The organism is Enterococcus sp. DIV0806c (assembly GCF_051710905.1).
GTDB classification, from domain to species: domain Bacteria; phylum Bacillota; class Bacilli; order Lactobacillales; family Enterococcaceae; genus Enterococcus_B; species Enterococcus_B mundtii.
Window position 1 is genome coordinate 2,574,460 of the sequence record NZ_JBIOLO010000001.1, and the last position, 57,671, is coordinate 2,632,130.

General features: G+C 39.3%; 53 protein-coding genes and 1 tRNA gene (1 of these 54 running past the window's edge). 9 read left to right on the forward strand and 45 right to left on the reverse strand.

Annotated elements, in window-relative coordinates; genetic code table 11:
* Nucleotides 1–98: 98 nt before the first annotated feature.
* The 15 genes from IGK77_RS12010 to IGK77_RS12080 form a co-directional block, all read right to left on the reverse strand.
* Nucleotides 99–584 carry a DUF2247 family protein gene (locus IGK77_RS12010; protein WP_065097073.1) on the reverse strand — a complete coding sequence of 162 codons (486 nt, stop codon included), beginning with the start codon at nt 582–584 and terminating at the stop codon, nt 99–101.
* A 12-nt stretch (nt 585–596) separates the two neighbouring features.
* Nucleotides 597–1,949, reverse strand: a complete 1,353-nt coding sequence (locus tag IGK77_RS12015; RefSeq protein WP_074799797.1) for a T7SS effector LXG polymorphic toxin — start codon at nt 1,947–1,949, stop codon at nt 597–599.
* Nucleotides 1,950–2,098: 149 nt separating this feature from the next.
* Nucleotides 2,099–2,287: a hypothetical protein gene (locus IGK77_RS12020; RefSeq protein ID WP_256209271.1), complete on the reverse strand. Its 189-nt coding sequence runs from the start codon at nt 2,285–2,287 to the stop codon at nt 2,099–2,101.
* Between the two features lie 1,086 nt (nt 2,288–3,373).
* Nucleotides 3,374–4,765: a Fe-S cluster assembly protein SufB gene (gene sufB / locus IGK77_RS12025; protein WP_071866913.1), complete on the reverse strand. Its 1,392-nt coding sequence runs from the start codon at nt 4,763–4,765 to the stop codon at nt 3,374–3,376.
* A 4-nt stretch (nt 4,766–4,769) separates the two neighbouring features.
* Nucleotides 4,770–5,240: a Fe-S cluster assembly sulfur transfer protein SufU gene (gene sufU / locus IGK77_RS12030; protein ID WP_071866912.1), complete on the reverse strand. Its 471-nt coding sequence runs from the start codon at nt 5,238–5,240 to the stop codon at nt 4,770–4,772.
* Nucleotides 5,227–6,462, reverse strand: a complete 1,236-nt coding sequence (locus IGK77_RS12035) for a cysteine desulfurase (protein WP_074799435.1) — start codon at nt 6,460–6,462, stop codon at nt 5,227–5,229. Before IGK77_RS12035 ends, sufU begins: the two co-directional genes overlap by 14 nt.
* Nucleotides 6,459–7,748 (reverse strand): Fe-S cluster assembly protein SufD, encoded by a 1,290-nt coding sequence (sufD, locus tag IGK77_RS12040; RefSeq protein ID WP_019724375.1) that lies wholly within the window; start codon nt 7,746–7,748, stop codon nt 6,459–6,461. The genes IGK77_RS12035 and sufD overlap by 4 nt, the downstream gene beginning before the upstream one ends.
* A gap of 14 nt (nt 7,749–7,762) precedes the next feature.
* On the reverse strand, nt 7,763–8,536 hold the full coding sequence (gene sufC, locus IGK77_RS12045) for a Fe-S cluster assembly ATPase SufC (RefSeq protein ID WP_019724376.1): 774 nt from the start codon (nt 8,534–8,536) through the stop codon (nt 7,763–7,765).
* 212 nt (nt 8,537–8,748) lie between these two features.
* Complete coding sequence (locus IGK77_RS12050; RefSeq protein ID WP_065097060.1) at nt 8,749–9,597, reverse strand: MetQ/NlpA family ABC transporter substrate-binding protein; 849 nt, start codon at nt 9,595–9,597, stop codon at nt 8,749–8,751.
* Between the two features lie 23 nt (nt 9,598–9,620).
* Nucleotides 9,621–10,307 (reverse strand): methionine ABC transporter permease, encoded by a 687-nt coding sequence (locus IGK77_RS12055; RefSeq protein WP_010734634.1) that lies wholly within the window; start codon nt 10,305–10,307, stop codon nt 9,621–9,623.
* Nucleotides 10,300–11,334: a methionine ABC transporter ATP-binding protein gene (locus tag IGK77_RS12060; protein ID WP_019723782.1), complete on the reverse strand. Its 1,035-nt coding sequence runs from the start codon at nt 11,332–11,334 to the stop codon at nt 10,300–10,302. The genes IGK77_RS12055 and IGK77_RS12060 overlap by 8 nt, the downstream gene beginning before the upstream one ends.
* 384 nt (nt 11,335–11,718) lie before the next feature.
* The gene (locus IGK77_RS12065; protein WP_010734632.1) at nt 11,719–12,057 is read right to left on the reverse strand and encodes a glycine cleavage system protein H; all 339 of its coding nucleotides are present in this window, start codon (nt 12,055–12,057) and stop codon (nt 11,719–11,721) included.
* 1 nt (nt 12,058) lies between these two features.
* A complete protein-coding gene (locus tag IGK77_RS12070) occupies nt 12,059–12,415 on the reverse strand; it encodes an arsenate reductase family protein (protein ID WP_074799434.1) in 357 nt (118 codons plus the stop codon).
* Between the two features lie 6 nt (nt 12,416–12,421).
* Nucleotides 12,422–13,609 carry an FtsW/RodA/SpoVE family cell cycle protein gene (locus IGK77_RS12075; RefSeq protein WP_010734630.1) on the reverse strand — a complete coding sequence of 396 codons (1,188 nt, stop codon included), beginning with the start codon at nt 13,607–13,609 and terminating at the stop codon, nt 12,422–12,424.
* 187 nt (nt 13,610–13,796) lie between these two features.
* Nucleotides 13,797–14,618: a LysR family transcriptional regulator gene (locus IGK77_RS12080; protein ID WP_071866908.1), complete on the reverse strand. Its 822-nt coding sequence runs from the start codon at nt 14,616–14,618 to the stop codon at nt 13,797–13,799.
* 289 nt (nt 14,619–14,907) lie between these two features.
* Here IGK77_RS12080 and IGK77_RS12085 point away from each other — a divergent pair, with 289 nt between their 5' ends.
* Together IGK77_RS12085 and IGK77_RS12090 are read left to right on the forward strand one after the other, a co-directional pair.
* Nucleotides 14,908–15,876: a TDT family transporter gene (locus IGK77_RS12085; protein ID WP_019723785.1), complete on the forward strand. Its 969-nt coding sequence runs from the start codon at nt 14,908–14,910 to the stop codon at nt 15,874–15,876.
* Nucleotides 15,877–15,998: 122 nt separating this feature from the next.
* Nucleotides 15,999–17,042 (forward strand): YeiH family protein, encoded by a 1,044-nt coding sequence (locus IGK77_RS12090; RefSeq protein WP_074799433.1) that lies wholly within the window; start codon nt 15,999–16,001, stop codon nt 17,040–17,042.
* Between the two features lie 86 nt (nt 17,043–17,128).
* Here IGK77_RS12090 and IGK77_RS12095 read toward each other — a convergent pair whose 3' ends face one another.
* Nucleotides 17,129–17,593: a methylated-DNA--[protein]-cysteine S-methyltransferase gene (locus IGK77_RS12095; protein ID WP_010734626.1), complete on the reverse strand. Its 465-nt coding sequence runs from the start codon at nt 17,591–17,593 to the stop codon at nt 17,129–17,131.
* A gap of 205 nt (nt 17,594–17,798) precedes the next feature.
* On the opposite strand from IGK77_RS12095, the gene IGK77_RS12100 reads away from it, so the two are divergent.
* Nucleotides 17,799–18,752, forward strand: a complete 954-nt coding sequence (locus tag IGK77_RS12100) for a glycosyltransferase family 2 protein (RefSeq protein ID WP_029594155.1) — start codon at nt 17,799–17,801, stop codon at nt 18,750–18,752.
* A gap of 851 nt (nt 18,753–19,603) precedes the next feature.
* On the opposite strand, the gene IGK77_RS12105 is transcribed toward IGK77_RS12100, so the two are convergent.
* The 7 genes from IGK77_RS12105 to IGK77_RS12135 form a co-directional block, all read right to left on the reverse strand.
* The gene (locus tag IGK77_RS12105) at nt 19,604–20,146 is read right to left on the reverse strand and encodes a hypothetical protein (RefSeq protein WP_074799431.1); all 543 of its coding nucleotides are present in this window, start codon (nt 20,144–20,146) and stop codon (nt 19,604–19,606) included.
* Between the two features lie 125 nt (nt 20,147–20,271).
* Nucleotides 20,272–21,267 (reverse strand): hypothetical protein, encoded by a 996-nt coding sequence (locus IGK77_RS12110; protein ID WP_074799430.1) that lies wholly within the window; start codon nt 21,265–21,267, stop codon nt 20,272–20,274.
* Between the two features lie 667 nt (nt 21,268–21,934).
* Entirely contained in the window at nt 21,935–23,335 is a 1,401-nt protein-coding gene (locus tag IGK77_RS12115; protein WP_074799429.1) for a glycoside hydrolase family 43 protein, read from the reverse strand.
* 30 nt (nt 23,336–23,365) lie between these two features.
* Nucleotides 23,366–25,159: a glycoside hydrolase family 2 protein gene (locus tag IGK77_RS12120; RefSeq protein ID WP_074799428.1), complete on the reverse strand. Its 1,794-nt coding sequence runs from the start codon at nt 25,157–25,159 to the stop codon at nt 23,366–23,368.
* 20 nt (nt 25,160–25,179) lie between these two features.
* Nucleotides 25,180–26,013, reverse strand: coding sequence for a carbohydrate ABC transporter permease (locus tag IGK77_RS12125; RefSeq protein ID WP_074799427.1), 834 nt, complete (start codon nt 26,011–26,013; stop codon nt 25,180–25,182).
* 11 nt (nt 26,014–26,024) lie between these two features.
* Entirely contained in the window at nt 26,025–26,900 is an 876-nt protein-coding gene (locus IGK77_RS12130; RefSeq protein ID WP_065097048.1) for a carbohydrate ABC transporter permease, read from the reverse strand.
* A 158-nt stretch (nt 26,901–27,058) separates the two neighbouring features.
* Nucleotides 27,059–28,300 (reverse strand): extracellular solute-binding protein, encoded by a 1,242-nt coding sequence (locus IGK77_RS12135; RefSeq protein WP_074799426.1) that lies wholly within the window; start codon nt 28,298–28,300, stop codon nt 27,059–27,061.
* Between the two features lie 245 nt (nt 28,301–28,545).
* On the opposite strand from IGK77_RS12135, the gene IGK77_RS12140 reads away from it, so the two are divergent.
* On the forward strand, nt 28,546–29,454 hold the full coding sequence (locus tag IGK77_RS12140) for an ArsR/SmtB family transcription factor (protein WP_074799425.1): 909 nt from the start codon (nt 28,546–28,548) through the stop codon (nt 29,452–29,454).
* 540 nt (nt 29,455–29,994) lie between these two features.
* Here the strand turns inward: IGK77_RS12140 and IGK77_RS12145 are convergent.
* The 5 genes from IGK77_RS12145 to IGK77_RS12165 form a co-directional block, all read right to left on the reverse strand.
* Nucleotides 29,995–31,155 (reverse strand): MalY/PatB family protein, encoded by a 1,161-nt coding sequence (locus tag IGK77_RS12145; protein WP_074799424.1) that lies wholly within the window; start codon nt 31,153–31,155, stop codon nt 29,995–29,997.
* Between the two features lie 19 nt (nt 31,156–31,174).
* Nucleotides 31,175–32,743, reverse strand: a complete 1,569-nt coding sequence (malX, locus tag IGK77_RS12150) for a maltose/glucose-specific PTS transporter subunit IIBC (protein WP_074799423.1) — start codon at nt 32,741–32,743, stop codon at nt 31,175–31,177.
* A gap of 90 nt (nt 32,744–32,833) precedes the next feature.
* Complete coding sequence (locus IGK77_RS12155) at nt 32,834–33,625, reverse strand: MurR/RpiR family transcriptional regulator (protein ID WP_074799422.1); 792 nt, start codon at nt 33,623–33,625, stop codon at nt 32,834–32,836.
* A 191-nt stretch (nt 33,626–33,816) separates the two neighbouring features.
* Nucleotides 33,817–34,527, reverse strand: a complete 711-nt coding sequence (locus IGK77_RS12160) for a glucosamine-6-phosphate deaminase (protein WP_074799421.1) — start codon at nt 34,525–34,527, stop codon at nt 33,817–33,819.
* 468 nt (nt 34,528–34,995) lie between these two features.
* Nucleotides 34,996–35,068, reverse strand: a tRNA-Thr gene (locus IGK77_RS12165).
* Nucleotides 35,069–35,189: 121 nt separating this feature from the next.
* Between IGK77_RS12165 and IGK77_RS12170 the strand changes: the two genes are divergently transcribed.
* Nucleotides 35,190–35,432 carry a hypothetical protein gene (locus tag IGK77_RS12170; protein WP_019723878.1) on the forward strand — a complete coding sequence of 81 codons (243 nt, stop codon included), beginning with the start codon at nt 35,190–35,192 and terminating at the stop codon, nt 35,430–35,432.
* 99 nt (nt 35,433–35,531) lie between these two features.
* Here IGK77_RS12170 and upp read toward each other — a convergent pair whose 3' ends face one another.
* The 7 genes from upp to IGK77_RS12205 all read right to left on the reverse strand — a co-directional run bounded on the left by upp (nt 35,532) and on the right by IGK77_RS12205 (nt 42,676).
* Entirely contained in the window at nt 35,532–36,161 is a 630-nt protein-coding gene (gene upp, locus IGK77_RS12175) for a uracil phosphoribosyltransferase (RefSeq protein ID WP_010736621.1), read from the reverse strand.
* A gap of 216 nt (nt 36,162–36,377) precedes the next feature.
* Complete coding sequence (locus IGK77_RS12180) at nt 36,378–37,319, reverse strand: alpha/beta hydrolase (protein WP_074799420.1); 942 nt, start codon at nt 37,317–37,319, stop codon at nt 36,378–36,380.
* A 215-nt stretch (nt 37,320–37,534) separates the two neighbouring features.
* Complete coding sequence (gene glyA / locus IGK77_RS12185) at nt 37,535–38,779, reverse strand: serine hydroxymethyltransferase (protein ID WP_074799419.1); 1,245 nt, start codon at nt 38,777–38,779, stop codon at nt 37,535–37,537.
* A gap of 189 nt (nt 38,780–38,968) precedes the next feature.
* Complete coding sequence (locus IGK77_RS12190; RefSeq protein WP_074799418.1) at nt 38,969–39,994, reverse strand: L-threonylcarbamoyladenylate synthase; 1,026 nt, start codon at nt 39,992–39,994, stop codon at nt 38,969–38,971.
* A gap of 192 nt (nt 39,995–40,186) precedes the next feature.
* Nucleotides 40,187–41,023, reverse strand: coding sequence for a peptide chain release factor N(5)-glutamine methyltransferase (gene prmC / locus IGK77_RS12195; RefSeq protein WP_074799417.1), 837 nt, complete (start codon nt 41,021–41,023; stop codon nt 40,187–40,189).
* Entirely contained in the window at nt 41,016–42,089 is a 1,074-nt protein-coding gene (gene prfA, locus IGK77_RS12200; protein ID WP_074799416.1) for a peptide chain release factor 1, read from the reverse strand. Before prfA ends, prmC begins: the two co-directional genes overlap by 8 nt.
* 2 nt (nt 42,090–42,091) lie before the next feature.
* Complete coding sequence (locus IGK77_RS12205; RefSeq protein WP_010736627.1) at nt 42,092–42,676, reverse strand: thymidine kinase; 585 nt, start codon at nt 42,674–42,676, stop codon at nt 42,092–42,094.
* A gap of 178 nt (nt 42,677–42,854) precedes the next feature.
* Here IGK77_RS12205 and IGK77_RS12210 point away from each other — a divergent pair, with 178 nt between their 5' ends.
* A complete protein-coding gene (locus tag IGK77_RS12210) occupies nt 42,855–43,454 on the forward strand; it encodes a class I SAM-dependent methyltransferase (protein ID WP_074799415.1) in 600 nt (199 codons plus the stop codon).
* 123 nt (nt 43,455–43,577) lie between these two features.
* Here IGK77_RS12210 and IGK77_RS12215 read toward each other — a convergent pair whose 3' ends face one another.
* The 4 genes from IGK77_RS12215 to IGK77_RS12230 form a co-directional block, all read right to left on the reverse strand.
* Nucleotides 43,578–44,543 carry a peptidylprolyl isomerase gene (locus IGK77_RS12215; protein ID WP_071866886.1) on the reverse strand — a complete coding sequence of 322 codons (966 nt, stop codon included), beginning with the start codon at nt 44,541–44,543 and terminating at the stop codon, nt 43,578–43,580.
* Nucleotides 44,544–44,778: 235 nt separating this feature from the next.
* Nucleotides 44,779–45,348: a signal peptidase I gene (lepB, locus tag IGK77_RS12220; RefSeq protein ID WP_010736630.1), complete on the reverse strand. Its 570-nt coding sequence runs from the start codon at nt 45,346–45,348 to the stop codon at nt 44,779–44,781.
* A gap of 204 nt (nt 45,349–45,552) precedes the next feature.
* The gene (locus IGK77_RS12225; protein WP_010736631.1) at nt 45,553–46,332 is read right to left on the reverse strand and encodes a DUF6681 family protein; all 780 of its coding nucleotides are present in this window, start codon (nt 46,330–46,332) and stop codon (nt 45,553–45,555) included.
* Entirely contained in the window at nt 46,329–46,802 is a 474-nt protein-coding gene (locus IGK77_RS12230; RefSeq protein ID WP_023520277.1) for a hypothetical protein, read from the reverse strand. Before IGK77_RS12230 ends, IGK77_RS12225 begins: the two co-directional genes overlap by 4 nt.
* Nucleotides 46,803–47,162: 360 nt before the next feature.
* On the opposite strand from IGK77_RS12230, the gene IGK77_RS12235 reads away from it, so the two are divergent.
* The 3 genes from IGK77_RS12235 to IGK77_RS12245 all read left to right on the forward strand — a co-directional run bounded on the left by IGK77_RS12235 (nt 47,163) and on the right by IGK77_RS12245 (nt 50,809).
* Nucleotides 47,163–48,563 carry a TrkH family potassium uptake protein gene (locus tag IGK77_RS12235; protein ID WP_066025797.1) on the forward strand — a complete coding sequence of 467 codons (1,401 nt, stop codon included), beginning with the start codon at nt 47,163–47,165 and terminating at the stop codon, nt 48,561–48,563.
* 199 nt (nt 48,564–48,762) lie between these two features.
* Nucleotides 48,763–50,115 (forward strand): Mur ligase family protein, encoded by a 1,353-nt coding sequence (locus tag IGK77_RS12240; protein WP_074799414.1) that lies wholly within the window; start codon nt 48,763–48,765, stop codon nt 50,113–50,115.
* Nucleotides 50,108–50,809: a type 1 glutamine amidotransferase gene (locus IGK77_RS12245; RefSeq protein WP_010736635.1), complete on the forward strand. Its 702-nt coding sequence runs from the start codon at nt 50,108–50,110 to the stop codon at nt 50,807–50,809. Before IGK77_RS12240 ends, IGK77_RS12245 begins: the two co-directional genes overlap by 8 nt.
* Nucleotides 50,810–50,895: 86 nt before the next feature.
* Here the strand turns inward: IGK77_RS12245 and IGK77_RS12250 are convergent, their stop codons facing one another.
* The 6 genes from IGK77_RS12250 to IGK77_RS12275 form a co-directional block, all read right to left on the reverse strand.
* Nucleotides 50,896–52,047 (reverse strand): mannitol-1-phosphate 5-dehydrogenase, encoded by a 1,152-nt coding sequence (locus IGK77_RS12250; protein ID WP_074799413.1) that lies wholly within the window; start codon nt 52,045–52,047, stop codon nt 50,896–50,898.
* Nucleotides 52,048–52,060: 13 nt separating this feature from the next.
* Entirely contained in the window at nt 52,061–52,498 is a 438-nt protein-coding gene (locus tag IGK77_RS12255; RefSeq protein ID WP_019723779.1) for a PTS sugar transporter subunit IIA, read from the reverse strand.
* Nucleotides 52,499–52,510: 12 nt separating this feature from the next.
* Nucleotides 52,511–54,283, reverse strand: a complete 1,773-nt coding sequence (locus IGK77_RS12260) for a PTS mannitol-specific transporter subunit IIBC (RefSeq protein WP_074799412.1) — start codon at nt 54,281–54,283, stop codon at nt 52,511–52,513.
* 256 nt (nt 54,284–54,539) lie between these two features.
* Nucleotides 54,540–55,553: a hypothetical protein gene (locus tag IGK77_RS12265; protein WP_074799411.1), complete on the reverse strand. Its 1,014-nt coding sequence runs from the start codon at nt 55,551–55,553 to the stop codon at nt 54,540–54,542.
* Between the two features lie 60 nt (nt 55,554–55,613).
* On the reverse strand, nt 55,614–56,129 hold the full coding sequence (locus IGK77_RS12270) for a hypothetical protein (protein WP_074799410.1): 516 nt from the start codon (nt 56,127–56,129) through the stop codon (nt 55,614–55,616).
* Nucleotides 56,126–57,671 carry the 3' portion of a peptidoglycan amidohydrolase family protein gene (locus IGK77_RS12275; RefSeq protein ID WP_074799409.1) on the reverse strand. 380 nt of this gene lie beyond the right edge of the window, so the window shows 1,546 of its 1,926 coding nt (coding positions 381–1,926); its start codon lies beyond the right edge, outside the window; the stop codon is at nt 56,126–56,128. The genes IGK77_RS12270 and IGK77_RS12275 overlap by 4 nt, the downstream gene beginning before the upstream one ends.

A 57,671-nucleotide genomic window follows, 5' to 3' on the forward strand; every position in this document is an offset into this window, starting at 1 on the left:
CTTTTTGTTATTAACTATTGACGACTTGATTGCTCTAGGTGGTATATTTACTGGTCAAAACTTTACTATTTAATTTTAATTAGGAGTAAAGTGCTGTTTCATCTTTCATTAATTTTTTCATTTTCTGAATCTAAGAATTGATGGAATCTTTCTATCAATTCTTTTTTTGTAGTAGGAACTTCTTGAGGCATATAATTTATGAAGCTAACCATATCTTCTGGATACCCATTGTTATTATAGAATCCTGCAATTCCATTTAACAACTCATCTTCATCATTCATAGCATCATTTAGTTTAGATAAATAAATAAATCTAAGTTTTTGTTCTTCAAATTTGTAATCATTACCGCCTTCATCCACATTAGGAAAGTACTTTCTTTTCAATTCAAATAACACTGATTGTAATTCGTCAGGTTTTATTCCCCATGCAAGTTCATTAATAAAATCATCATCATTCCCCTGATCCATTAGCTCTATCGCATAGTCAGAAATTACTTTTAGATCGAAAAATTTTTGAATTACTCCAACATAGATAGTTTTCCAACTATAGTTCACATCTTTTTCTTTAAAACATGCTAAATTCATTATTTTCTCCTTTTATTTTTTAGGAACTTGATTTGGTTTTCCAGTCAACGCACCACCATTTATAAATCTTCTATGGCTTATATTCCCATTAGGTTCGACAATCCATTCAAAAACACCTATTTTTCCATTGTTGCTTCCTTCAATTTGAAAAAATCTTCTACTAATTCCATCTCCACCAACTAAAGAATACTCATTTGCAACAGTTGGATAATTGTCAACAATGTTGCTAAATCCATGTTCTTTTGGAACATGTGGAAATTCCTTATCTATAATTGGTTTGCCTAAAGGATCTTTTCCCCAAATTGGCTTTATATCATCAACTGTTGTTCCACCACCGACTCGCTTGCCATCTAACACAGGACTCTTAAATTCAGAAATAACTTTCTGAGTAGACCCACCAGTACTCTCACTATTAGAATTTTTCTTGACACTCCCAACATCATCCATGCCATCTAATCTCGAAGCGCCTTTATTTCCATAATATGCACCCATCACTGTGTCGCCAATATTTGTAAGCGTTCCTGACCATGCAGCATATTTGAATTTATTCGCTTCTTCTTGGCTAATTTTCTTTCCTGTGTAAGGATTGATTCCTATATTCGCACAAGCGAGTGTTTTGCGATTGATCTCTTCTAGACTATCTGTTTCTTTGATTAACTCAATCTCTTGATCGCCTGATTCAATAACCAAAGATACGTCTTTTTTTATTTTCTCAAAATAACTTTTATTTGTACCTTTTGGTAATGAGTATGAGCCATCACTTTTGATTGTCGTATTATTTAATATCAATACACCTTGCATCGCTATCTTCAACTCATTTAGACTATTAGCAAATAAACCGCTTGTTTGTGTATTGAAATCCTGTAGTTTTCTTAGTTGATTTTGTAAATGATCGATATCTTGTTGAAAGCTATCAGTCATTCGTTCCAAATCTCTTTGAACATTCAATAATGTATCTAGTACACTTGCAATGGGGTTCAGTGTCGTTTGTAATCGGACGAAAAATAAGGTCTGGTCTACTGAGTTTTTCATTGTACGTGTGACTTGTATCTGTTGGTTTAACTTATCTTCATTCAATTCGCCTGCACTTGCCACTATTTTATCGGCATTTTGGTATTTTTTCAATTCTTGTTCAATCTGTTCAATGGCATTTGTTGTGCGTGTAATCGTTGGAATGATCAAGTCCGCGAATAAACCTTTTCCTGCTGTATACGCCGCACCAGATAATTGCTGTCCGTCCACGGCTGAAACAACTTTTTGACTACCCGACTTCAATTGACTAACCGTTGCTTTGCCACTTTCTAAATTACTTTTAAGCGCAGACATAAAGTCCGAAGATTCACTACTGACATAAATCAATCCCATGAGAGGTTTCTCCTCTGCGCCTGTAATTCTTCTCGTTCTATTTCTAATTTCTGTATCGCTTTATTATATGTATCATTTAATTCCTCATTGGCTTGTCTTAACTGACGTTGAAAAATATGTTGTTTTGTTTCGTTATTTTTATGTAACCACTATGTTGAGGTATAACCTCGTTGCAATGCCTCATGGTTTGATTCAGCTAATTGTTGAAAACCTCTTTGAAGTACCTCTTGCAACTGAAGCAGTTTTTCTTCTAATACACGTTTTTCATTCGATAATTTTTCTTGATGTTGTTCCACTTTGACAATTTCTTGTTGATTATTTAGCATTTCATCATTCATTTACTTACCTCCATTCCATCTCATACATTTGATTTGAACCTTCCTAGAAGTAATGGTTTTTACCGCTTTAAAGAACATTTCACTACTTCCAAGATATAAATCGCATCCTTATCGATCTTTTGCAAAGAAAGCGTATTCCACGTAAAGCTTACCAAATATACAAATCGAAAAACGAAAAATCTCATAAAATGTAGTTTTGGTCTCATAATCGTGCAAATCGTTATAATTGTTCTTTTAAATATAAAAAAATGCAAAAGAAAAAGGCTTACGCCCTTTACCAAAAAACTATGCGGAGTGTCTCTCTCTACGCCATGCGATTGCAATGTTGTTCAGTCACACATTCTGCAATACCGTACCAGGCGGAGCGACCGCTGGCATATTGCAGCTTTACGAGATGTGGTCAGGCATGACAGCCTACAAATTCCACAGGGGCATTCGGTATATTTTGATTATGATTAGTATCAACATATACCGCCTTCTGCTACTCTCACGCGTTTCTTGTCTTATAGATTATTTCTAATCACTTCACGGCGAAGGACTTCTTTGGATGTTTCCATCAGTGTGAAATGCCAATCCCTTAGCAAATCTCTTCACGGAGAGGCTAAATCTTATCAACTTAGCTTTCTATTGTCGTCCCGACAAGTTCGCTACCTTACATTTGGTCACACTTTGCACACGTTCTTTGCGTTCCAATGCTTTTACACTGGCTTTCCTCTTGTTACCAAGAATACTCACTTGATACGCAACAGTATCCCATTACGACATCAACAACGACTTATTCCCAAACGTTCCTTGACGAGTTGCTGAAACTCTCATACACAAGGTTCTACATTAGTTTTTTGATAAAAAGAATAAACCTTTTAATATTTCCAAGATAACTATTATCCCATATATTTAACTGACATCAACGATATCATTCTTTCTCAACTTTGTCATGAGTTAAAAAAATTTTCGTTCCTTAAATTAAAAAAAACGAAAAAAAGTGGGACAGTCATCAGATATTTTCTGATGATTGTCCCACACTCTTTTACTTGTTTGAACGCATCAGCAGTTCTTATTGACAAAGAGACCGCATAATTCATTTACTTAACCAACAGATCCTTCCATCTCATAACTAATCAACCGGTTCAACTCTACCGCGTATTCCATCGGTAGTTCTTTTGTGAATGGTTCGACGAAGCCCATGACGATCATTTCTGTGGCTTCGGATTCGGTCAAGCCGCGGCTCATGAGGTAGTAGAGTTGTTCTTCTGAGATTTTGGAGACTTTTGCTTCGTGTTCCAACGAGACTTGGCTGTTGTGGATCTCGTTGAATGGGATGGTATCTGATTTGGACCATTCGTCCATGATGATGGTATCGCATTCGATGTGAGAGATCGAGCCGGCACTGTCTTTTCCAAAGGTGACTTGGCCTCGGTAGTTTACTTCGCCGCCGTCTTTTGAAATTGATTTCGAGACGATCGAGCTTGAAGTGTTTGGTGCATTGTGGATCATTTTTGCGCCTGTGTCTTGGATTTGGTTGGCTCCGGCAAATGCAATGGATAGCATGGTGCCTCGTGCGCCTCGTCCGTCTAAGTAGACACTTGGGTATTTCATGGTTGTTTTGGCTCCTAAGTTGCCGTCGATCCATTCAACAGTTGCGCCTTCGTAGGCTTTTGCTCGTTTGGTTACAAGGTTATAGACATTGTCGGACCAGTTTTGGATCGTTGTATAGCGACAGTAGCCGTCTTTACGGGTAAAGATTTCCACGATGGCTGCGTGTAGGCTGTTAGTTGAATAGGTTGGTGCAGTACAGCCCTCGACATAGTGGATGCTGGCGCCTTCGTCTACGATGATCAACGTACGTTCGAATTGGCCGGTGTTTTCGGCGTTGATTCGGAAGTAGGTTTGTAATGGGACATCGACTTTGACGCCTTTTGGTACATAGATAAAGGTACCGCCTGACCAAACGGCTGAGTTTAGTGCGGCTAGTTTATTATCTGTTGGTGGCACGAGTTTTGAAAAGTATTCTTTGAATAGTTCAGGATACTCTTTCAATGCAGAATCTGTGTCGGTAAAGACGATGCCGAGTTTTTCGAATTCGTCTTTCATGTTGTGGTATACGACTTCTGATTCGTATTGGGCTGAAGCGCCGGCTAAATAAGCACGTTCGGCTTCTGGGATACCGATTCGTTCAAAGGTTTCTTTGATTTTTTCTGGTACGTCATCCCAATCGCGAGCAGGTCGGTCACTTGGTTTTTGGTAGTATTTGATGGCATTGAAATCAATGTCAGATAGGTCTGGTCCCCAGTCTTGCATGGGCATTTTGTTGAATGCTTCTAGGGATTTTAAACGGAACTCCAACATCCATTCTGGTTCTTCTTTGATTCGTGACATTTCCCGAACGACTTCTTCGGTCAAGCCTTCTCCTGTACTAAAAACGGGTTCCACGTCGTCATGGAAGCCAAATTTATATTCTTCTAATTCTGGTACGCCCATTTGCTCACTCCTTTTCCTTGTGCTCATGATGGACGGTTGCAGTACCGTCTTCTTCCATTGCCTTGCCTAGTGCTTTCCAGGCAAGTGTTGCGCATTTGATACGCGCGGGGAATTTTGCGACACCACTTAACATGGCAGCGTCCCCTAGTGGTTCAAGATCTGCGACTTCTTTTCCTTGGACAAGTAGTAAAAAGTCGTCCGTCAATTGCTCTGCTTCTGCAATTGTTTTACCGATGACAGCATCGGTCATCATTGAGGCACTGGCTGTGCTGATAGAGCACCCGCTGCCGTCAAAGGCGATATTATTGATTTTGCCATCTTTGATCTCGACTTGTAATTCAATGACATCCCCACAGGTGGGGTTGTTCATTTCAATCTTATTGGTTGATTCCGTCAACGTGCCACGATGATGTGGATGGGATGAATGGTCCAAGATCACGTGACGGTAAAGATTATCTAATTTAGATAGTGCCATGTTGGAAAAACTCCTTTGTTGCGAGAATTGCTTGGACGAGACGATCGGCATCTGCTTTTGTGTTATAAATGTAAAAGCTGGCACGAGCTGTCGCAGCAACCCCTAGATACTTCAATAATGGTTGGGCACAATGATGACCGGCACGAACGGCGACGCCTTCCATATCAAGAGCAGTCGCTACATCATGGGGATGTAGATTCTCTAAGTTGAAGGAAATCACACCTGTACGTTGGGTCGGGTCTTTTGGGCCATAGATCGTCAAGCCTTCGATTGCTTGGAGTTTTGGTAAGACATAACCAACAAGTTCTTCTTCATATTGATGAATGCCTGCTAGACCAATGGATTCAAGATAATCAATGGCAGCGCCGAGTGCGATCACACCGGCAATGTTTGGTGTACCTGCTTCGAATTTCCAGGGAAGTTCTTTCCATGTGCTGTCTTGTAGGCCAACAAAGTCGATCATTTCTCCACCGAATTCAATGGGTTCCATTTGTTCCAACCATTTCCGTTTTCCATATAATACACCTGTTCCGGTCGTTGCGCACATCTTATGTCCGCTAAAGGCAAAGAAATCACAATCTAGGGATTGGACATCGATTTTGATGTGTGGGGCAGATTGTGCACCATCTACCACTAAAATACCGCCTTTTTCATGAACGATCGTCGCCAACTCTTGGATTGGATTGATGACACCTAATACATTAGAGGCATGGGCAACTGACACGATCTTGGTTTTTTCTGTAATGATCGAAGTGGCATGTTCTAGATCAAGAAAGCCTTCTTCGGTCAATTCGATGTATTTCAAAGTAGCACCTGTTCGTTTTGCCAACTGTTGCCAAGGGATGATGTTCGAATGATGCTCCATATAAGAGATCACGATCTCATCACCGGCTTTGACAAAGGCATCGCCATAGCTTTGAGCTACCCAATTCAAACTTGTGGTCGTTCCACGTGTGAAAATAATCTCAGCGGTCTCTTGGGCATTTAAAAAACGACGAACTTTTTCTCTGGAAGCTTCGTAATCATGGGTCGCTCGTTCGGCTAACGTATGCACGCCTCGATGGACGTTGGCATTGTTTGCGGAATAATAATGCGTCATAGTCGCTAACACTTGTTTGGGTTTTTGCGTAGTCGCTGCATTGTCTAAATACACCAGGGGTTCGTCATTGACTTCCTGAAATAAGATCGGGAAATCTTGACGGATTTTTTCTGGAGAAATCATACATTTAACTTCCCTTCAATAACTGCCACTAGTTCTTTGCGCACCGCTTCAACTGGGATCGCAGTTAAGACAGACCCTAAGAAGCCACGAATGACTAAACGTTCTGCTTCTTCTTTTCGTAAGCCGCGACTCATCAAATAATACATTTCTTCCGGATCGACACGTCCAACACTTGCGGCATGTCCTGCTGTAACTTCGTGTTCATCGATCAATAAGATCGGATTGGCATCGCCTCTGGCTTTATCTGAAAGCATCAAGACACGACTTTCTTGTTGGGCATCTGCACCTTTGGCTTTTTTCAAGATGTGTCCAATACCGTTGAATGTCAACGTACCACGTTCGCGGATCACACCATGTTGCAAGATATGTCCGATCGTGTGTGGAGCTTTATTTGTCACCCGGGTATCGATTCCTTGGGTTTGTTTTCCTGAGCTGATTGCCACGATCTTGACTTCCGCATGTCCGCCTTCACCGACTAGATCTGAATCAAAATCAGCGACGATATTTCCATCGTTCATCACTCCGATTGCCCAGTCCACAAAAGCATCCCGTAAGATATGTCCACGACGGTTCATGTATGCTGTGACATTTTCGCCTAATTGGTCGACTGCTGCATATTTGACTTTGGCACCGGCTTTGGCGATGACTTCAACAATGATATTCCCAGAGACTTTTTGTAATTCTTCTCCAGTTGTTTGAAATCGTTCCAAGTAAGAGAATTCACTGTGTTCATCTGCGACGATCAAGACGTGTTTAAAGAAGTGTTGCGAGAATGCTCCTTCTTGGATAAACAGGGATTCGATCGGTTCTTTGATGACTACATTTTTTGGTACATATAAGAACAAGCCACTATTCATGAATGCGGCATGAAGCGCAGTCAATTGGTCTTCGTCCATTTCAACAGCTTTCGTCATGTAATATTCTTGGACTAATTCAGGGTATTCTTGCATTGCAGTAAATAGATCTGTAAAGATCACTCCTTGTTCTGCAAGGTCTGCGGATAATTGCTCAAAGACAGTCAAGGTGCCTTGTTGCACGACTAATGGATTGTCTTTCATCGCATCAAATGCCGCAACATTTCCAGATTCAGGTGTCTGATCAGTCAACTCATTGATTGAAAACAATGGCCAACGGTGGAATTTCACACGTTCGATATGGGGCAATGGTAGTTCATCTGCTTTTTTCAGCGCCTCTTGACGAAGCGTCGTCATCCATTCCGGTTCACCTTTACTGAATGAAAAATCTGTAACAGCGTCAAGATGATCGAGCCATTTAATGTCTTTCATAGATGTGCTCCTCCTTACGCTTCTTCTTCTTTGTAGTCGATTCCTAATTCTTTACTGATGCCTGCATATCCTTCGGCTTCTAGGCGTTTTGCTAAATCTGCACTGCCAGTCATCACGACACGACCTTCCATCATGATGTGGACTACGTCAGGTGTGATGTAGTTTAACAAGCGTTGGTAGTGAGTAATGATCAAGGCACCAAAGTTGTCGCCGCGCATTTCATTCACGCCTTTTGCCACGACTTTCAGTGCATCAATATCTAAACCAGAATCGATTTCATCTAAAATCGCAAAAGTTGGTTCTAACATCAAGAGTTGTAAGATCTCATTACGTTTTTTCTCTCCACCAGAAAAGCCTTCGTTCAAATAACGTTCAGCCATTTCTTCTGGCATATTCAAGAGTCCCATCTTTTCATCTAACTTTTTCAAGAATGACATGACAGAAATCTTGTCGTCTTCCGGACGTGTCGCATTGATCGCTGCACGCATAAATTCGGCATTCGTGATCCCTGGAATCTCACTTGGGTATTGCATGGCTAAAAACAGACCTAAACGCGCACGTTCATCTACTTCTAGCTCTAACACATTTTGCCCATCAAAAAGGATTTCTCCTTCGGTTACTTCGTAATTCGGATTTCCCATAATTGCAGCAGACAAGGTCGATTTACCTGTTCCGTTTGGTCCCATGATGGCATGGATTTCTCCTGTTTTCATTGTTAAATTCACGCCTTTAAGGATTTTCTTGTCCTCAATCGACACATGTAGGTTTTTTATTTCTAAGACAGACATGTAGTTCCCCTCCATATTCTGATTCGTTCTCACTTATTTTAGACTAATTGAGAATGAAGCGCAACGCCCCGACCAGTTAAAAATGTCATAATTTTGATTTATTGCAAATAAAACATCATTTTCAATTGATAATCTTTATAAACTAAATAAAATAATTTCTGTTCGTTTTTTCTCAAAAAAAGTCTGGGAATCATTCCCAGACTTTACAGGTTTTATTTTGCATCCGCATCGACAGATTTTACGGAGCCTTCCCATTGTTCTTCGATCCATTGACGAACATCTTCTTGATGTAAGACTTCGATCAATTTTTTGATCTTGTCGCTGTCTTCGTCACCTTTACGTGTCGCAATGATGTTGACATATGGTGAGTTGTCTTTTTCTAATAATACCGCATCTTCTAATGGATTCAATCCAGCGCCGTAAGCAAAGTTGGCATTGATAGCCACTAGATCGCCTTCGTCATTTTGGTAAGTAGAAGCCAATAATGCTGGATCGATCGTGTGATTGAATTTCAAGTTTTTAGGATTTTCATCGATATCATCAAATGTGGCTGTTTCTAAATCCACACCGTCTTTGACTGTGACTAATCCAGCGTCTTTCAAGATCGTGATGATCCGTCCCCAGTCAGATTCTGAATTTGAAGTAATGATCGTTGCACCATCTTCTAATTCAGAGATGTCTTTGATTTTTTGTGAATACAAGCCCATTGGTTCGATGTGGACAGCACCGGCATTGACAAAATCATAGCCTTTTTCGTCGATTTCTTTGTTCAAGTAAGGGATGTGTTGGAAATAGTTCGCATCAATGTCGCCTTCTGATAATGCCTGGTTTGGCAAGACATAGTCGTCAAATTTGACGATTTCCAAATCAATGCCTTCGTCTTTCAAAAGCGGCTTCACATGTTCTAAGATTTCCGCATGTGGTGTTGGTGATGCGCCGATTTTCAAGGTTGTATCGTCTGATGCGTTTGATGAGTCACTACTGCTTCCGCCGTTTCCACATGCGGCTAATCCAACTGTCAGTAAAAGCGTTGCTGCAAATCCAAAAATTTTCTTTTTCATATCCTATATCCTCCTATTTCCTACTATCTTTTATCTGTTTTCTTCGTTAAGAAATCCCCGATTCCTTGAACAATAAATACAATGACTAAAATAATCAAGGTAGCGACAAAAGTCACTGTTAAATTACCACGTTGATAGCCTTCTTGCCAAGCCAAGCCACCTAGACCGCCGGCACCGATTGCCCCTGCCATGGCAGTAAAACCGATCATTGAGATCGTCGTTACAGTCAACCCTGAGATCAAAGCTGGGACACTTTCAGGGATCAAGACTTTCCAAATGATTTCCCAATAGCTCGCGCCCATCGCATCTGCGGCTTCTAAGACCCCAGGGCTGACTTCGCGAAACGCGATTTCTACAAGTCGAGCGTAAAAAGGAGCAGCGGACAACACGAGAGCTGGAATCGCTGCTTGTGCGCCTAACATCGTTCCCACGATTGCTTTGGTAAAGGGAATGATCAAGACCATCAAGATCATGAATGGTGTCGATCGGAAAATATTACTAATGATCGAAACGATGCCGTAAATGATCCGCGCATACGGTTTGTTTTTGCGACCGATCGAGTAAAGGATCAAACCAAGGATCAAACCGATGATGGTTACTAAGACCATGGAGATCAACGTCATGTATAACGTGTCCATGATGGCTTGTTGCATCGTCTCCATGTTGATTTGGCTGAAATCAAGGTAGGTTTCTGTGAAGCTTTTATCCATGATGGATCACCTCCACTCCGACGCCTTGCTCTTTGATGAAGTTTTCTGCTTGGTCCAATTCGTTTTCCTCTCCGATCATCAAGGTAGTCAGCGAACCAAACGAGCCTTCTTTGGTTTGCTTGATTTTCCCATATACGACATTGATATCCACATTGTAACGACGAATGGCTTGAGAAATCACTGGTTCGTTGGCGTTTGTTTCGTTGAAGGTCAATGTCACTAAGCGACCGTCTGGATTTTCTTTGATCAACTCTGCCAATAATTCAGTGGACTCAGCTTCTGGTTCGATATCTTGTTGGACGAAGCGTTTCGTGACTTCTTGTTGTGGATTGCGAAAAACGGTCAACGCATCGCCTTCTTCCACGACTTGCCCACGTTCCATCACTGCCACTTTGTTACAGATTTTACGGATAACGTTCATTTCATGTGTGATCAAAACAATCGTCAAGTTCAATTTTTTGTTGATTGCCAATAATAGATCTAAGACCTCTTCCGTCGTTTGTGGGTCCAATGCACTTGTCGCTTCATCGCAAAGGAGGATTTCTGGCTCATTGGCTAACGCACGAGCAATCCCGACTCTTTGCTTTTGCCCACCAGATAATTGGGACGGATAAGCTTGTCCTCGTCCTTCCAAACCGACTAAACGGAGCAATTCTTCTGCTCTTTCTTTCCGTTGTTGTTTCGGTACACCGGCTAATTCCAAAGGTAGTTGGATATTTTCTAGTACGGTACGTGACCACAATAGATTGAAATGTTGAAAAATCATGCCGATTTTTTTACGAAAAACGCGTAATTCTTTATTTTTTAATTTAGTAATGTCTTGGTCGTTGACAATTACTTGACCATCTGTAGGTAATTCCAAGCCGTTCAACAAACGAACTAACGTACTCTTACCAGCACCGGAATAACCGACGATGCCGTAAATGTCGCCTTGTTCCACTTGTAGTGAAACGTCGTTGATAGCGTGGATCGTCCCATGTTTCCCGCCAAATGTTTTCTTGACATTCGTCAATTGGATCAATGACATATCGTTCACATCTTTCTTTACTTATTTTCTCTTAGACAACAAAAAAACTTTCGTCCTTTGCGTTTAGCAAAAGGACGAAAGTTTAGACTTCCGTGTGACCACCTTGATTCGCTGCTATTTCACAATAACAACCTCGTTCAGTACTTGACTCTAGTCGCATACTGCTGTGCTATAACGGGCACGCCCGTAGTCAGTTTGCTTGCGCTCACTCACTCTGCTCTAAGACCATCTTCCATTTCATTTCCGTTACCCTTTCACAGCAAACCGGGCTCTCTTGAAACATCCGTGACATGTACTCTTCTTATCAAAGCTTTCAATATGATTGTTTATGATTATAGCAGTTACAAGAATCAGTGTCAAACGTTTATTTGAACATGGTATTTCTTAAAGTGCGTCGAATTCTGCAGCATCGACATCTTTAAAACTCAATAACCACGCAGTCATTTCATCTTCATCGTTCAAAACAGCGATATTCTCACTGATTTTTTCATTCACAGATGAGACTGTTCCAGATAATGGACTTGCAAATTCAGTGACTGCTTTTTCTGCTTCTACTTCAACCAGTGCATCGCCTGCTTGATACGCTTTACCGATTTTTGGTAAGTTGGCAAACGTGATCTCACCTAGATCTTCTTGCGCTTCTTTTGTCAAACCTACACAGTATTCTTTTCCATTAAATAAAATCCAAAGGTTATCTTTCTTCTTTAAGTGTTTCCCAGCCATTTTAATTGAATGCTCCTTCGTATATTTTTTCATTAAAACCGATTGTGACCAGTTGATTGTCTTTGACGATCAATGGTCGTTTGATCAACATGCCGTCCGTAGATAACAGCTGACTTGCTTCTATGAGGGATAATTCATCGATTTGATCTTTTAGACCAAGTTCACGATACTTCATCCCGCTTGTATTAAAGACACGGCGAAGCGGCACATCTGAATGCTTCAACCATGATTCGATCGTTTCTGCCGTAGGCGTATCTTTGACCATATCGACCGCTTGATACGTTACTTGATGATTGTCGAGCCAAGCCTTGGCTTTTCGACAAGTAGAACACTTTGGGTACTCATAAAAAGTAAACAACTTGCGTTACCTCCTAGAATTTTTTACCGGTGCTTCATTTTGATAACGCATGGATAAGATCAATCCGATCCCAATCATATTCCCTAAGATCGATGAACCCCCTTGACTGATAAACGGCAATGGAATCCCTGTTAATGGAAGTAAGCCGATATTTGCGCCAATGTTTTCAAAGACATGGAATAAGAGCATCATGATCAATCCACTTGCGATATAGGCATAAAACTCATTGTTCGTATCGAAGCAGACACGTATCATACGATAAATCAATACAAAATACAAGAAAATGACAAATGCGCCACCAATAAAGCCAAAATTCTCGCCAATGACAGTGAATATCATATCCGATTCTCGGACTGGCACGTAAATGTTGCTGACGTTAAAGCCTTTTCCGAACATCCCACCTGTTCCGATTGCTAAAATCCCTTGGGCGGGTTGGAAGCTAAAGCCCGACGTATCATGAAAGGGATCGAGCCAAGAATCGATTCGGGCAAATTGGTAAGATTTGAACCCAACAGTATACAGGAATTCTCTTCCTGATTCTGTGGTCACAAGGAAAATCGTTCCTGCACCCACAATAAATGCTAAAGCAAAGATCGGGCCAATGATTTTCCAAGAAATCCCTGACATCAAAAAGACGCCACCAAAGATCGCCAGAAAGACGAGCATCGTCCCAAAGTCTTTTTGCGCCATGACTAACGCAATCACAGGAATCGAAATGATCAACATCTTTGCAATCAGCCAAAAATCAGATTTGATTGTTCGAACTTTGACTTGCGTATTGTGCTTCGTTACGATCAACGCCAGCATCAAAATATAAGCGATCTTCATCAGCTCGGCTGGTTGAAATGTGACACTTCCAAAGCGGAACCAGTTTTTTGAACCGGTACTTGCCGCCAGATTCTGGTCGTAAAATCGTAAGAGCAACCCCATGACAAGTAATCCTAGTCCATAGAGATAAGGCGTCAATTTCCAGATCCATTTCGAATTGATCCGCATGACGATTGCAATCGCTACTGCTCCCACAAGGTACCAAATGATCTGCATCCCGACACCTCTTGTCACAGAAGGACCGTTTGGATCATGTGTCAATGCAACATATAAGGATAAAATCCCAATCAAACATAATAAAAATACTGGTAGAATGACTCCGTAATCGATGCGGTTATCATTCGAAGTTTTTATTTTTTTTTCCATTTTTCATCCCTTTTCCTAAAAACCATACTGCCCTATATTATAGCTGTCTCCTTCTATAAATGAAAGCCAAAGCAAATGAGATTTGCGAAAAATTAATCTTATTCATTTCTCTTTATCCTTTCTTAAGATAAATACGAAAAAAACGCTTATTCAAGGGAGAAGTTCTATTGATTCCGTCTGATATTTTTCAATTTTTCTTTTCCTTTTTATAGAAATCCAAGATCTCATTTCCTACTTCTAATAACCGTTCAGAGGTCAAATGGGTCCGTTGGATCAAATAGAACTGACGAGATTCAGCTAAAGGTTCAACGTGTATCCCTTTTGGTACTGCTCGTTTGGATAATATGGATCGTCCGATTCCTTCTTTCAACATCGCCACAATGACTTCATTACTTTTTACAAGCATTTTCTTCCCTTGGATATTCTTTTCTTCAAAATAACGTTGTGTGTAATGGAACACACCTGAAGAAGATTCTCTGACTAGCCATAGCTCACTCTTAGGATCACCTGCAACGACCAACGCATCTTCAAGTAAAGAAAAGCGTTGTACGCCGGTTGTTTCTAAAGGTTTTTCGATAAAACCAAAATCAGCTTCATGTTTTGCCACTTGCTCCAAACTCTCATGAGAATTCGCAAAAGCAATCGAAAACTTGATTTTTGGAAAACGCACGATCAACTCTTTCATCAATTGAGGCAATAAATACACAGCAAATGTATGGGAAGCGACGATCCGGCACACTTCTTCTTCATTTTTTTCATCCGCTAATTGTTGTTGTGTTGTTTCCCATTCTTCCAATAAAACCAATGTTCGTTCATAAAGCAAATCCGCTTGTTTTGTCGGTTTCATCTCTTGTCGTCCATTGCGTTGGAAAAGTTCAACTCCAAGATCCCGCTCCAATTGTTTGATTTGATTGGACACCGCAGGTTGAGACAAATAGAGTAATTCAGCGGTTCGCGAAAAATTTCTTGTTTCATAAACGACACGAAAGGTTGTTAATAACTTAAACATCTAACCACTTCCATTATCTTTTTTTATAGTAACTATAATAACTATTTGATTTAAATATATCAAAAAGACTCTATAATGAAAAGTGTAAGGAACAGGTTGTGGACCTTCAGTTACACACACCTCACAACCTTCCAGACAGCTTACTGCAACGATAAGGAGAAGCATCCATGCGATTTGTTTTTTCCCATTGAAAAACTTTACTATTCTTCGTAACAAGCAGTTTTCATCGTTGGCTACTTATCGTTGCAACGAGTCTGTCCTTTATTATCAATAAAAAGGAGAGTAATGTATGAAGCATTTCTTGAAGATTGTTCCGATCCCGATTTGTGGGTTGATCCTTGGATTGACTTCTTTAGGGAATCTTTTAAAAGACTATCATTTGACGCATTTAGGAAATTTTGTAGGTGCGATCGGTATGCTTTTGATGCTGTTGATCATCGGCAAACTGATCCTTTTATTTGAACACACGAAGCAACATCTATATGATCCAATCGTCGCTTCCGTCTCGCCGACCTTTACGATGTCTTTGATGGTCATCTGTACGTATTTTGTTTCTTTCAAATCAATTGCGCCAATTGTTAAATTGATTTGGCTAGCCGCAGTGATCTTCCAAATCATCTTGGTTCTGTACTTTAATTACCATCATGTAGTTAAAGCAGACTTGTCAATAGAAGCAATTTTTCCAAGCTGGTTTATCGTGTATGTTGGTTTTGGTGTCATCACAGTAACTGCTGGAAACTTTTCTCCGATCCTTGGAAAGATTTTCTTCTGGCTTTCGTTAGCTTGTTATGTAGTACTACTACCAATCATCATCCATCGAATTTTCTTTGTCAAAAATATGGCGCAACCAACCTTACCATTGATTGCGATTCTTGCAGCACCTGGTTCTTTGTGCCTGACAGGGTACTTAAAAAACTTTGAAGACCCAAATTTGGCCTTAGTCATGACGTTGTTCCTTGTTTCGCAAGTACTTTACTTTATCGTTTTAGCCATGTTACCACGTCTGTTATTGCTTGATTTTTATCCAAGCTTTGCAGCCTTTACTTTCCCATTGGTGATCTCTGCTACAGCAATCTCTACTGCCACTGCTTATTTCCATCAATTAGGGTTTGCTACAGGGATCTTAGATGGATTGAAAGTCATCGAGTGTTTGATTGCCTGTGGCATGATCGCTTACGTCTTAGGACACTATGCCATCTACTTGATTAAAGAACACAGTCAACATAAACATCACCTTTCAAAGGGATTGATAGAATAGACTTCACCTTCTGTCTTTTTCGTTTAGTAAAAAGGCAGAAGGTTTTTTTGTATTCACGAAGAAACAAATAAATGATACTATATTTTAGAAAAACTTTTTCTTAAATGAAAGGAAAGAATCAGATGAATGCTTTATTCACTTATATAAAAACGCTGAAAAAATTTGGTGGCCGAAAAATCTTACCCGGACTACTACTCGCCTTTTCCGTCGCAGTCATTAGTCGGCTATTGGGGCCCTTTGTCCCACAACTCGGTGCAGGAACGATTGCGATTTTACTTGGCATCGTCTTAGGAAACACCTTGTTTAAGCAACCTGAACTTGCGGTGGGTACCAAATTTGCCGAAAGTAAACTATTAGAATGTTCCGTTTTCTTGCTTGGTGCAACTGTGACGATCCAAACGATTGCACAGATTGGTATCAAAGGTGTAACTTTCGTGTTACTCCAAATGACTGTCACGATTCTTGGTGCCTATTTCATCGGAAAAAAACTGTTGTTCAGCGATACCTTTGCCTTGATGATGGCAGGTGGAAACGCCATTTGCGGTTCTTCAGCCATTGCTTCGATTGCTCCAGTGATCCATGCAGATGAAGAAGAAAAGGGCCAAGTCATTACCTTGGTCAATCTTTTAGGAACAGTGATGATGTTGACACTTCCCTTTTTAGGTCTCCAACTCTTTGGTGATCAACTGATCGAAAAAAGTGCGCTTATAGGTGGTACTTTACAATCCGTTGGACAAGTGGTTGCTGGAGCAAGTCTATTAGATGCTTCAGTCGTGCAATTTGCAATGCTGTTTAAAATCATGCGGATCATGATGCTTGTGGTCGTGGTATTCCTCTTTGAAAAATTTATGACAAAAAAACAGCCGGCCGTCTCGTCTACGTATACGCCAAAAAACCACAAACGAAAAATGCCACTTCCTTGGTACGTTTTAGGCTTCTTGATCGTGTGTTTAATCAACAGCTTCTTCACCATTCCCCATGTGATCGATCAAAGCGCTAGTTTTATTAGTGGTTGGTTTGAGGTCACTGCATTAGCCGCGATTGGCTTACGTTTGGATTTTGCAAAGTTCATGAAAGAAGGAAAGCGATTCTTGACGTATGGATTGACTGTGGGACTTCTACAAACGATCATGGCTTTATTCTTTATTTGGTTGATCAAACTATAAGTAAAATAAGCACCAACATCTCGGAAAGATCTTCTATTTCGAGGTGTTGGTGCTTATTTTTCTGTGCTGTCAGCTGGTAGTACAGCCTAATGAGCTAAAATATTTTCAAGCACTAATAGTTGCCGTTTGATCACTAACCCATTTTCAGCTTTCCCCATATACCCAGTCAATTGTCCATTTTGCCCAATCACTCGGTGACAAGGAATAACGATTGGTAGAGGATTCAAACGATTGGCTTGACCAATCGCACGAGCTGCCTTTGGTTGTCCGATTGCCTGTGCCACTTGTTTATATGTGCGACTTTGTCCATAAGGGATTCTTGTGAGCACTCGCCAAACCTTTTGTTGAAAGGCTGTTCCTCTTTGGAAAGATAAAGGTACATCAAAAACGTGTCTTTCACCTGAAAAATATTCTTCCAGCTGTTGTTTTGCCAAGGATAAAATCTGAGCATTTGCTTCTTCATTTTCAGAAATTCGTTCAAAAGAGACAGCTGTTAATCCTTTTTGATCGGCATCAAGCCATAAAGGACCGATCGGTGTTTCAATTTTCATTTTTGTCCGCCTTCCTCATCACTTATTTTATTTATCATCTATGATTCTTCGAAAAAAATCAACCTAAAAGTTTATTTAATGACATAGAGATGGTACACTGTATACGGCACTTATAATAAAGATAATTATCTTATATCGTTGTTATTTAAACATACTTTTATTTATACTAGTTATAGGAGAAAACATGCTTGAAAGGAACGAAAACATGAAAATATCAATTGTTATCCCTTGTTTTAATGAAGAAAAAACTGTCCCACTTTTTTTTGATGAAGTCGAAAAATTTCGTGGCGATTACGAGTTCGAGTATCTTTTTATCGATGATGGGTCAAGTGATGGTACATTGGCTGCCATCAAAAAATTAGCGAATGTACATGAATCCGTTCGTTTTGTCGCTTTTTCACGAAATTTCGGAAAAGAAGCCGCACTATATGCCGGCCTGCAAGCCTCTACAGGAGACTTAGTCACTGTCATGGACGTCGATTTACAAGATCCACCTGAATTATTACCAGTGATGATCGATAAAGTCATCAACTCCGATATCGATTGTATCGGTACACGCCGTTCTACTCGTGAAGGTGAACCAGCTATCCGTAGTTTCTTTGCGAAGAAATTTTACCAATTGATCAATAAAATCAGTGATACTGAAATGGTTGACGGTGCAAGAGATTATCGCATGATGACTCGCCAAATGGTGGATGCGGTCTTAGAATTAGCGGAATACAATCGCTTTTCAAAAGGACTATTCAGTTGGGTAGGGTTCAAAACAGAGTATCTCTCATTTGAAAATCGCGAACGCGTTGCCGGTGAGACGTCTTGGTCATTTTGGAAATTATTCAACTATTCAATCGATGGGATCGTCAATTTTTCTGACACGCCATTGAACATCGCCTCATTTGTGGGCGCATTATCATGTATCGGTTCAGGAATCGCCATCTTATTTATTATTTTACGTGCGTTATTATTTGGTGATCCAACATCCGGCTGGCCTTCACTCGTCTCAATCGTCCTATTCATCGGCGGAATCCAACTTCTTTCTCTTGGTATCATTGGGAAATATATTGGGAAAATCTTCCTAGAAACGAAAAAACGCCCAGTCTATATCGTCCGGGAAACTGAAAAACTAAAAGCCCACCAAATTGGTGAGCAAACAGATAAATAAGCAATGAATAAAGCTATCCTTTAAAATTAGAGGGTAGCTTTTTCTTTATGATAGCCAGTTAAAATAACTCTCATTATAAAAAGTTGTTTTAACTGATTGCGTTTTATCTATCCATTCATTGCGTATACTTATAGATGATAATGTTTCTATCTGTTAATTATAGCTGATAGCATTTTTAAGCTACATAAATACTAAAGGGGGCAATACCATGTATCATTACTTAGACATACTTAACTTCGGTCTTCTAGGTCTTATGTTAATCTCACTTGTATCTTTGATATTAATCAGTAATCGAATAGAATTATTTAAACAATACATATATTCAAAAAAAATTTTCTCTGCAGCTTCTGATGAAACAGAAATATATATTCGTATGTTAAAAAAAAGTAATCAATACATTTTTTTGACTTCAATTTCATTTATCCTTTCAAATGTGCTAGTTTCAAAGAACATCTTGAATCTTTCTACCTTTTTTTTAATTTCAGGAATCTTCTTCTTGTTGTTGAGTTTAACTACATGTTTCTACTCTAAAGACAGCATTAGCCAAGGATATCTGGTTATAGCTAAAAATAAATCATATTTGATATACTACTTTAAGAATCAAAAACAGCAAAACCTCATTTTATCTTGGCAAAATAAAATGATTTCTTCACTTTATCTCACTTTATTCTTTTATATGTTACTCTTGATCTCAACTTTACTGATGAAAACAATCTAGTAATATTTCTTTTATTGATGGCTCTGGCGTTTTTTTACGATAGATATCATTTTTTTACTTATAGTTACTTTGTACTTTGACCCTAATCAATAATTATAAGCGATTGAGGTTTATATCCATAAAAAACAGTTATTTATGGGATTATTTTTTTCATAGGATACATAATGACTTGATGTTCTTTCACTTCCTCGCTGAATAAAAACAATTTATCTGCTTCGATCCTGTACTTATGATCTTTGATCACATTCACATGGTTCACACTTGCTGGATCTGGCTCTAAATAGAAGTTATCTTGAGTAACAGAATATATTCCAGCATACTCTATCAGCCCAGACAGGTTGATTCGCTGTACTTCACCTGATTCATTGAAGATCAAGATACCTCCACCCTCCAGTTTCCAAGAATACCTGGTCAAGAGATCTTGTAACTGGTCGTGGGAGATATCGCTTTTTATTTTTAATTTCTGATATGCTTCATCGAGTTTTCCCGGACCAGGAAAGGCTTTTTTATATTCCTCGAATGTCAACTCGTCTGAATCAGTTATTTCCTGTAAAGAAGTACTTTCTATTGTTTCCTCCATGCTGTCTCTTGTTTGAGATTGTCCTGTACTTGATTCGTTACTACAACCAGTAATTAGTAATACAAACAACAAGATAGATACTATCCGTTTCTTCATTCTAGTTTATTCACTCTCCTATCTTTCAAAAAAAATAAAAAGGATTACCACATGATTTGTTGAACATACGCGAATAATTGGTATGGCCACCATTTAATATAAGTACCAAGCTTGACTATCGCTACTCACATATCTTTCTTCCCGTAAAATATAGATGCATTTGAAATCCAATTGAAGCCTTCATTAGTGACTGTTCCTTGACCGGTTAAATGGTCATTATCAAGAACAAATAAATCAATCAGTGGTTGCTCCGCTAAATTAGGTTTTTTTACACTAATTAAAGTTCCATCTCCGGAATACTGTTTTTCTATTGGAAATTTGTATTCATCTAAATTATCTTTTTTTATTTCCTCTATGTTTCTGATTGTTACTTCTGAATCAAAGTCGATCGTATCCACGATCAAATAATTGGTCATGATGGAATCAGCGAAACCTTCAAGCTTAAGAATAATTCCTGTTGCTTCATCGATCCATGCTTTAAAAGTTTGAGCGTTTACTTTTGACCCAAATTCCTCTGGATACTCTCCTTCAAGAAAAACAACGTCCCTTCCCAGTAGCTTTTCTGTCCGAATGATTTCCCAATGATTATAGAGAGAAAAAAGTTGGGCACCATAAAGTTGTGAAAAGACAGCATCTGCTGACATAGATAGCGGTAAAACAGAATCTCGTTGATTCAAAACCGTTTCTCCTAAACCATTTTTTGTTAATCGGCTTTCAATTGATTTACCCTTATTGGCTCGATCAATATCAACGTTATATTGACTTACAAAGTAATCGTTTTCTTTAAAATTCACATCAACTAAATTTTTATTTTTAGACTTATCATAGATGATTGCTTTTTGCTCACCCGTTGTTTCATTTTCAAATACCTCAACAAATTCTTCATCCAGAATACCTTTAGAAAAGTCTAGTTTTGCTTGTACTTGATACTCCCTGTCAGATAAATTCCCATATTTTTCTCGAAAGGATATACTTACCTTATCGTAAAAATCGACTGAATTAACTACCTTATTAGCAATTTCCCTTTCTTGCTCGCTCAATGGATTGATTTCTTGCGCAGAAACGGCATCACCTAATGTTACTATTCCAAACACCCCAACGAATAATAGAATTTTTTTCATTTTGATTTTCTCCTTAATCTAGACTTATGATGCATTGCCTAGCATGTTTATATTTTTTATTTCAGAGGATAGCTTCATCAATAGAATAGAGTATCCAAATGTAATCTAACTTCTTATTGGGCATATTTATATAAATATAAATATGTGATGTTAGTTATTTAAAATTCATCTGTTTTCCGTTCATTTTCGCTCATTTATTTTACTTTTATGTAAACACACTGCCTAGTATCAGTATAAAAAATAATGGCTTTTGATACTGATATAGAAATTTCTCACTCATATTTCCTAAATCAAAAAAATGCCAATGGTTTTCGAAGTTTTTATCACTTTAACTTGCGAATCATGATACGGCACAGAAAAGACTTGTTAATGAAATGAAAAAGAGCTCACTTCTGTTTCTATCATTTATTCGGTTTTAAGGTGAAAGACACAAGTTAATTTTGCTTTTGTTTCAGATCAACCAATCATTCTAAGATTTCTCTTTACATCGTTTGACAAAGAATCCAACTTATTTATACAACCAATGTAAAAAAGACTATAAACAAAACTCTAGCTTTAAGAGTTTGTCTACAGTCTAAGACTCATGCTAGATCATATAAAGACAAATTAGTATGAACCAAATAATTGTCACCAATCGTTGTTAGTTGGAAGAATTCCTCAATATTCTTTATTTTACGATTTCTAAACGATCAATACTCAGGGTATCAACCCCAATTTCGGACGAAATCATGATTTCCTGCTCTCCCTTTGGTAATTTCATACGGACTTGTAGCGGTTGATAATATTCGGAAGGATACACATCCACCAACTGACTTGCTTGTTTCGTTTCGATCTTGATCCGGATTGGTTCATTCATGATAAGAGGATCGTTCGTTTTGACATAGACAATCACTAGAGATTCAGTTGCTTTCTCGACCTGTGGGGTAAAAATGATTTTGTCAGTAATTGACTCAAATCCTTGTACGACTTTCTTAGAGAGTGCCGCATCATCCTCGACAATCGCTAAATCACCTTCAAGCAACGCACGACTGGCTGGTAATCTCATCCGATTCGGCTCAGCTTTTGGCAACGATTGAACGCGCCAGTCATCCAAGGGCGGTTCCAGCAGGATCTTATCCTCTTGATCCCAACCAAACTTTTGCAAGCGGATCGAACGGTCCCAACCGGAATGATCCCATCGAGCAGCGTGATAAATCAACCAGTCTTCAGAGCCATCTTTTGATTTAGCAAATCCATTATGCCCGGGTCCATAGACAGTGTTTGTCTGTTGGAAAATTGACTCTGGTTTCTTTTGCCAATTGGCTTTTTCTAGCGGATCATCAGCTACATCTAGGGTCATAAGACCTAGCGCATAATCGTTGTCCCAGCTCCCACTCGCAGAATATACTAAATTGACTGTCTTATCTTTGATGATCACTTGAGGGGCTTCATTGATCAATGGCGTTTGACGCATTTCCCATTCATATTCTGGTTTTGAGATAAGCCGTTTTTCACCAACTACTTCCGTAGGAGAAACCATTTCCGCTAAATAAAGATTTTGAGCAATATTTTCATATCCTTCCCAACCAGACCAAAGAAAATAGCGTTTGTCACTTATCTCTAAGACGGTGCCATCAATCGCAAATTTATCATCCATCCCTTTGATCTCTTCCAATTGCCAGTCACCCATATATGGATCTGTTTGATGATTAACTAATGCAAACATTCGGTGGGTTTCTGAAGGGCGATTCGCTGCAAAATACATCACCCAACGGTCATCTAAGTAATGAAGCTCCGGTGCCCAGATACTTTCAAAATCTTCTGGCATTTCCCAGATGATCTTTTTTTCACCGATTGCCACGAGAGAGAGGTTTTCAGCACGCCATAGCGTTAAATTATTCCCAGTCGTTTTGGTATAATAAAAGTAGGACTCCGTTTGCAAGATCCAAGGATCCGCTCCATCATTATCGATAATAGAAGTAAAATCGGACACTTCTTCCCCCGTATCAGTTCCAGCCCCACAACCTGTTATCACAAGTGCAGCAAACAGGACACTTACACTACTGAGCCAAACCACTGATTTTCCCATCAGACATCGCCCCTTTCCACATCAATCGGATTATTCCACCTGCGTTGGATGGAACTGATCATTGATTTCTTTAATAGCTACTAAATCAACTTTCGGTTGTCGGTCATAGGTCAGTAACCCATTGATTTCTTGCTCGACATCTGTCAATTGGGTATAGCAATACCCCCAAAGTCCGACAGAATCATAAACAGCCGTCATTATTCGTTGATAATCCTTCAAGAAATCTTGTTTATTCTCCACTGAGGTATAACCCCAACCTGGTTGCCCAGAAACATCAAAGCCAATACCGCCAAACTCGGTTAATAAAATAGGCTGATCCTGATAAGAAAATCCTCCAGCGAAAATCGGCCATGGTGTTGATACTCGATTCACCAATTTTTCTCTCGTACTGAGACTGTCTTTAAAGTAAAGATATTTTTGCCTTTCGGATTCTTGTCCATGAGCATAATTATGGATCGCACAAATATCTGTCTCCGTCATCGCCCAACCATCATTTGAAATAACCAATCGTTGCTGGTCTAGTGAATGGATGAAGTGATACATTGCTTGAGAAAAATGCTGTTGTTGGCGATCAAAAGAGATTTTTGGTACACCCCAGCTCTCGTTGATCGGTACCCAAGTGACGATCGAAGGATGGCTATAGTCACGAGTAATGATCTCTGCCCACTCCTGCATCAAGCGCATGACAGAAAGATCGGTATAGATCGCCGGTGCTGCACACTCGCCCCAAACCAGAAATCCCAATTTATCTGCCCAGTATAAAAAGCGCGGGTCTTCTGTTTTTTGGTGTTTACGACAACCGTTAAAACCCATTTCTTTTGCTAATAAGATATCTTGTTTAAATGCCTCATCCGTAGGGGCAGTCAACAAGCCATTAGGCCAATAACCTTGATCGAGAACCAACTTCTGATAGTAAGGTTTGTTGTTTAAGTAGATCATGCCATTTTTTGTCTGTATTTTACGCATACCAAAGTAACTTTTTAATTGATCAATCGCATTTCCAGCTTCCCTAAGAGTCAATTCCACATCGAATAATTGCGGATTTTCGGGCGTCCAAGACCAGCCCTCGTGATGAAAATTGGTCCGGAAAATTTGTTGTTGAAAAATATCGACTGCAAAACTTAACTTAGAAGTCACAAACTCTGCAGCCCCACTGATGACTAAAGCATCTTTAAAATAGATTTGATATTCTAACACTAAATGTGGCTTTAACTGATTCAATTCAACATCGATCATCACGGCGCCAGCATCAAAATCACTAGTAAATTTCACTTGTTGCAAGTGGGTCGCAGCAACTACTTCTAGCCAGACCGGCTGCCAGATCCCCGTTGAGTTTGTGTACCAGATCCCTGCTGATTCTTCTTTCCAAAATTGTTTCCCACGTGGAATGCTTTCATCAAAATGCGGATCGAATGCTCGCACACTTAGTATCTGTTCTTCTCCCACCACAAGAGCATCCGTAATGTCGATATCAAAAGAGGTGTGCCCTCCGCAATGATTTTTCACATGATGTCCATTGACAAATACATCTGCCTCATAGTCCACTGCACCAAAATGCAAAAGGACACGGCTTTCTTCAGGAACCTGTACATTGAAAGTCCGATAATACCATACAACATCATGAACTTCTCGCTGATCAATGCCACTTAATGCACTTTGATAGACAAAAGGAACATTGATCTTGTAAGCATAATTTGCTTCATTTGTGTACCACTTTTCTTTCAGACCACGATTTTGGTCATCAAAGGCAAATTGCCATTCACCATTTAAGCTTAACCAATTCTCTCTCTCAAATTGCGGTCTCGGGTATTCTTCTCTAATCATATTTCCTCCAAAAAAACAAATTATTTTATACCACTTTGCAACGACATCGACGCCATAAAGCTCTTTTGCGCTACCAAATACAATAAAAAGGTAGGAATCAAAGCCAAGATTGCGCCAGCAGTTCCAATTCCCGGATAGGTCATGTATTGACCTTGCAGCAATTGCAGCCCCGGTGTGATCGGTAATTTATCAATATCGTTGATCACGATCGATGGCCACAAGAAGTCATTCCATGAGCCAGTAAAACTAAACAATGCAACCACAGTCAATACAGGTTTGATCAGCGGTAAAATGATATAATAAAAAATTTGAAACTCATTTGCCCCATCGATCACAGCCGATTCATCCAATTCTTTGGGAATTCCTAAAATGAACTGTCGAACGAGGAAAATGTTATAAACACCTGCTGCTCCAGGTACGATGACTGCTAGAAATGTATTTGTCCAACCTAGAGTATCAACGATTTTGAAATTCGGGATCAAATTGACCACTCCGGGAAACATCATGGTTCCTAACAATAAAGCAAAAATAACATCTCTTCCCTTAAAGGTGAGTCGTGTATAGCCATAGGCCGCAAACGAGACGATCACCATAACTAATAGGGTATGTGAAGTTGAAATAATCATGGAATTCACAAACCAGCGGAACACAGGAGAAGAATCATTGCCCTGTAACAAGCTCAAAAAGTTAGCAAGTGTCCAATCTTGTGGAATCAAACTGAACCCAACCTTTTGAATCTCTGCCTCTGATTTAAATGAGGTGAAAATCGCCCATATCAAAGGAAAGATCCAAATGACGCACACGATTGCTAGTAAAATAAAGGCAATCCTTTTCCCTAGTTTGTTTTCTCGCATCTTCTTCCCTCCTATCTTTCCATTTTTTTGATGACCAGAAATTGCACAATCGAAACTGCCATGATCACAAAACCTAATAGAATGGCCATCGCTGAAGAAATGCCTGCAACCGAGGTGCTACTACCAAAGGCATTTTCTTGGATATACATCATCAACACCCGAGTGGAATTATTGGGTCCGCCTCCTGTCAACATTAGTGGCTGACCATAGATATTAAACTGAGCGATGGTCGTCATGACCGTTGTAAAGATGAGTTGGTTGCGAATACTAGGTAAAGAAATACGGAAAAATTTAGTCACACTATTCGCACCATCTAATTCCGCTGCTTCTAACTGTTCTTTTGAGACGCCATTTAATGCAGCCACATAAATAATCAGATTCCCACCTAATGTCCACCAAATCGTCACGATCAAAATAGCGATCCAAGCCCATGGTTGAGTGCCCACAAAATTGATATCAATGCCGAATACTTCTTTGATCGGTCCGAATGATTTACTCAAAAGAAATCCCCAAATGATCATGACCGCAGAGATTGCAAATAATGTAGGCAAATAAAGAATCGATTGAAAAAAACGCATCAATTTTGGTTTAGTAGACAACGCAACTGCTAACAATAAAGGGATCGCGATACATAGTGGGACTGAGATTGCCGCAAAAAACAGCGTATTTTTCATTCCATTAAAAAATTGCGTATGATATAACGAGTCTTGATCAAATAAAATCGTTTTAAAATTATCAAATCCGATAAAAATCGGCGTACTGAACAAATCCCATTCAGTAAAAGAAACATAAATTCCAATAACTGCCGGAACTAAAAAGAATAAAAGAAAAAGGAGCATATGCGGACCAATAAAAACGACTGGCCAGGCATTTAATCTTTTTTTCATCAATACACATCCTTCTCTGTATTTCTAGTCAACCCTTCAACAAGAAACGACTGTGACAGCATTTTAGCCTACCCATCAGAATTCCTAGCCCATCAAAAAACCGACTGAATTCTTTTTACGGTCACCCTTCCTTCTGCCACAGTCTCCAAGTGAAAATATTATTTCATCTTTTCTTCTACGACTTTTTGGATCTCACCAAAAGTTGTTTGGATATCTGCTTTTCCTGTGATCATATCCCATGAACGATTATCATATTCACTAAAAATGTAAGATAAGCCATCCACCGTGTTGACAGAAATTGCCGCTTGTCCTTTTTCTGTTTTCAACAAGAATGATTGTGGCATCTCCACATATTCTTCATTGTCTAGCATTGCTAAGGAAGTTGGATTTGCGCCTGATTTGACCCACTCTAGTTGGTTTGCTTGTAACCAAGTGAGAAAGTCGATCATACCACTTTTCTTTTCATCCGAACGTTCTTCGCTCGTTTTAAGCATCGCAAACTGATCGACGCCTGAACCTTGAACGATATGTTCAGCATCCCATTGCGGAGTAAATGTCTGACCCCAAGTGAAGTCACTTATTCCTTCCATATTACTTAACATCCATGTTCCTTCTGGAAGAAAAATCAGCTGTTGATTTGCAAAAAGTTTGTTTGCATCTTCGCCATCTGGGACCATATAACCGGCATCATATAGCGTTTTAAACTCTTGGACGGCATTGTAAGAAATATCATTATCGATAGTGATGTTTCCTTGTGCATCTTGCCATTCTCCACCCATTTGCTGGTAAAGATTAGAATAATTTTGCATGCCCCATGTATAGCCAAAACTATAAATACCATCTGCTTTTGCTTTTTCCCCAGCCTGTCTGATTTCTTCATATGTCACTACGCCATCATCCAACGCTCCTGGAACATATTTATCCACCAAATCTTGGTTGTAATACATCACCCACGAACCCATCGTTGCTGGAATCCCATATTGACTATCCTCCACCACACCAGTATCCCAAGCAGCTTCTACATAATTTCCACGTGTCAATTCAGTTCCTTCGATCATGTCATCCCAAGTCTCAAGCATCTCTTGGTTCTTATACGTGGGTAAAGCTTCCGATGCGATCAAAGCTAAATCTGGGACGCCTTTGCCAGATTTTCCAGCAGTCGTCAACTTCGAAGTAAAGGTGTCACCTTGCATACTAACTAACTTTACTTTAAAGTCTGGATTTGTTTTATTGTATTGATCAACCGTTTTTTGGATTTTTTCACCGTCCGGTCCCGTCGTCGAAGACCAAAGCAAAATTTCCGAATCATTGCTTGAACTATTACTTCCACCACAAGCAGCTAACAACAACGTACATAATAAGCTTGTTCCTACTAAAACAATTAATTTTTTTACTTTCAATTTCCACACCCCTTTATTTAACTAAAAAGTAAAATGATACCTGATTATCAATAAACATAATTGTTAGACTATCGTCTATCAATGTTTACACCGTAAAGTTACTATAAAAATAAAGCGCTGTCAATATTATTTCAGCAAGCTTATTATGGTAAATTCCATCATTTTACAATTTTGTAAATCCAAAAGCATGTGATATAATTAATCCATCTTTTCATTAAACTAATTAGTATAACGAGGTGATAGCTATGGAATTGGATTTAACGAAAGCATCTTTACCGATCTACGAAGCACTCGCAAATGAAACTCGCTTAGCGATTTTAAGAGAATTAGGAGATAGTAAGAAAAGCATCAGTGAAATTGGGCAAAAATTAGCGATCAGCAATGCTTTGATGACAAAGCACATCCGAAAACTTGAACAAGCACAGTTGATCAAAACAGAAAAAGGATCGGGGCAAGACTGGAAGAAAAAATACTTATCTCTAAAAACTGATTTCATCAATATCAATTTCCCCGCAAAAGTGTTTCCGCAAATGAATTTAACCTCCCAATCAGTGAAAATAGGCCACTTTACCGATTTTGAAGCTAAGCCTTCCTGCGGTATGGCGACGAAAGATCAATTAATTGGCGCATTAGACGATCCTAAATCTTTTCTTGACCAAGATCGTGTTGATGCGAGTATTATCTGGCTAAATAACGGTTTTCTAGAATACAAAATCCCAAATCCTTTGAAAACTGGTGAAAAAATCGAGTTACTGGAAATCAGCATGGAAATCGCTTCTGAGTTCCCAATTTCTAATAACTATTGGCCAAGTGATCTTTCATTTTACTTAAACAACCACTGCATTGGTAAATACACCATTCCAGGGAACTTTTCAGATGTTAGAGGTTCCTTGACTCCGAAATGGTGGATCGATGAATTTAGTCAATATGGATTACTTAAGCATTTACGCATCAATCGCTATGACACTTCCCTCGATGGAGAGAAATTAACAGATCACAACCTTAATGAAATCGACTTAGATCATAGTGACTTTTTCACCTTTAAAATCGCTGCGCCTGCTACTGCTGAAAATGCTGGTGGTTTGACTATCTTCGGCGATCGTTGGGGGAACTATCCTCAAGATTTATTGTTTAATTTTTACGTATCTGAATGACCTATTTTTTCTTTATCCAACAAAAAAAGGACTCAGCAAAGTGATCAGAACTGACCTAACAAGCCGAGATAAAATAAAAAAAATATCTACTTATTAAATGTATATTAACGATGAAACGTGCCTGTCTTGCACCACCTAAACCGAATAAACGGTTAATTAAAAGAATGTAGATGATCTCTCCTAGCCAATTCTATTGCTTGAAACGACCAATGCTTGGCAAACCCTTCATTTATGTTCTTTTAAGAATAGAAACAGGACTTCTTGTTTGGGTTCAAGAAGTCCTGAATCTTTTTATAAATCTAGTTCCTCTGATAGGTAACGACTTCCTTGTTCTAGTTTCTTTATTTCATCATGGATGCCAAAAAGTGCGCTCCTTTTTTCAGGAAACGCACTTTCTCCATATTTTTTCAACTTCTTGAACCTATACATATAAGCTATTCGCGTGAACTTCTAAACATAAGCCAGATACCCGCTTACCTTTAACTTTTTATCTCGTTTATTATACTAAGTTCCATTTATTTGTATTTGTTACTATCCTATCTACCCCAAACTCTCCGTCAATCGCCGCAATCCTTCTTCCAATTTCTTACGTGGGCATCCCACGTTCAATCGCAAAAAATTGTGACTAGCTTTCCCATACACTTCGCCTGACATGATTGCAACCTTGCCTCGTTCGATCATTCGTTGCTGAAGTTCTTCCATAGTAAAAGGGAGGCGGGCGCAATCGAGCCACATCAAGTAGGTGGCTTCGCTTTTGGTCACGATGATTTCTGGATGATGTCGTTTGAGGTACGCAGTGACAAAAGCAATATTATCATCTATATAGTGGTTGAGTTCAGTGACCCAGTTGCTTTCTTTTTCATACGCCGAAATCGTAGCAACTAATCCAAAAACACTCGTGGAACCGAGGCCATCAGCTTCTTTCATCTGTCGTAAAAACCGCTGGCGCAAGGACGAATCTGGAATCAATCCGTAAGAAAAAATCAATCCAGGAAAATTAAATGTTTTACTTCCTGATGTGACGACTGCGACATTTTTTTGGATCAATTCCGTCAGTGGTTGATGGTGTTGTCCCTTTCTGAGAATATCCATGTGGATCTCATCCGAAATAATGAACACTTCGTTTTTTTGGGCAAGCTCGATGATGTTTACTAATTCTTTTTTGGTCCACACTCTACCTGTTGGATTGTGGGGACTACACAATAGCAAAATTTTATTCTCGGGTTGCTCAAATTGGCGCCTCAAGTCCTCAAAATCCAATTGATAGGCACCTTCTTGATAAATCAATTCATTGCTTACCAGTTTACGTCCATTCCCAGCAATCAGTTTATAAAAGGCATCATAAGCAGGCGTTTGGATAATCACACCTTCTCCGGGTTTACTTAATAAACAAATCAGTTGCTTGATGCTATAGATGACGGAAGGACTGTAAACCAACCAGTCCTCGTCGATCTGGTGTCCAAAACGTTCTTTGTACCAGTGGGTGACTGCTGATTTGAAATCTGTGTGATTCCAACGAGTATAGCCAAAAATTGGATGTCTTAACCTTTCTTGTAGCGCAGCTTCGACGCCTGTTGGTACTTTAAAATCTGTATCAGAAATCGTAAATGGCAAGAGATCATTTTTACCGAAGCGGTCTTCAATATAATCCCATTGCGTACAATACGTCCCTTTACGATCAATTTGTTCATTGAAAGACATCTTCTACACTCTCCCGATTTCAGAACGACAAGATGTCATCCAGTTGATTTCTAACAGTAGTCACTTTTGTTCCTATAATGACTTGTACATTCGTATCATCCAAATGGACCACGCCTAATGCACCTAATTTTTTCAGTCGGTCATCATCAACGATCGAACCGTCATTCACGACTAACCTTAGACGTGTGATGCAATTATCTAAAGAAGTAATATTTTCAGCACCACCTAAAGCAGCCAAGATTCCTCGTGCATCAACTGTGCCTTTTCCTTTATACGTTACTTCTTCGTCTGTATATTCTGTCTCAGCTGTCATTTCTTCACGTCCAGGGGTCTTTAAGTTTTTGCGTAAAATCACCGTTTTAAATGTAAAGTAATAGATACCAAACCAACAAGCACCCACAAGTAAAACCAACCACCATTTAGTATAAGTCCCTTGCATGACCCCGAAAATAATAAAATCTAAGATTCCGCCATCAGTATTCCCAATCGTTACGCCCAACAAACTCATGACCATAAATCCGGCACCAGTCATCAACACATGGAATCCCCATAATAGAGGACTGACAAATAAGAAGAGAAATTCGATTGGTTCAGTGATTCCTGTTACAAAAGTCGCAATCACACCTGAAATCAATAATCCTTTTATTTTTGCACGATTCTCTGGCTTTGCGGTTTGATACATCACTAAAGCCGCTGCGGGAAGGCCAAACATGAATGTCGGCATTTTCCCTTGTGAAAGAAAAGCAGTGGCGCTAGGTGAAATCGCCAATCCTTGTTGCAATTCATTATAAAAAATATTTAGTGCGCCAAAGACTTCTTGCCCATTGATGACCTGACTTCCTCCAGCTTCTGTAAACCGGATCATCGATACTAAAATATGATGTAAGCCAAATGGCAATAAGAGTCGTTCTCCAGAACCGAATAAGAACGGGCCAAATGCACCAGAGCGTTGGATCAAATTTCCGATCCCAGTGATCAACATGGCAAAAAGTGGCCAAACCATCGGAATCAACACGCCAACGATTGCTAAAGTTACTGAAGTAATGATGGGTACAAAACGTGTCCCTGAAAAAAAGGCAAAACTATCTGGTAATTGGAATTGATAGAATCGCGTATGGAGCTGATAAACGATCAGCCCGACAATGATCCCTCCCAGAACACCCATGGATAATGTTTGGATACCAAAAACCATTTCTTGACCAGCTTCACGTAATTGTTCACTTGCAGCCAATTGATTCGTTTCTTGCAAATAAAAATTGATCGATAATTGCATCACTACATACCCAACAAATCCTGAAAAAGCAGCCACGCCTTTTTCTTTACGAGCTAAGCCTAAAGGTATCGCCATGGCAAACATCACAGGTAAATAGCTAAAAGCAAACCCTCCGATCGTCGACATAAAACGAAATATCACCTGTAGCCAAGCAGCACCTAAAAATGGAAAAGCAGTAATTGCTGATTCAGCGGAGAACGCACTCCCGATTCCTAAGAACAATCCCATGAAAGCTAACAGTGCGACTGGTAACATGAACGTTTTGCCTAACCCTTGAAAGATCTCCATCCAACTTGCTTTGTTCCCTTTTTGCATCCCTTTTCCCCCTTACTCTATTTCTTACCCTTAAAATGTAAGCGATGACAAAGGTGGTTACAATACTTCCTGTCCATATAGAATGGGCATTCATAAATTAGAATCTCCATTCTGAGAAGTGACTTGTTTCGCATAATGGATCATCAAAATATCTAACAAGATATCCATTGAAACTCTTGGACTCAAATCAATATTCTGATGATAGATCGTCAACATTTCTGCAATAAATGCGACCGTCGACAATTCTTCTAAAGAACTTGCCGGTTGACCAATAAAAGACAGCAGAGGAACATTTCGCTCCTTTAGTCGTTTAGCATAATCGAGCATTCCTAATGTTTCCCCACTATGACTAATAAAAATAGCAAGATCTCCTTCTCCTAGTTGTTTACTCACTGCTAGCAATTCGTCCCAATCGGTTGAATGCCCCACATTTTTACCAAGAAAATGCAATTTTCGATTCAGGGAAACAGCGACCGGGATACTTTGCCCTACAGCAAACAGTTCAATACGTTGTGCTTCTTTAATCATATGGACTGCGCGATCGATTTGTTTCGGTTCGATTTTTTCTAACGTCTCCGTAAACTGACGAAGGATTTCATTGATCAATGGTTTGAATTCATCCGACACATCAGTAGAATCACTCGTTTCTTCTAATGACCGATAACTTTTAAGGGCAAACTTAAATTCTTGAAATCCTTTAAAGCCAAGCTTTTTTGCCATTCGAGTGATAGTCGATTGGCTGGTAAATGTTTCACTCGCTAATTCTTCGGCTGTCATGGAGGAAACTTTTCTTGATTGATGCAAACAATAATCTAAGATATTTTTTTCCACTTGATTTAATTCAGAAAATTTATATTGGATTCTCTTATAGAATTGATTCATCTCTTTCTCCTATTCTGGCAGTTTTTCGCCAATGAACGATATGGTCTGTTTTCTTATCTATTCTACCGGAGAACGCGATGAAAAACGAGTCTACAGATAAATTCAGACATACAAAAAAATCCACAAAAATCGGTAATATGATTTTCGTGGATTCTGTGTTGTTCTTTGAAACAATCCATTGATATGACTATTTATTTTAATAATTTTGCAGCTGCTTCATCTAAAATCACTGTGATATCGGGATGAGTCATCAAGATCGATGCAGGAATCTCCTCTGTTACTGGACCTTCGATCACTTGTTTGATGATCTCTGCTTTATGCTCCCCGTTAACGATCAATACTAACTGTTTCGCTGCCATGACCGTCTTTGGCCCAAATGTCACAAAGTAATCACCAGGTTCTTCTCCCAGATGTTCTTTTAACGATTCATACATCTGATCTCCTGGAATGACCGGAATGCTATAAGTCTCCTTACTAAAGTCCGTATATCCAGGCATGTTTCCACAAAAATGACCATCTTCCCCAAGCCCCATCAAAACTAAATCCAAGCCACCCGCTTGCGCCATTCGTTTATCCACATCTTGATAATTATCAATAGTCAGTTCATGGATATTTTCAGTAGCGACCCCGATAGGATCATAAAGGGCTTCTTTCAGCCCTGACATAGTCAGACCATACTGCTTGTCCTTTAATGCCACTTCATCAAAATTATAATAATGGATCATCGATGTATCCATCTGTAATTTACTAAGCGTCTCCACTAAAATCTCGTAGGCCATCTTAGGCGAATTTCCTGTTGTCAAAGACAAATTCACTCGTTTTTTCTTCAACATTTTTCCCAAGACGATCCCCGCCGTTACTTTACTAAGCGTTTCATAATCCTTCGCAATCACTAAATCCATTGCTGTCCACTTCCTTTCACTCATTTAGTTAAAGTGTAACAGTGTCAGGATGTTTTTGATAGCGTTTTCTTGTATGTGAAAAAAATTTCGAAATAGAAATACTAGTTACTTTTCTAACTTCCTTAGTAATTTCAAAGATTTCTCTTCCTTATAACACAAAAGAGTCTATCAAATAAATGACAGACTCTTTTGGTTAGCCGCACAGCAACTCTTCTTTATGATTATCTAAATTTTATCACTAAAAAAACTACTGTCAATAAATTGTCGTTTATTAATAATTCTAACCTAATTTCAAAAAAATAAAGAGCGTAAGTGATTATTTTCTATCCTAGTCCAATATCTACTTGTTACTTATTTTTCCATTTTTTAAAATCTCTGCCCACGTTTCTGCCCACGAAAACGAAAACTATTAAAAAAACACCGTCAATATCTCGGTATAAACCTTGTTATGACGGCGTTTATCTAGTATGCCAGCTGCAGGGATCGAACCTGTGACCTACGCGTTACGAGTGCGTTGCTCTACCAACTGAGCTAAGCTGGCGTTTCCAAGAGAAATTATAGTCGTTATGTTAAGAAATGTAAAGGGGTAATGTGGAAGATTTTTCTACTTTCATGATTTTTTTCAAAAAATGTGCTATAATTATAGATGAAAGGCAGGTTTTATGAAAATGGCAACTTTTGGAAAATTTGAAACAAAGGTCGAACCGTCAGAATTTGGAGAAAAATTTACCACTGATACACATGTTACCTTTATGATTCACGGAAAAACGCAAACCGGAACGATTTCCAAGCAATTGAAAAACTCTGCTGTTGTTGCAATTGATGAAACTAATGAGAATGCCGATTTGATGACCCAAAGTAAAGGCGTCGTCATTATCAATTACAAAGATATGAGTAAGATTTAGTTTTTTCAACCATCCATCAAGTGGATGGTTTTTATTTTGGCTGAATGAAATAAAAAAAATCTGGGAAGACCCCAGATTTTTTTGTATAGCTCATTTTTCCTATTTAGTACCAAATAAACGGTCGCCGGCATCGCCTAGACCAGGAACGATATAGCCTTTGTCGTTTAATTTTTCATCTAATGAAGCAGTATAGATATCAATATCTGGATGTGCTTCTTGTAAGGCTTTAACACCTTCTGGAGCTGCAACAAGGCAAACAAATTTAATGTTTGAAGCGCCACGTGCTTTCAGAGCATCGATCGCCATGATCGCTGAGCCACCTGTCGCTAACATTGGATCAACTACGAATAATTGACGTGCGTCGATATCTTCCGGTAATTTAACGAAATACTCGTGCGGTGCCAATGTTTCTTCATCTCTGTATAATCCGATGTGGCCGACTTTAGCTGCTGGGATCAATTCTAAGATTCCGTCAACCATTCCAATACCTGCGCGCAAGATTGGGATAATGGCTACTTTTTTACCAGACAATGTTTTTTGTGTTGTTTCTGTGATCGGTGTTTCGATGACAATGTCTTCAAGTGGCATATCACGTGATACTTCATATGCCATCAGCATAGCGATTTCATCAACAACCTCACGGAAAACTTTTGTACCACAATTTTTGTCGCGAATAATCGTTAATTTGTGTTGGATCAATGGATGGTCGATTACTTGAAATTTGCCCATTTTTTTGTCTCCTTTTTCTCTCGTTTCTTTTTAATTGTAAAACAAAATCACTGACTTGACTAGTCTAACCCGTCATTTTCCTAAAGAAAATCAAAGAAATAAAAAAACAAAGCGGTGTTCTTTTTAAAATCAGCAAAAAATAACAAAAACGCCTGAAAATCAGACGTTTTTTGTTATTTTTCTAATTTATTAATGGATAAAGATGACAAAAAACAACTAGTTTTTTAGCCATTCTGTGGAAAGAGTCATTGCTGCTCGTGTCGCATTGGTTTGGTCCATCGCATTTACCATGATAAAATCATGGATGATCCCTTGGAAACGTACTTGCGTAACTTCCACACCAGCTTCACGAAGTTTTCTAGCATAGGCTTCTCCTTCATCTCTTAACACGTCCGCTTCACCAGTCAAAATCATTGCAGGCGGTAAACCTGTCAATTCTTCTTTACTTGCACGTAGAGGTGAAGCAGTGATTTCTGCTCGTTTCTTTTCATCTGTCGTATACTGATCCCAGAACCATTGCATCCCTTCTTTTGTTAAGAAGTAATTCTCTGCAAATTGGTTATAAGAATCTGTATCGAAATTTGCATCAGTTACAGGATAGTATAGTAATTGTTTTTTGATTGGTAATCCTTGACGTTGCTTTGTAAGGATCGTCATCACCGTTGCCATATTCCCACCTACGGAATCCCCAGCGACTGTCAAGTTTTCAAGATCCAAGCCTTTAGACTCAGAAAGCTCCGCAAGTTTTTGCAAAATCGCGTAGTTTTGCTCGATGGCAGTAGGATATTTTGCTTCTGGTGAACGACTATACTCAGGAAAAATCACGATCGAATTTGTACGAACAGCCAATTCCCGAATCAATTTGTCATGTGTTTTAGCACTACCAAATACCCAACCAGCACCATGTATATAAAAAATGACAGGTAATTTTTCTACATTTCCTTCAGGACGGATAAAACGCACATTGATTTGTCCCCAATCATTGGTATCCATTTTCAAATCCTCGATATCCACAGGTAATTTTTCCACAGAAGAACTTTGAACTTCTTCTAGAAGATCACGCCCTTCTTCCGGAGGTAATTCATAGATACGCGGGTGCGGTGCATTAGCATCACTAAACTCAATTGCTTCTTTTTCTAATGAAATTCGATCAGTCATACGGATTCCTCCCTAAATTGAATGCAACAAATAAAATTACACCTCATATACTAGAGAGCAACCAGACAAAAGTCAAAAAATCAGATTGAAAGAGGTTGTGAAAGAAGCGCTTTGACCTGAGCAGTAAGACAGAAAAAAGGTGAGCCAATCGAACATCTGCATGTTTGATCGACTCTCCTTTTCTGATTTCTAACATCTTTATTGTTTGATACGATTTATTTTTTATATAAAGGGAATTTTTCTGTTAATTCACGGACGCCTGCACGCACTTCTTCTAATTGAGCTTCGTCATCTTTTGCTTGTAGGGCTTTGACGATCAGTTCAGCGACTTTTGCCGCATCTTCTTCGCGGAAGCCACGGGTCGTGATTGCTGGTGTCCCGATACGGATACCGCTTGTTTTGAATGGGCTTAGTGTTTCAAAAGGAATCGAGTTTTTATTGACGGTGATATGAACACTGTCCAAAATCGCTTCTGCTTCTTTTCCGTTCAATTCTAAGTCACGTACATCGATCAAAATCAAATGGTTATCTGTTGCACCTGAAATCACTCGGGTACCAATCGATTGATTGAATACTTTTGCCATAGCTTTTGCATTGGCAATGACTTGTTCGCTATATTCCTTAAACTCAGGAGTCAATGCTTCTTTAAATGCAGCAGCTTTTCCGGCAATCACATGCTCCAAGGGGCCACCTTGGATGCCTGGGAAGACTGCGCTATTGATTTTTTTCGCCAGTTCTTCATTGTTCGTTAAGATCATCCCGCCACGAGGTCCTCGTAATGTTTTGTGAGTAGTAGTTGTTGTGATATCGGCATAAGGGATTGGGCTTGGATGAACACCCGCTGCAACTAAACCAGCAATGTGTGCCATATCGACCATCAATTTTGCCCCAACTTCATCCGCGATTTCTCTGAATTTTGCAAAATCGATCGTTCGACCATAGGCACTTGCTCCTGCTACGATCAGTTTTGGTTGATGTTTTCTCGCTAAGATGCGTACGACATTATAATCAATGACTTCTGTTGTCGGATCTACGCCATAAGCAACGAAGTGATACGTTTTTCCACTAAAATTGACTGGAGAGCCATGTGTCAAATGTCCGCCAGCAGAAAGATCCATTCCTAAGATCGTATCCCCCGGTTCAACTAACGCAAGATATGCAGCTGTATTGGCTTGTGATCCAGAGTGTGGTTGAACATTGACAAAATCGGCACCAAATAATTCTTTGGCACGATCGATCGCCAGATTTTCAACGATATCCACAAATTCACACCCACCATAATAGCGACGTCCTGGATACCCTTCTGCGTACTTATTCGTTAAAATACTTCCTTGTGCCGCCATCACAGCTTCAGAGACAAAGTTTTCAGAAGCGATCAGCTCCAGATTGTTTTCTTGTCTTTCCTCTTCTTTTGCGATTGCTGCCCATAAATCAGGGTCAAACGTTTTGTAGTCTACCACAAACAACAACTCCTTATTTATTTATGTGTCAACTTCTTTAAATTTCAAATGATTGTTCCGTTTATTTGTCTTTTTTTGATGTTGACCAAACATTACTAGCTAAGAATACGAACATTATTTCATAAATAGCTATTTTAGTTTGTTTCCTAGATTGTATCACAGAATGATTTTGCAGCAATCACTTCTGGATCATTTTTTATAATAATTTTGTCCTGCGGCTTTTTTCAACCGATTCATATACGCAATACCCAGACCTTCTTCGGGTGCAACTTGTACTAAAATCAAATCAAGAACTAATCGATCATCATCTAAGCCGCGTAACCCCGCAAACAACCCTTTCGTTGCTGCCTCTACTGAATCATCGTAATACATATACACCGCGGCGACATCCTTGCGTACTTGATCAGCAATTGTTGGTCCAGCTAAAACACCGGTACGTAGTTTTTGTTCTTTTGTCCAGATGATCGCCTCTGGCCAATCCGTTTTTTCAACCATCAGTACTCGAGTATCAGGTGAGTAATGTTTGTATTTCATCCCCGGAGATTTCGGTGTTTCAGATTCTTTGACCAAATGGCGGTCTGTCGCCACTGGACTTTCAATGACAGCTTCTAGTTGCTCTTTCGTGATTGCTCCTGGTCGTAAGATCATCGGCGGTGCAGATGGGTCACTCAAATCAAGTACCGTTGATTCTACACCGATCCTCGTCGCCCCATCGTCAATGATTCCTGTGATTTTTCCATTTAGATCATGAAAGACATGGTCTGCTGTTGTTGGACTTGGTTTACCTGAAGTGTTGGCACTTGGCCCGACAAGTGGTACACCTGCTAATTGGATTAATTCTAACGTTTTCTTGTTATCTGGCATGCGAAAAGCAGCTGTGGATAAACCTCCGGTGACAATCCCCGGTAAACTACCTTTTTTGATGTGAAAAATCACAGTCAGTGGTCCTGGCCAGAAGTTTTTCACAATTTGTTCTGTTAGTGGGTGAAAGTTGTCCACATACTCTTTTACTTGTTCGAAGGAGGCGACATGGACAATCAATGGGTTGTCTTGTGGTCGACCTTTCACTGTAAAGACTTGTTTGACAGCCTCCGGTAAAAGGGCATTAGCTCCTAATCCATAGACAGTTTCCGTTGGAAAAGCCACTAGATTTCCTACTGCTAATTCCTTCGCAGCTTCATTCAATTGTGTTTCATCATATTTAATTGTTTCCACAGTCTATCCACATCCTCTTTTTTCAAAATCCTTGTTTTATTCCGTTTTCCCAGGCAGTTATACACAAATTGTTGATAACTAGTTTGTCAATAGTGGATAAGTATGTTGATAACTAAAATATTCGTTTTCATCCTTATCAAATCAGTGTTTTTTTATTATAAAAAAACAGAAAAAAATTTTTTCATCCACAAACTAATTGGTAACAAAAATCATTCGATCATTGCCTGCCATATCTTTTTTGATCCGTACTTTTTTTGTCGGAAAGGCTTGCTCCATGATTGCTTTGACAGCTGCTCCTTGTTGGAAACCAATCTCTAAAAAAAGTTGGCCATCGCTAGCTAATAGTTGTGAAGCTTCCTTTGCGATTTTCTGGTAGATCGCTAAACCATCTTCTTCAGCAAACAATGCCATCTTCGGTTCAAAGGTTCGCACGCTTTCATCCATCACCGACCATTCTGCTCGACTGATATAAGGGGGATTAGAAATAATGACATCAAAGGTTTGATCCATGACAGGTTCCAACGTATCACCATGATAAAAATTGATCGTCGTTTGTTCATGTTCTGCATTTTCCTTAGCGACAGCTAGTGCTTCTAAAGATAAATCAATTGCTGAGACCCGCCAATTTTTTCTAGCAGCTTTCAAGCTGATGGCGATTGCCCCAGTTCCTGTACCGATATCCACGACATTTAAGGTTTCTTCGCTTGTTTTTGCCAAACACAGTGCGACTAATTCTTCGGTTTCTGGACGAGGAATCAAGGTTGCTTCCGTGACTTTCAAGCGGTGATCAAAAAATTCAGCATAACCTAATAAATAATGAGGCGGATAATGTTGTACTAGTCGTTGCATATCTGCATCGATCATGGCTTGATCCTCGGCTGTGATCGGTTCATTCATTCGCATGAGCCAATCCAGTTTCGTCCACTGCTTTCGTTCAAGAAAGACAAACTGGATATTATACCCTTCTACTCCTTGTTCTTCTAAAAAAGAAGAAGCCCGTGTGAGGACTTCTCGATAGGTTTTATCCATTTTGCATCTCTTCCAACTTAGATGTTTGGTCATACACGATCAATGCGTCGACGATCTCATCTAGTTTTCCTGCTAGAATCTGATCCAATTTTTGGATCGTCAAGCCAATACGGTGGTCAGTTACGCGATTTTGAGGGAAGTTATACGTACGGATACGCTCTGAACGATCCCCAGTCCCTACCGCAGATTTACGGTTCGCATCATATTCGCTTTGTGCTTCTTGTTGGATCTTGTCGTAGACGCGCGCACGTAAGACTTTCATCGCTTTCTCACGGTTTTTCAATTGTGAACGTTCATCTTGCATCGCCACCACGATTCCAGTTGGTAAGTGAGTCAAACGTACCGCAGAAGCTGTCTTATTGACATGCTGTCCACCGGCTCCAGAAGCGTGGTAAATATCGACGCGGATATCCTTGTCAGCCAAATCGATCTCTACTTCTTCTGCTTCAGGCATGACAACGACGGTTGCTGTTGATGTATGGATACGTCCTTGAGATTCTGTCGAAGGGACACGTTGTACCCGATGTGCGCCACTTTCATATTTTAATTTCGAATAGACATTTTCGCCTGTGATCATCATGATGACTTCTTTATAGCCACCGATCCCTGTCACACTTGCTTCCAAGACTTCTGTCTTCCAACCTTGACCCTCTGCATATCGTTGATACATTGAGAAAAGATCCCCTGCAAATAGTGCAGCTTCGTCACCACCAGCGGCTCCGCGAATTTCCATGATGATATTTTTGTCATCGTTTGGATCTTTGGGAAGCAATAAAATCTTGATTTTTTCTTCTAGTTCTTCTTTTTCTTTTTTCAAATCAGCTAATTCTTCTTTAGCCATCTCTGCCATTTCGTCGTCTAACTTTTCGCCGAGTAATTCTTCTGTATCTTTGATTCCTTGAACAACTTCCTTGTAACGACGATAAACTTCGACCGTTTCACGTGTACTTGCTTCTTCTTTTGAAAGCTGCATGAAACGTTTCGTATCTGAAATCACTTCTGGGTCACTCAGTAGTTCCCCAAGCTCTTCGTAACGGTCTTCGATTGATTGTAATTGATCGTACATGCTTAATCTCCTTCTGTGATCATCAATGGATGAAAATAGTGTTTTCGACATACGGGATAATAGGCTTCATTGCCACCAATTTGGACTTGATCTCCTTCGTACACCGGTGTTCCGTCTATATAATGTAAATTCATCATTGCTTTTTTATGGCAGAACCAACAGATCGTTTTCATTTCTTCGATTTTGTCTGCATAAAGCAATAAATATTTCGATCCTTCAAATAATTCATTTCTAAAATCATTTTTTAATCCGAACGCCATCACCGGAATATTGAGTTCATCAACGATTCTCGTGAATGCTAAGACATGTTCTTTTGTTAAGAACTGCGCTTCATCGATCAATACACAGAATGGTGGATGTTCCATCTGCTGGATGACTTCAAATACATCGGTCGTTTCAAAAATGGGAATTGCTTCACGTTTCAGCCCGATTCTGCTTGAAACTACGCCAACACCATCTCTTGTATCGATTCCGCTGGTCATCAAAACAACCGGTTTGTTTTGTTCTTCATAATTATGTGCGACTTTTAAGATCTCGATTGTCTTGCCGCTGTTCATTGCGCCGTACTTAAAAAATAGTTGTGCCATGTCCTCATTCACCTTCCAGTTTGTTCCTATGGTATTATACTTGATTTTCAATCATTTTTACAGTGAGAATTTTCGAAGCGAGATTTCCTTAGTGAATATGCTGCTATTTTTGTTACAAAACAATAAACTACCCGCACTTCTTTTGGTATAATCGAATGAAAAATGAAGGAGGGCACTTATGTCCGAAATATTCCACCAAATGGCGAACCATTATGACACCCCCGAGCGAATCCAATTAGCAGCAACGATTCGTTCAGCTGTTGAAAAAGAATTTTCTGCACAGACTCATGACCAGAAATTGATCGATTACGGTGGGGGAACTGGTCTTGTCACGTTACCCTTTGCCTCACGTTTTAACGAAGTAATCATCATAGATTCAGCCGCAGGAATGCTGGCGATGGCTGATAAAAAAATCAAAGAAGCAAAACAAGCAAATGTACGAACACTTGAATTGGATGCTACAAGGGATTTGCCGGCAGAGAAAGCTGACATCATCTTACTATCTTTAGTCTTGTTGCATATTCCAGAAACGAAAGTCATTTTAAAACAACTTTCGCAAATGCTTCATCCAAGTGGAAAACTTTATATCGTTGACTTCGATAAGAACGAAAAGATCCAGCATCCAAAAGTCCATAATGGTTTTGACCACGAGGAGCTAAGAGAACAATTGAAGCTTGCTGGATTTAAACCACTCTCAATTGAAACATTCCATCACGGAAAAAACTTGTTCATGAAACAAGATGCTTCTTTGTTTTTGGCTATAGCAATCAAAGAATAAGCATTTTCTATTTCTATAAAAAAACCTTTCATAAATACGCAAAACCCGAGAATAAAAAAATTATTCTCGGGTTTTTGCTTATTTTAATTGAGTTCGTATTTGTTTAGTTCTTCCACTGATCAATTAGTTTGAACTATCTGTCGAAGTACTTGTCGAAGCTTCAGTTGAAGCATCGGTCGAACTTTCGCTTGTGGATGGTTCCGTCATCAAGCCACTTAGTACGTTTTTGAAATCTTCATCTTTGATTTTTACATTTGCTTTTTTCAATTCATTACGCACAGCTTCTTGTTGGAATGTTGGATCTGCTATTTTTGTCTCTGTTGCTATTTTTTCTAATTCATCTTTATATTTCGACATATCATTGCCTTTTTCTTGTTGTTTGACCATTTTCACAAGATAATATTCGGTTGCATTCGTAGAGGAATTAGTCGCTGTGATAACATCAGATACTTCCTCATTTTTAAGCTTGAACGCTGCTTGTTTGACTTCTGCTGGCACACTTGTAGATTGCGAGTCAAAGGTGATTTCTCCACCCTTTTCTTTTGTCGCTTCATCGGTCGATTTTTCTTTGGCGATTTTAGCAAAGTCGCCCCCTTCATCAAGTGACTTTTTAATTTCCTTGGCTTCATCTTCGCTACTTACTTTAATCAATTGTGCCTCTACTTCTGGATGGAAGTTTTCCCATGCTGTTTTAAGATCTTCATCCGTCAATTCGACATTCGCTCGTAAACCTGCTTTGTAAGCTAACCCTCTTTTTATTTCTTCTTTATAAGATTCAGTCGTATAGCCCGCTAATTTCAATTGCGAATCGAAAGAATCACCGAGTGCTTCTTTGCTAGCGTTGTATTCTTTATCTACATCTTCAGCTGAAATTTTATCGCCGTAATTTTCTTCAAAAATCTGGAAGATGATCAAATCTTGGACAGCGGTCTCCGCACCCTTGATTTTTTTCAGGTGGTCCACTAATTCCTGCTCTGAGATCGTACCACCTTTATACGTCACTGCAGCTTGATCTGACGGATTTGTTGAACATGCAGAAAACAAAACCAGTCCTGATGATACAGCTAATATTGAGATAAATTTTTTCATGCTGTCACTCCTATATATTTTAATAGTTATTTATATCTATGTGCTTTTCACTTTAGCCTTACTTTATGAACAAACTTTGAAAATAACGTAATTTTATAAAAAAATTATAATTGATCAATTGTTGATGTAGTTTATATAACAAAAAAACCTCGAACATTCCAAACGAATGTTGAGGTTTTTCAGGGTATGTTTTTACTTTTTAGAGTTATATCATTACCACTTTACGTAGCATTGATTAAATGATATTGATCTTATTCAACGGCCAGTAACGGAAAACGACTTTGCCTTGGATCAAATCTTCATCGACTAAACCAAACATGCGGCTGTCTTTTGAGATCAAACGATTGTCGCCCAGTACCAAGTATTGTCCCTCAGGAACAGTGAATTCAAAATCACTGGTGAACGTTTCAGCATTTTCAGCTTGCGATTGGAAGGCTGAATTATAAGAATATTCCTCTTGTAGTTTGTCTTCTGAAAATTCTTTTTTATACTCATCTAAGTAGGGTTCATCTTGCTTTTCCCCATTGATGTATAGTTGATCATCTTCCATTTTGACAGTATCCCCTGGCATCCCAATGATTCGTTTGACGATCATCCGTTCTTCATCCCCAGGTTCTTTTGTTGTAATGATATCCCAGCGATCAAAATCTGAGATTTTAGATGAGATCAAACGTTGTCCATCATGTAACGAAGGGTCCATGGAATGACCACTGACTGTGACCGGTGTAAATACATAGACTCTTGCCAAAATGATGGCGGCTAAAACAACGATCAAGATTCCCCAATTTTTTAAAAAGTTTTTCACTTTATACCTCCTATTAACCAAACATTTTTATGTTATTTTTTATTTATTTGTTAGCTATTCTTTATTTTACATTTTTTATCGATTAAAAGAAAGAATAAGTGTCGGATCGTGTTGGGAATAATCCGTTTTTTTTAGAAATGTTTTTTGAACTTCATGTATCTTTAATATTAGAGCTAAATAAATACTCGATGGAGAAGATTTATCCTACACTTTTGATTTTTTTCTTCGTTGGCTTCGACTATATGTCACTTCACCTTCTTGTTCTTTTGGTTGATTTTTCTTGATGATCAACTTCAAACGATAGGGTTCATGGTATCTAAGACCATCTTTGACAAAATCACCGCCTGCAAGGAATAAGCCTACGGGTTCAATATGATCTTCTGGCGAGTCGACCTTGATCGTTCCTACTTTTTCCATGCTGGAATAATTACGGCCGATACTTAATTGATAAGTTTTGTCGGAGACTTTTTTCACATAATAGTACGGATAAAGTGTATTTCGATCAATCAAGAACCCGTCCATTCGACCAAGTTCATTGACCTTGATCTCCCCTTTTTCAATCAAATAGCGCATATTCTCTGCTAGTTTCAATTGGTAGTCTTCATCGAATAGAACATTGGCTTTTTCTGTATTGACTTTGTCGATATTGCCGTTGTTCCCGCGAACCGTTTCTCCTTCAATATTGAATGCTTCATCAGGTAGATATTTCACGATCACTTGGGTCACATCGGCTTTTGAATTTTTATCAAAAAAGTAATAAAACACATTTAGAACAGTGAAATATAAAAGAACTAAAAAGCCTAATCCGTATAAAAAGAACTGCAAATAGTTTTGATTTTGCCATAATCCATAAACAATCCGTAAAAGGTAAACAGTCGGAATCACACTTAATATAGTATAGCCTCGGTTCAAATATTTAGGACTGATATCTAAATATCCTAAAAACTTGTGTATCCCATTGATGATATCTAATATAAATGTCATTCTTCATCACCTGCCTGTTGATTATACATCTGTGTTTCAGCGGATTGCTCTGTAGGTGCATTATTTTCATTTAGATTGCCTTCACTTGGCGTAGAAGTACTTGGCGTTGTATTAGGCGTCGTACTGCTTGGTGTAGTGGCACTTGGCGTCGTACTTGAACCGCTGTCGTCCCCTTGATTTTGACTAGTCGAATCGGTCGTATATCCTGTATTCCCTTCATCCACGGAACTTTCTGGTATTGAGTTTTGGTTGTATGTAGAATTGGTTGTGTCTTGTTCTACAGTCGTTGGTGTTGTTTCTACCGTGTCATTCGTTTGCCCTGTTCCTTCATTGGTAGAAGTCGTCGTAGTCTCTGTGGAACGACTTGGTGCACGATAGCTAGAACTATTAACAATGCCTGTTGTGGTAGCAACAATCGTCGAAATCGTCAATACAGCGATTGGCTTTAATATAGGTGCTACTTTTCGCATATTCTCTCATCCTTTTCCTTGTTGCCGCTTGAAGTCTTGATCCGTTTGGCAAAAATTGGTTTTTCTCACACGTATTCTTTAGTTTTACCATAAATTTCTTATTTTTTTCTTATTTTTTCATGAAACTTTTGTGTAGATTTACTCGAATGTTGTTTTAGTCGTAATCAGACAGTCTATGACTGGTTGATACACTTCATTTTATCATGGATCTCCCTCCAAGTTCTTTCGTAAAGTCATCTTTATTATAAGACACTTTTCCAATAACTAAAATCCTAGTAAATTTTAGTTTTATTATTTCTTTGTGTATTTATTTTATTGTCGGTATACTGGAAGAAACATCTAACAAGGAGGATCGAATTTGTGCAATTGAATCTTTTTTTTCGGAAATGGCGAAGGCGTAGTGCAAGATATGCTTCTAGTCACTTTTCTTCTATTCAAATTATCGTATTTTATTATATTTTAATGACTATGATTTCTTTGGGCTTATTTTACATCCCATTTTTCCGAAATCCGGGTAGTCATGCTTCATTTATTGACATGCTTTTTATGGCGATCAGTACGATCAGTGTCACTGGTCTTTCGACATTTGACATCCACGCGATTTTTAATAACAATGGCATTATTTTACTCGAAGTGTTGTTTCAAGTGGGTGGTTTAGGGATCATGATGATCTCAACGGCATTTATTATCTTTTCTAAGCGACGGATCACCTTACGTCAAAGACAATTGATCATGACAGATATGAACCAACCACGTTTATCTGGTATCGTTCGTTTGATTCGGATCACTTTTGTCATATTGCTCTGGTTCCAATTGCTATTTGGTGCCTTGTTCTCCGTTTATTTTTATATTCGCGGCTATTTCGATCATTGGCACGAAGCCGTTTTTCATGGATTTTATCAAGCTATTTCCGCGGTCACAAATTCGGGATTCGATATTACTGGTGAGTCGATCAAGCCATTTGAACATGACTATCCTTTTTTATTTATGATCATGTTCCTGATTTTCATTGGTGGAATCGGTTTTCCGGTATTGATGGAGTTTCGAGAATGGCGCTTGTATCGAAAAACGAAAGCCAAGATTCCTTTTCGGTTCTCTTTGTTTACCAAATTAGCCGTCCTCGCCTTTGTCATTTTATTTGTCAGCGGGACTGTCTTGATTTTTTTACTTGAAAAAAATCACTTGTTCAAAGATCTCCATCCTAGTGTCCAGTGGATCAATTCAATGTTTTATTCCATGACAACTCGTAATGCGGGTTTACAGATCCATGATCTAGGAGATTTTCAAATCACGACCTTGATCGTCTTTTCCTTATTGATGTTCATTGGTTGTAGTCCCAGTTCTGTCGGTGGTGGTATCCGAACCACGACTGTGGCGATCATTGGTCTTTATCTTTATTCGTTTTTGAAAAGTGAAGATAACATTAATATTTTTGGTCGTCGAATTGATGAAGATGATGTCCGAAAATCAGTGGTCGTTTTTATGCTCTCCTTAGGGATGTGCTTCTTCTGTATTCTTTTTTTATCTGCCACGGAGAAACAACCGCTGATCTCAATCATCGTGGAAGTGACTTCTGCTTTTGGTACAACGGGGTTATCGCTAGGAATTACCGGTGATCTATCAACAGTGGGTAAAATCACGATTGGTGCTTTGATGTTTATTGGACGTATTGGGATGTTGTATACATTAATGTTATTTGTGCCAAAAGAAACACGAGATTTAGGTTATGAATATCCTACAGAGAAAATCATTATCGGGTAAGACAGTCTATCGTTACCTAAAAAAACCGATATGTGAGAAGCAAGGAAGCGATCGTTTTTCGTTTTCTTGCTTCTTTCTTTTTTGTTTTGCGAACAGTATAAACTTTTGTAAAATAAGACAAAGCAATTTAACCTTTTTTTCAACATATGGTATGATTAGTTGAATTTATTTGTAATTATGACGTTTTGGAGGTTACATAATGGGAATACGCAGTCAATTTGCGATTGCAGTTGGTAAAACCGCACAATGGGGACTAAAAACCTTTTTTAAAGGAGGATCAAGTTTACCTGGTAAACTTGCTTTATCGATCGATCCTCATATTTTAGATACATTAGCAAAAGACTATCAAGTCGTCGTCGTAACTGGAACAAATGGAAAAACATTGACGACCGCTTTGACCGTCAATATCTTACGACAACAATTTGATGAAGTCTTGACGAACCCTACTGGCGCAAACATGGTCCAAGGAATCGTTTCGACTTTTTTACAAGCAAAAGCCGGAAAAGGCCAAAAGAAATTTGCGGTATTAGAAATCGATGAAGCCAGTCTAAGCAGAGTGACTGAATACATCAAACCTGAACTATTTTTATTTACAAACATTTTCCGTGACCAAATGGACCGTTACGGTGAAATCTATACCACTTATAAAATGATCGTGGATGGTGCCGCAAAATCACCAAATGCTACGATTATCAGTAATGGCGATTCACCGATCTTCAATTCAGTTGAGACCGTCAACCCTAGAAGATATTATGGATTTGATCACGAAGAAGATCATGAACAGATGGCCCACTACAATACAGATGGCGTGTTGTGTCCGAAATGTCATCACATCTTGCACTACAAAATGATCACTTATGCAAACTTAGGTAAATACTATTGTCCAAATTGTGACTTTAAACGTCCAGAACTGGATTATCGTTTGACAGAAATGAAACGAATGGACAACAAATCAGCTGATTTCGTCATTGATGGCAATGAATATGGCATCGAAGTTGGTGGCATGTACAATGTCTATAATGCTTTAGCAGCTACTGCGGTGGCTGAATATTATGGTGTTGTTCCTGAAAAAATCAGACAAGGCTTAGGGTATGACGAAAAAGTATTTGGTCGTCAAGAAGTCATCGAAATCGATGGCAAGTCCTGTACCTTAGTCCTAGTCAAAAATCCTGTAGGGATCAACCAAGTCATCGACATGATGGGACATGCACCGTATCCATTTTCACTAGTTGCCCTCTTGAATGCGAACTACGCAGATGGCATCGATGTGAGTTGGATCTGGGACGGAGAATTTGAACGCTTTGCAGATATGGAGATCCCTGCTGTGATTGTTGGTGGCGATCGCCACACAGATATGGCACTACGTTTGAAAGTAGCGGGTATCGCTGAAGACAAATTGACACAATCAAAAGAATTGACTGATGTCATTGAGAAAATCAAGCAACTACCGACGGATCATGTCTATATTTTAGCGACCTATACAGCTGTCTTACAATTACGAAAAGAATTAGCGAGTCAAGGCTTTATCAAAGGAGGCATGAATCGTGGCTAACTACGAATTACGCATTGCCCATCTCTATGGGAATCTGATGAATACTTATGGTGACAATGGCAATCTCTTGATGCTCCAATATATCGCCAAAAAAATGGGGGTCACTTCTCATACTGAGATCGTTAGCATTCATGAACCCTTTGAGGCAGATAAATACGATTTAGTTTTCTTTGGAGGTGGTCAAGATTTTGAACAAATGATCATTTCAAAAGATATTCAAGAAAAGAAAGAATCATTGACTAATTATATTGAAAATGATGGTGTCGTACTTGCGATTTGTGGCGGTTACCAACTACTTGGTCATTATTATATGGGCGCAAACGGTGAAAAAATCCAAGGAATCGGTGCGTTGGATCATTACACCTTAAGCCAAGAGAATAATCGCTTCATTGGTGACATCGTGATCCACAACGAAGAGTTCAACGAAACCTATTATGGATTTGAAAATCATAATGGTCGAACATTTCTTGGTGAAGGCGAACGCCCGCTAGGAAAAATCGTCAAAGGTCAAGGGAACAATGGGGAAGATCAATCAGAAGGTGTCATTTACCGCAACGTTTACGGCTCCTATTTCCATGGTCCGATCTTAGCACGTAATGAACATTTAGCAGAGCGTCTCGTTCGCTTAGCATTAGAGAAACGTTATGGAAAAGAACTTGATCTACCAACAGTTGCCGCAGCTCCAATCAAGTAAACAGCGAAAAACCTCTAAAAATATCTAAGATATTTTTAGAGGTTTTTTTACAATCCACTTGTTTATTCCATTGATCATATCAAGAATCAAGCCACTTGTTTCGCATAACGCATCACATTTTGCTTGATGTTACTGATCGTTGTCGGATCATGGATACCTGTGACTTCTTGGATCAACTGATCCATATTTTCTCGTACTTTCATCTCTTGCAGTTCACGACTTTGCTCATCTTCAGGATCATAGTAGTTGAAAATGATCCCCATCGTAGCTGTCAAATGTGGACAAGTCAAATTGTATTCTTGCAATTCCCGAACCGGACGAGTAAAGCGTTCTTGATAGCCTAACTTACGTAAAGGCGTTCGAGCTACCCGAGTGATGGCATCTGAGATATATTTATTTTGGAAACGTTGGATGATTTTCTCAATATAGGCTTCATGTTGTTTATTATCAAAGCCCCATTTTGCTTCCAGTAAGCTTCCTGTTTCTTGTAGCACTGATTTTAGTTGGGCAACGACTAACGAATCTTGCATTGCCTCATCGATCGTTGCATATCCTAATAATGCACCGGTGTAAGCTACAGTCGCATGTCCTGTGTTCACACTAAATAGTTTTCGTTCAATATATGGTTCCAAATCTTTGACGTATAGTACGCCATTTAACGAAAGCTCTTTATTTTTTCGTTGCGTATCATCAATGACCCATTCTTTAAAAGGTTCCACTTGCACAAACAAAGGATCTTCATGTTGTTGCATCGGCACGATGCGATCCACTGCTGCATTCGGAAATCCGATCGATTGATCTGCAAAGCGAGTATCTGACAGATATTTATAGACTTCCATTTTTAGATGCTCAGAGCCACCAATCATATTTTCACAAGCGATGATGTCTAGCGGTTGCTGATTGCCCTCTTGTTCTCTTTGCTCGATCCCTTTTGCAATCAGTTCAGCAATGAAAGGCAAAATATTGGGACCGATCGCTGTGGTCACAAGATCTGCTTGTGCTATTTCTTTGATCACTTGTTCAGGCTGTTTTTGGTTGTTCAATCCGCGAACGCGTTCAACGATAAGTTGTTTTTTCGATTCGTCAGCTAGTTCGATCGTATAACGTCCTTTTTCATTTAATGAATCGATGATCTGTTCGTTGACATCAACAAAAGTGATGTCAAACCCATTCTCAGCTAAAACTTCTCCAATAAATCCTCTGCCGATATTTCCGGCACCAAAGTGTACTGCTCTCATTCGTCTTCTCTCCTTAGGCAATTGCTAGATTGTGTGTGACTTCTTCTTTACTTAGTGCATCTGCTAACTGGACAACATTGTCCATGTCGCTACAATAAAGAGCGATTTGTTGCACTAATTGCAAATGTTCTTCACCTACGCCAGCGATACCAAACAAGACTGTCGCAATCTTCTCTTCTTGTTCAGTGCCGAAATTGACACCATCTGGCACTTGGATCACACAGATCCCTGATTTTTTTACGAATGCTTTGGCTTCATCTGTTCCATGAGGGATCGCGATAAAATTCCCCATATAAACGGATAACATCGCATCACGTTCCACCATTGCGTCAATGTAGGGTTCTTCGACACAACCGGCTTCCACTAATTTTCTTCCACAGTATCGGATGGCCTCTTCCTTTGTGGCAAAAGCCTTATTCAACTCGATCATATCAAATGCTAATTCAGACATTTTATTTCCTCCTTACGCTACTTTTTTCAAATAGTGAGCAATCGTTTCATATTTTTGTGGACTGACCATCGTCGCCACTGAAAAATGAAGTGAATGCGGTGCCACTGAACGTGCTTCCTCAGACAAGGATTCTCTTGAAACGATCAGTGTATTCGGTTGCTCCGTCAACTCATCAATATTGATTTTTTTCAGAGGGATCTCCAGTTGGTTTTTCTTCAAAATATCTTTCAATAAGGACAATCCCATTGTCGCTGATCCTGCACGATCGTCATGAACAAGTAAAATCTCTTTGATATCTTTTAATTCAGATAAATCCAAATCATCTGTTGGAGTAGTAGAGACTGGTTGGTTTGGCTGTGTTTCTTCCTTACTTCCTAATGCTTGGATGATCTCATCATACTTTGGTGAATTTAAGAAGTTTTCTACTGCAACAAAATGAGCATGTGGCGCTTTTTGTTTTGCTCGTTCCTGCAACTCAACTTGAGTCACGATCAATACGTCTGCTTCATCAGATAATTGACTGATGGCTTGATTCGTCACGAGTTGAGGTAAGTGATGCTCTTGGACTTTTTTTCTTAACAAGGAAGCACCCATCGCACTTGACCCCATTCCAGCATCACAGGCAAAAATGATTTTTTTGATCGCTGATAAAGCTGGTTGTCCCTGACTAGTTGTTCCAGTTCCTTTCGCTTGTTGTTTCGCTTGACGAGTCGCTTCCACTGATTTTTCAAAATCTTCACTTGTTTCTTTCGCATCAGCTTTTAGAATGACTGCAGAGATCCCGAAAGAAACGGCTGTTGCAGCGACGATCCCTAAAATAACTGGTAAGTAAGCACTCAATGGTGCCATTGCTAAAATGGCAATGATCGAACCCGGTGAAGCTGGCGCACGTAATCCTGCATCCATCAATTGGAAAACGAAACTACCCGTCATCCCACCAAAAATCACTGATAAGAATAATAACGGTTTCATCATTACGTATGGGAAATAGATCTCATGGATTCCACCTAAGAAATGGATGATCATTGCACCCGGTGCAGATGATTTTGCCGCGCCTTTGCCAAATAGTGTGAAAGCTAACAATACACCTAGACCTGGTCCAGGATTGGCTTCCAACAAGAACAGGATCGATTGACCGGCTGTAGCCACTTGTTCCGTTCCTAAAGGAGTCAAAATGCCATGGTTGATCGCATTATTCAAAAACAAGATTTTCGCTGGTTCGATAAAAATACTCGTCAATGGAATCAAATTTGCATTTAAAATTGCTTCAACACCTGTTGCCATTGCTTGCGTCAGTGTATCCACTACTGGACCAATTGCAGAAAAGCCGATCAATGCTAACGCAAAACCGATCAATCCTGCGGAGAAATTATTGACCAACATTTCAAACCCTGATTTGATATGTTTTTGAAACACTTGGTCGAATTTCTTGATGGCAAAGCCACCTAACGGCCCCATAATCATGGCACCTAGCATCATTGGAATATCTGTCCCGACGATCACACCCATCGTCGCAATTGCTCCGACGACTGAACCACGATCACCACCGATGACTTTCCCTCCGGTGTAGCCGATCAATAAAGGAATCAAATACGTCAACATTGGACCAACCATCGTAGCAAACGCTTCGTTTGGTAAATAGCCATCTGGAATAAATAATGCAGTCAATACACCCCAAGCAATCAGCGCGCCGATATTTGGCATCACCATACTAGATAAGGTACTTCCTAACTTTTGTACTTTTACTTTGAATGAAATTTTATTTTTTGGTATCGTCTCTTCCACTTCAATCGCTCCTTTATCTCTTTCTTTAACCAAATTGTATCCGCTTACCATTTAGATAAATAGTCGGATTTTGTCACAATCATTTGTGCCAAAACATGGAGTGAGCAAAATGAGTGATTTGATGAAAGGCTTCTGGTACCGATTAGAGACGCTGAAACAATTATTTTCTTCATTTAAGGGAGCATTTTATCTGTAGATACCTACGAAAAAGTGCATCCTCGTGATCTTTTAGACTCTTTTTTGCAAAGTGAGTTTTTTATTCCGTTGCTTCTCCTAATCGAGCCAGTCGCTCTTCCCAAAGCGCTACATTTTCAGACGTGTTGGACGATGCCTCATAGAATGTAATGAAATCTAAAATAATCGTTCCTTGCTCTATGTATGCCGCCATCACCGCTTTTAATTCTTCCGTTTGGATCTGTTCAAATGCGTCTTTCGCTTTTTCCATTTCTTTTACTTTCAACCAATCAAGGCTTTTTTCAAAATAAAACTGATCCAGTGCTAACGTGATCTCCGGATGTTTTAAGTGGCGATTCAAGACAACGGCTTCTTGTACTTGTTCTAGCTTCAAATAAGCAATCGCTAACTTGACTTGGCGCTTTTCCGTCAATTGTTCCACGTGGGTCACAATTACTGTTTCCCAATCGTTTTGATAAAAAGCCAAATCAAAGGTGGCATTTCCTGTTGGCTTTTGCTCATTCAACTTCTCTACCCAGGAAATTTCCTGTTCTTCTACTAAGTGATCGATCAATTGCTGATACCGAGCGGGATATTCTTCAGCTGCTTCTTCATATGCACCTAGTTCTACCAATGACTGCCATGAACTTTTCTGATTTTCTTTGGATGTCGTTTGCTCGTTATTCGTTCTTTGTTCGATCCACATGTTGCCTTGAACCACAGCAAAAACGATTACTCCACTAAGAAGTAATCGCTTGATGATTTTTTTCCAATCGATTTGTAACAACTGATTTTTTTTCAGCATGTTGCTTGAATGAGGGATAGGGATCATCTTTTCTGTATTGCTTGTTTCTTGCTCCCAGTGTTGACTTAAGATCTCTTCAATCTCCTCTGTCAAAGGAAATTGCAGCACTTTTTCTATCATCATTTCTCCCTTACGATCATAAATACGTATGCGACATTGTCCTTGTGTGTTTGCCAGCAAGACTCGTCGATTTTCAGTTTCTAAATCTTCCAAAGCCTGAAACAAATCCAACTGAGTCTCTTTTACTTGTAAGTGATGGATATGATCGATGATTACAGTTTCTTTCGCCATACGTTGTCACTCCCCTCATTCATTTTTGTTGCGTCCATTTGTAAGGTCTTCCTTACTCAATCATTGTATTTCCATAAAAGAAGACAGCTGTTCGAGATCATCCAAGACATAGCGATGCTTTTTAGCGTCATAGAGATAAGTCAGTTTGACACCCTCACGATGGCGAATATCTTTTTTTACAACTCCGCCTTCTTCATTCAATAAAGACGTCGTAAAATCAACCAAACAGAGGACTTCAACCATTTCATCGTTCGTTTGTTTAAAATAATGCTCGCTTTTGAGCCAGCGACTGAAGCCAAAACGCTGTGGACTATGCGTTTTTTTACCTTGTTCTGTTTTTACTTTATCTTTCATCTTGTTAGAAAGAGCATCAACATATGCAGAGTAATTGTCGCCGACTGTTTCAAACGTATAATAAGCTTGTAAAAATTCTCTGACTTGTGCTTCCGAAACTGGGCCAGCTTTCTGTTCAGACTCTTGTGAACGAAAGCCTATAGACCGGCCAACACTAAAAGTCACACTGCTAAACAGTAAGAAAACAATAATAAGATAAAGAAATCTGGATTTCGGGTTCATTTGTTTTCTCCCAACAATCGATAGAAATAAACAGGCGCCAGCTGGAGATCACCTGCATAGCCTTCAAATGGAGTGATGACGATATCGCCTTCTTGACCATACCCTCGGGCAGTAGCAGGTGTGCAATGAAGGATCGTTTTACCACCATCATCTAAAAATAGCCCTGTATGACCATAATTACCTAAAGAGTGGCCTTTCTTCCCCCATACAAACAAATCACCGGCTCTGACATCTTCTCGACTGATTGGCATCAGGAAAGTCCCTTCCAAAGAATACAATGTCTCAGTGCTACCTAGTGGCACAGGCAAGCCGACACTTCTCATCGCCCATAAAACAAAAGAGGAGCAATCATGATAAGGAAAGGTACCTCGTTCAAAGCCTTGTGAGTATTGAACGTTTTGACGATACAATGTTCTGGCTTGTATCAACACCTCTTGCCCCACTGTATGATCCGATTGCCAGAGTAAGCTCATCTCTTTACTGCCACCTAGTTGCACAAATAATTCTTTGATCGCCGGTACCCAGTATTGTTTTAATCCCAGGGGATCATTACTTGCACCCACAGGACAATACACACTTCCGAGTTGCTCGACTGTCAGCAGTCTTTGGTTCACGATCAATTGGTTTAGTGTTCGAGCAGTGGCGGCAATCCCTTCTTCAAGTGTGGCGTAGGAAAGCAACTCGTTTTCTCGCATCAAGCCACCTGGATTGTTCTTTTCTCGAATTCCTTCGCTCGTTCCCCAAGCAGTTTCGTGGATCATGATGGCTGCTAGAACAATGGGGGAGATATTATTCTTTTTAGCTTCTTGGATGATTGTTTCTGCATGATCACTAAATGCGTGACAATGTAGTAGAATCACTTCTCGAAATTTCTGTTCATTGAATGCAGTATCTGTTTCAATGGGATCAAGCTGTGTCTCATTGTTATCGACTACATTGGGGAGATAAAAAGCTGGATTGACGATTTCACCTTTTTTCTGGTAAGACAGATGCAGTTCCTCTTGTTTTACTCGCCCAATCTCTGTCCCCACCGATACCATCTGTCCTTCAGTAGCTGTTAGATCTACATCATGATAAGTAATGGTTTGATCGTCCATTGTGATGGTTACGTTCTCTCGGTCTCTTGTAATTTCTCCAGCGATCACAGCGACTATACTTTCTTTCGGTTCTGTCTGGATGAGCAGTCCTTCAAGTAAGCTTTTTTCTTGATTGCTTACGTAATACCCAAAGCGTTGTTTTATGCGTAAAGAGTCTGTTTCTTTCAATGGATTGCTTAATTCAGTCAAACTTGCATAAAGACCAATTTCTGCTAACAGCTGTCTACGTTCTTTCCACTCTGGCATCCAAGTGATCACTTGCGACAATGGCTGTGATGTTACTTTGATTTGTCTCCCGTCACTGTCTACTTGCCACATCTGCTCATGCAATCCTTGGATCGTTTCTTTGAGAACATCTGGATTTCCTAATTGGTCATCGCCATAAACCATATCTAAATAAATCAGCACCTCTTCAATGTCAGTCCTGATCACGACTTCATTTGCA

Bases quoted from the DNA above. Each gene is read 5' to 3' on its own strand.
- IGK77_RS12205 (WP_010736627.1), bottom strand. From the start codon at position 42,676: ATGGCACAACTATTTTTTAAGTACGGCGCAATGAACAGCGGCAAGACA.
- IGK77_RS12265 (WP_074799411.1), bottom strand. From the start codon at position 55,553: ATGGCGAAAGAAACTGTAATCATCGATCATATCCATCACTTACAAGTA.
- IGK77_RS12255 (WP_019723779.1), bottom strand. From the start codon at position 52,498: ATGTCTGAATTAGCATTTGATATGATCGAGTTGAATAAGGCTTTTGCC.
- prfA (WP_074799416.1), bottom strand. From the start codon at position 42,089: ATGTACGATCAATTACAATCAATCGAAGACCGTTACGAAGAGCTTGGG.
- IGK77_RS12225 (WP_010736631.1), bottom strand. From the start codon at position 46,332: ATGACATTTATATTAGATATCATCAATGGGATACACAAGTTTTTAGGA.
- IGK77_RS12090 (WP_074799433.1), top strand. From the start codon at position 15,999: ATGAATGCTTTATTCACTTATATAAAAACGCTGAAAAAATTTGGTGGC.
- IGK77_RS12100 (WP_029594155.1), top strand. From the start codon at position 17,799: ATGAAAATATCAATTGTTATCCCTTGTTTTAATGAAGAAAAAACTGTC.
- IGK77_RS12125 (WP_074799427.1), bottom strand. From the start codon at position 26,013: ATGCGAGAAAACAAACTAGGGAAAAGGATTGCCTTTATTTTACTAGCA.
- IGK77_RS12270 (WP_074799410.1), bottom strand. From the start codon at position 56,129: ATGAACCCGAAATCCAGATTTCTTTATCTTATTATTGTTTTCTTACTG.
- IGK77_RS12140 (WP_074799425.1), top strand. From the start codon at position 28,546: ATGGAATTGGATTTAACGAAAGCATCTTTACCGATCTACGAAGCACTC.
- prmC (WP_074799417.1), bottom strand. From the start codon at position 41,023: ATGGATAAAACCTATCGAGAAGTCCTCACACGGGCTTCTTCTTTTTTA.
- IGK77_RS12110 (WP_074799430.1), bottom strand. From the start codon at position 21,267: ATGAAAAAAATTCTATTATTCGTTGGGGTGTTTGGAATAGTAACATTA.
- IGK77_RS12120 (WP_074799428.1), bottom strand. From the start codon at position 25,159: ATGATTAGAGAAGAATACCCGAGACCGCAATTTGAGAGAGAGAATTGG.
- IGK77_RS12155 (WP_074799422.1), bottom strand. From the start codon at position 33,625: ATGAATCAATTCTATAAGAGAATCCAATATAAATTTTCTGAATTAAAT.
- IGK77_RS12085 (WP_019723785.1), top strand. From the start codon at position 14,908: ATGAAGCATTTCTTGAAGATTGTTCCGATCCCGATTTGTGGGTTGATC.
- sufD (WP_019724375.1), bottom strand. From the start codon at position 7,748: ATGAAAGACATTAAATGGCTCGATCATCTTGACGCTGTTACAGATTTT.
- sufB (WP_071866913.1), bottom strand. From the start codon at position 4,765: ATGGGCGTACCAGAATTAGAAGAATATAAATTTGGCTTCCATGACGAC.
- IGK77_RS12115 (WP_074799429.1), bottom strand. From the start codon at position 23,335: ATGGGAAAATCAGTGGTTTGGCTCAGTAGTGTAAGTGTCCTGTTTGCT.
- IGK77_RS12105 (WP_074799431.1), bottom strand. From the start codon at position 20,146: ATGAAGAAACGGATAGTATCTATCTTGTTGTTTGTATTACTAATTACT.
- IGK77_RS12080 (WP_071866908.1), bottom strand. From the start codon at position 14,618: ATGTTTAAGTTATTAACAACCTTTCGTGTCGTTTATGAAACAAGAAAT.
- IGK77_RS12210 (WP_074799415.1), top strand. From the start codon at position 42,855: ATGTCCGAAATATTCCACCAAATGGCGAACCATTATGACACCCCCGAG.
- IGK77_RS12130 (WP_065097048.1), bottom strand. From the start codon at position 26,900: ATGAAAAAAAGATTAAATGCCTGGCCAGTCGTTTTTATTGGTCCGCAT.
- sufC (WP_019724376.1), bottom strand. From the start codon at position 8,536: ATGTCTGTCTTAGAAATAAAAAACCTACATGTGTCGATTGAGGACAAG.
- IGK77_RS12250 (WP_074799413.1), bottom strand. From the start codon at position 52,047: ATGAGAGCAGTACACTTTGGTGCCGGAAATATCGGCAGAGGATTTATT.
- upp (WP_010736621.1), bottom strand. From the start codon at position 36,161: ATGGGCAAATTTCAAGTAATCGACCATCCATTGATCCAACACAAATTA.
- IGK77_RS12240 (WP_074799414.1), top strand. From the start codon at position 48,763: ATGGGAATACGCAGTCAATTTGCGATTGCAGTTGGTAAAACCGCACAA.
- IGK77_RS12035 (WP_074799435.1), bottom strand. From the start codon at position 6,462: ATGATTTCTCCAGAAAAAATCCGTCAAGATTTCCCGATCTTATTTCAG.
- IGK77_RS12230 (WP_023520277.1), bottom strand. From the start codon at position 46,802: ATGCGAAAAGTAGCACCTATATTAAAGCCAATCGCTGTATTGACGATT.
- IGK77_RS12060 (WP_019723782.1), bottom strand. From the start codon at position 11,334: ATGTCATTGATCCAATTGACGAATGTCAAGAAAACATTTGGCGGGAAA.
- IGK77_RS12215 (WP_071866886.1), bottom strand. From the start codon at position 44,543: ATGAAAAAATTTATCTCAATATTAGCTGTATCATCAGGACTGGTTTTG.
- IGK77_RS12095 (WP_010734626.1), bottom strand. From the start codon at position 17,593: ATGAAAATTGAAACACCGATCGGTCCTTTATGGCTTGATGCCGATCAA.
- IGK77_RS12050 (WP_065097060.1), bottom strand. From the start codon at position 9,597: ATGAAAAAGAAAATTTTTGGATTTGCAGCAACGCTTTTACTGACAGTT.
- IGK77_RS12065 (WP_010734632.1), bottom strand. From the start codon at position 12,057: ATGGCTGGGAAACACTTAAAGAAGAAAGATAACCTTTGGATTTTATTT.
- IGK77_RS12015 (WP_074799797.1), bottom strand. From the start codon at position 1,949: ATGGGATTGATTTATGTCAGTAGTGAATCTTCGGACTTTATGTCTGCG.
- IGK77_RS12180 (WP_074799420.1), bottom strand. From the start codon at position 37,319: ATGACTGATCGAATTTCATTAGAAAAAGAAGCAATTGAGTTTAGTGAT.
- malX (WP_074799423.1), bottom strand. From the start codon at position 32,743: ATGCAAAAAGGGAACAAAGCAAGTTGGATGGAGATCTTTCAAGGGTTA.
- IGK77_RS12055 (WP_010734634.1), bottom strand. From the start codon at position 10,307: ATGGATAAAAGCTTCACAGAAACCTACCTTGATTTCAGCCAAATCAAC.
- IGK77_RS12145 (WP_074799424.1), bottom strand. From the start codon at position 31,155: ATGTCTTTCAATGAACAAATTGATCGTAAAGGGACGTATTGTACGCAA.
- IGK77_RS12160 (WP_074799421.1), bottom strand. From the start codon at position 34,527: ATGGATTTAGTGATTGCGAAGGATTATGAAACGCTTAGTAAAGTAACG.
- IGK77_RS12020 (WP_256209271.1), bottom strand. From the start codon at position 2,287: ATGAATGATGAAATGCTAAATAATCAACAAGAAATTGTCAAAGTGGAA.
- IGK77_RS12010 (WP_065097073.1), bottom strand. From the start codon at position 584: ATGAATTTAGCATGTTTTAAAGAAAAAGATGTGAACTATAGTTGGAAA.
- IGK77_RS12075 (WP_010734630.1), bottom strand. From the start codon at position 13,609: ATGGAAAAAAAAATAAAAACTTCGAATGATAACCGCATCGATTACGGA.
- IGK77_RS12170 (WP_019723878.1), top strand. From the start codon at position 35,190: ATGAAAATGGCAACTTTTGGAAAATTTGAAACAAAGGTCGAACCGTCA.
- sufU (WP_071866912.1), bottom strand. From the start codon at position 5,240: ATGGCACTATCTAAATTAGATAATCTTTACCGTCACGTGATCTTGGAC.